The following is a 55,033-nucleotide window of genomic DNA, read 5'->3' on the forward strand; positions in this document are numbered from 1 at the left end:
CGAGAACCGCAAGCTGCCGCCTGCGGCCAGAGCGGCTCGTTCGAGGCAGCATGGCAGCAAGGCGGCGCTGGCGGCGGTGCAGGCGAAGCCACTCACAAGCCTGCGTCTTAGCAGATCAACCGACATGAAGGCCTCCGATATGCATTTCGCCTGCTGGCAATCAGGTGACGTCCGGAAATCTATGATGGAACGACCGCAGAAGGTCGCTCATCACCTGCGAATTGCGATGTTGCCGTGGCAGCCGTACGTCGAACACGCCGAGCACATGGGTTGGCCGCGGCGCGAGCACGATGATGCGGTCCGACAGCATCAGTGCCTCGCGTAGATTGTGCGTCACCATCAAGGCGGTCGTTGGCCGTGCCGACCACACGGTCAAAAGCAGATGCCGAAGCCGCTCGGCGGTCTGTTCGTCGAGCGAGACAAAGGGTTCGTCCAGGAAAAGCACCGCCGGCTCGATGGCGAAAGCCCTGGCAATTGCTGCCCTGCGCGCAAGGCCGAGCGACAGTTCGGCAGGATAGAGCGAGCGCATGCCGGCGAGGCCGAGCGTGTCGAACAGCCTGTCGAGATTTTTCGCTCTCAAGCTTTTCGGCAACGCCAGCCTGACATTCTGCTCCACCGTTCGCCACGGCAGCAGGGTCGGTTCCTGGAATACGGCGGCGATGCGGTTCGAACCTCCTTGCGGCAACTGGAAGGAGCCGGAAAAGTCTTTGTCCAAGCCAAGCAGGATACGCAGCGTCGTGGTTTTGCCGCAGCCCGACGGTCCCAGCAAGCAGGCGAATTCGCCTTGCCGGACCTCGAAGGAAAGGTCCTGAAGCGCCGTGATCGAGACGCCTCGCGCGGACCTGAAGGTCTTTTCGGCGATGTCGACCTTAAGCGGGACGACGGCGCCAACGGGTTGCATGTCGTTCAACGGGCTGCACCAGGAGAAGTTCAATGACAAGCATCACCGCCACGAAAGCCAGCGTGTAGGCAAGAATGGCGGCGACATCGAAGAGCTGGAAATAGAGATGGATCTGGAAGCCGACACCGTTCGAGCGGCCGAGCAGCTCGACGACCAGCACGATCTTCCAGATGAGGGCGATGCCGGATCGCGATGCGGCGGCAAGATAGGGCTGCAATTGCGGCAGCAGGATATGGCGGATGCGTTCAAGGCGGCCGAAGCGATAGACGGTGGCCATTTCGGCGTAACTTGGATCAAGCGCCCTGGCGCCTTCGCGCATCGTCACCACGACATTCGGGATCTTGTTCACCGCCACCGCGCCGATCGCCGCCACCTCGTTGAGGCCGAACCAGATATAGCCGAGGACGATGACCACCAGCGCCGGGATGTTGAGGAACAGGATCACCCACGGGTTGAAAAAACGGTCCACGCGACAATGGCTGCCGAGCAAAACGCCGATGACGGATCCGATGATCATTGCGACGATATATGCCGCGGCGACCCGGCCGAGGGTCACGCCGAGATGGTAAAAAAGGTCGCCGCTCGCAGCCTCCCTGAGAAGCACCTGCCAGACCTGCCCAGGTCCTGGAAAGGCACGGCTTGGCCAGACACTTGCCGCAAGGTTCCACAGCAGGCAAAGCCCGAGCAGGGAGACCGCTACGGTCAGCGCGGGCATGAGTGCCGTCGCCAGACTGCGTCGGCCGGACATGGTCGGCGGGGCATCACGCGTGCCGTCGGTTCCCAATGCGGTCATTTCTCGGGTTCCTGCCAGAACGTGCCGGGCGCCATTTCCGGTGCGCTGCCGACAAGCTTCGCGCCGCCGATCGCCGCAAGCACATGGTATAGCCTGCCGGCGTCGGCCGCTTCGTCGGCGATCGACCGGCTGGGAATGCCCTGGCGGTAGCGATCGCGCAGCTTTTCCAGTTCCTTGCCTTCCGCGCGAATGATCGGCGCCAGGCGCAGCCATTCATCATCGGATCTGGCCAGCAAGTCCTTGGCTTGCGCGGACGCCCTCACGAAACACCTGACGGCATCCGGGTTCTCGTTTGCCCATTGATCATGGAAGACGTAACCGAGGGCCGACACGGGTCCCAGAGCCCCGAGCGCCTTTGCCGCGTCGTTCACGCCGATCAGTCTACGGAAGCCATTGGCCTCGAGACGGGCGCAAAAATGCCAGAAATTCAGCACCGCATCGAGCTCGCCCTGTATCGCCTTTTCCGAAATCAGCGGCGGCGCGCCAAAGACGATGTCGCTGGCTGCCGACAAGTCGACGCCGAGATCGCGCCTGGTCAGCGCTTGTATAAGCAGCCAACTCTTGTCGAGCGGGCCGCCGGCGACGCCGATTTTCTTGTCCTTGAGATCGGCGACCGTCCGGATCGGCGAATCCTCCTTCACCATGATCGCCCCTACGGCGGTCGAATAGGGGGTCAATGTGAGGTCGCCGCCTTCGGAGCGCTGGCGCGAGACCCACAGCCAGTCGGAGACGATCATGTCGATCGCGCCAGCCAGCATCGCGACGTTGGTTGCATCCTCGCCGGCGAAGTCGATGATCTCCAGATCGATCCCGTTGGCGGCATCGAATTTGTGCTGCCTTAGCGTATCGAGTTCCCAACTCACGGTTCCAAACTTCAGCACACCGAGGCGAATCCTGGCTGCCGCAACGCCCGGCCTGGTAGCAAGAACAGCGGCTGTCCCGAGAACCGCCAGACGCAGCGTCATGCGCCGTGAAACCATCATGACACCTCCTCCCCAGGGTTCCGCGCTGCCAAATCAGATGGCTCGTTCCTTGTTTGGAAATGCACATTTCCAGCGCATGACCTTGAGGGTCGGGTGTTCTTGAGACCATTTCGCGATTTCGCTGGGGGCAAGGATCATGCATTGGAACAGAGTGCCGCGGCTCTCGAAATAGAGATGTTCGTCTCGGCAATTGCTCGGATTGGCGCTGAGGCAAACCGTCAATATGAGATCGACCATGTCCATTCAGCACCTCTTGCGCGTTCCCAAACGCCCATCCCGGCGAGTCCAGCCCAACCAGGAGCGAGGACAAAATCACCGCTTGCCGATTTCCCGAGGTGCCGATGGAGAAACCGGAATGGGGTCAAGCTACGCGCTCGCCGGATAGCCGTCAACAAAGACGAATGGACAGGTCTCTTGAGCATCCAGGCCTCTAAACCTTTGTACGATTGACTTTCACAACATGCCAATTAGCTTCTGAATCACGCGGCGCGGCTCCACGGGAGAAGCGGAATTTCCACTCCACCGCGTAAGGCGCATACCGACGGATCAAAGGATCGGCATGCGCAAATCGTCCAGGGCACCCAGACGATCAATGAGGAAATGCCATGCGCGCAATCGCATTTTTCGCAGTCATGTCCGTTGTGCCCTTCATCGCGAGCCAATCCCAAGCACAGGATGCGGCGGCGGGTGAGAAGGTCTTCGCCAAATGCAAGGTCTGCCACGTCGCCGACCAGGACAAGAACAAGGTCGGCCCGTCGTTGAACGGCGTCATAGGCCGAACGGCTGGGACACACCCGGGGTTCAGCTATTCTCAGGCGATGGTCGCGGCAGGCAAGTCCGGCGTCAAATGGGATGAACCCACGCTGAAGACTTACCTTCACGATCCCAAGGCCATGGTCAAAGGTACAAAGATGGCGTTTGTCGGCCTCAAACAGGACGAAGACATCGCCAATGTCATCGCCTATCTGAAGCAATTCTCGAAATAGCGCGCCGCCGGCCGTTCGAACTTGCGTTCGGCCGGCGTTCGCCTCGATCACGCATCGGCTTGCAGCCTCTGCATTGCCGAAGGCAGATCGAAAAGGCTGTCGCTAACAAGGTCGGCGCCAAGCTCTTCCACCGGAATGTGGCTGTAGCCGCCGCGCAATAGAATGACGGGCATGCCGGCGGCGCGTGCGGCGCCCAGGTCAGCACCACTGTCTCCGACCAGCAGCGCGTCACCCGGGTCGACCCCAAGCTGTGCCAACGCCAGCAGCAGGGCATCGGGCGCGGGTTTCAGGTATGTCACCGCGTCTCCGCCAACGATGGCACCGAAATATTCCGTCAATCCGAAATGAAGCAGGATTTCGCGGGTCGCCAACTGCGGCTTGTTGGTTGCCACTCCCATGCTTACTCCGCCCAAATGAAAGTGGGTGAGAGCCTCCCTGACGCCAGGCATCAGCCTTGTCAGGCCGGTCAGATGCCGGCGGTAGATAGGCGCCATGACGCGGTTGGCCTCATCGAGAGCGTTGCCGAGCAGTGGCGCTCCCGACGCCGCGAAGGCTCGCTCGATCAATTTCCTGACGCCGCCGCCGATCATGGCCGTGACCTGATCCAGGCGCAGCGGCGGCAGATCGCGGCTGGCCAGCAATTCGTTGACTGCGGCCGCTATGTCCGGCGCCGAGTCGACCAGCGTGCCGTCGAGGTCGAACAGGATCGCCTTCGGCGATCGAAGCGGCCTACCTGCGCCGACGTTCATGCGGCATCCTTCCACTTGATCGAGCAGCCGATCGAGGCGATTTGGTCCAGCGGCCCGTTGCCGGTTCGGGCAACCTGCTTCATCGCCTCGAACAGATCGCGTCTCAGCCCGGGCGCTCCGGCTTCTCGTCGCGAGGCGTCCAGCCGACCGCGATATTGCAGTCCCAACTCGCTGTTGAACCCGAAGAAATCGGGAGTGCACACGGCTGCGTAATCGCGCGCCACAGTTTGGTGCTGGTCGTGCAGGTAAGGGAAGCTAAAGCCGCTCGTCGTGGCGAAGAGCTTCATTTGGTCGAAGGAATCCTCCGGGTAGGCATCGGCATCGTTTGAGTTGATCGCGACAAAGCCGATACCTTCGGCCTTGAGGTCGTTGGCATCGCGCACGATACGTGAAATCACCGCCTTCACATAAGGGCAGTGATTGCAGATGAAGGCCACGACCAGGCCGTTCGGGCCGGCCTGGCTGAAGATCGAATGCGACCTGCCGTCGACGCCAGGCAAAACGGCATCGATGGCGCGCCAGCCGAAATCGCAGACAGGGGGGACGGCCGCCATGCTTGCCTCCGATGGAATGGTTTACGCGGCTTTCCGGATCGCACCGTCGGCCGCCTGACGGATGGTTCCAATGTTGGCGCGATAGGCCGCCTCGGTGCCGCCCTTGAACACGGCCGACCCCGCGACCAGCACATTGGCGCCGGCCGCGGCGACCAGCGGGGCGGTTTCGGCCGTGACGCCGCCATCGATTTCGATGTCAATCGGGCGGTGGCCAACCAGTGCCTTGATTCGCCTGATCTTCTCGATGACCGCGGAAATGAAAGCCTGGCCGCCGAAGCCTGGATTGACCGTCATCAGAAGCACCAGGTCGAGCCTGTCGAGCACATATTCGATGACGCTCTCCGGCGTCGAAGGATTCAGCGATACGCCGGCCTTCTTGCCGAGATTTTTGATCGCCTGCAGGGAACGATCGAGATGCGGCCCGGCCTCTGCATGCACCGTGATGATGTCGCAGCCGGCGTCGGCGAAGGCAGCCAGATAGGCGTCGGCTGGCGCGATCATCAGATGGCAGTCGAAGATTTTGTCCGTTCGGTCGCGGATCGCCTTGATCACCGGCGGACCGAAGGTGATGTTGGGCACGAAGTGGCCGTCCATCACGTCGAGATGGATCCAGTCGGCACCCGCCCGCACGACAGCTTCGACCTCGTCGCCGAGCCGCGAGAAATCCGCGGAAAGCACGGAGGGTGCGATGATTGTCCTGGTGACCATGGTCGTCGTCTCCAATCCTGTCTGCGGTGTTGGTCTCTGCGCCAGCCGGCTTCATCCCGTCAGCGCATCTTCGTCTCCGGTTCGCCTTCGAGTTTCCCTTCCGCGAACACGCGGCTGCCGCGGATGTCGGATTCCTCGATGGTGACAAGATCGGCCTTGGTCAACACCCTGCTGCGCGATGCGAAAAGCCGGTTGGCCTGCCGCAGCCGTGCCCGATCGAGCCCATTGCGGACCGAACGCGCGTTGGAGAAATGCGGCAGCCTCATTCGGATCGGAAGATACTCTTCGAGCGCCTGGGACGCCGCCTCGCTGAGGCGATAATTCTGCTCCGCCAGCATAATCTCGGCGATCGATTTCAGTTCGCCGACGCCATAGTCGGGGAAATCGAGGTGGTGGGCGATGCGCGAACGCATGCCGGGATTGCTGTCGAAGAAGCGGTCCATCTTGTTCTTGTAGCCGGCAAGGATCACAACCAGATCGTCACGGTTGTTCTCCATGCACTGCAGCAGGATTTCGATCGATTCCTGGCCGTAGTCGCGTTCGTTCTCGGGCTTGTAGAGATAGTAGGCCTCGTCGATGAAAAGCACGCCGCCCATGGCACGCTTGATCACCTCGCGGGTCTTGGGCGCGGTGTGGCCCACATACTGGCCAACGAGATCGTCGCGTGTCACGGCGACCATGTGGCCTTCGCGGACATAGCCGAGACGATGCAGGATTTCGGCCATCCTCAGCGCCACGGTGGTCTTTCCGGTGCCGGGATTTCCCGTAAAGTTCATGTGCAGCGTCGGGGCGCCCGAGGTCAGCCCGAACTTGCGGCGAAGCCGGTCGACCAGGAGGAGAGCGGCGATCTCGCGGATGCGGGTCTTGACCGGCTTCAGGCCAACGAGTTCACGGTCGAGCTTGTCCATCACCTCGTCGATGTTGGAGGCCTCGAACTCGGCCTGCAGATCAACCGTCGCGTCCTGTGCGGCAGCGTCCTTGGTCATCGCGTTCAGCATGGTTCGCTAGCTCCGCTCGCCCTCGGGCCTGTCGGTCGCATAAGGCACGATCGAATAACCCTGGCTGCGGCCGTCGCGCTCCTGGCGCAGCAGCCGGAACCCGGGTTCGCTGGGCGGCCGGTTGACAATGAACGACATGCGCGGCGCTTCCCAGCCCTTGGTCGAATCGAAGGCGGTCACCCGCACATACATGTTCGGACAGGCTTTCCGGCAAGCGTTGACCTCGAGCAGTATGCCCGCCGGGTCTTTCAAGTCGAACATCGGGTTGCCGTACATTTCCCAGTAGGTGTTTCGCGGATGGGGATCGTCCGTGTACTCGACGCTGACCGCCCAATGGTTCTTCAGCGCGTATTTGATCTGCGCTGAAATCTGCTCGTCGGTCAGGTCGGGCAGGAACGAGAACTGTCCCTGCGTGACCTTGTTTCCCGGATTGGTCATCATGACGACGGTTCCTTTCGTCTAGAAGCTGGGCGTTGCGGTTGGCACGAAGTCGGCCGTGTCGGTCGATTCGTAGTTGAAGGTGACGTCCTTCCAAGTCTCCAGGGCAGCCTTCAGCGGCGTGCACCATCTGGCCGCCTGTTCGAGGATCTTGGTTCCTTCGCGCAAATAATCGCGCCCCTCGTTGCGGGCCAGGATCATCGCTTCCAAGGCGACGCGATTGGCCGTCGCGCCTGCCTGGATGCCGTCCGGATGGCCGATTGTGCCGCCGCCGAACTGCAGGATGACGTCCTCGCCGAGATAGTGGATCAACTGATGCATCTGGCCGGCATGGATGCCGCCCGAGGCGACGGGCATCACCTTGTTGAGCGAGGCCCATTCCTGATCGAAGAACAGCCCGGTTTCGAGGTTCTGCGGCGTGCGCTCCTCACGCAGCGTGTCATAAAATCCCTTGATCATGAGCGGATCGCCCTCCAGCTTGCCGACCACCGTGCCGGCATGGATGTGGTCGACGCCGGCCATGCGCATCCATTTGCAGATGACGCGGAAATTCATGCCGTGGTTCTTCTGGCGCGAATAAGTCGAGTTGCCGGCACGGTGCAGGTGCAGGATCATGTCGTTGCGGCGTGCCCACTTGGCCATAGATTGGATCGCCGTGTAGCCGATGACGAGGTCGATCATGACGATGCAGGAGCCAAGCTGCTTGGCGAATTCGGCGCGCTCGTACATCTCCTCCATCGTGCCGGCAGTGACGTTGAGATAATGGCCTTTGACCTCGCCGGTGGCAGCCGACGCCTTGTTCACGGCCTCCATGCAGTAGAGGAAGCGGTCGCGCCAATGCATGAAGGGCTGCGAGTTGATGTTCTCGTCGTCCTTGACGAAATCGAGGCCGCCCTTCAGCGCTTCGTAAACGACGCGCCCGTAATTGCGGCCCGACAGGCCGAGCTTGGGCTTCGTCGTAGCGCCGAGCAGCGGCCGGCCGAACTTGTCGAGCCGCTCACGCTCCACCACGATGCCGGTCGCCGGCCCCTGGAAGGTTTTGAGATACGCGACCGGGATACGCATGTCTTCCAGCCGCAGCGCCTTGACTGCCTTGAAGCCGAACACATTGCCGATGATCGATGCGGTCAAATTGGCGATCGAGCCCGGCTCGAACAGGTCGAGGTCGTAGGCGATGTAGGCGAAGTACTGTTGTTCGGTTTTGGTTCCGGGACCGGTGTTCGGCACCGGCTCGGATCTGAACGCCTTGGCGCGATAGAGCTCGCAGGCGGTCAGCCGGTCGGTCCACACCACGGTCCACGTCGCGGTGGAGGATTCGCCGGCGATGGCGGCCGCCGCCTCCTCGTGGTCGACACCGGGTTGCGGCGTGATCCGGAACATGGCGATCAGATCGGTTTCCTTGGGCCTGTAGTCAGGCTCCCAATAGCCCATCTTCTTGTAGGGGATGACCCCTGACTTGTAGCGTTCCTTGCCTTCCTTGAGCGTCCCCACTGGCAGTATGTCGATCTTGTTCATGACAGGTCTCCTGTTTGTTGCTCAGGCGGCTTTCGCGGTTGCGATATGGGGGTCGAGTTTTCCCGCGGCGTAACGTTTCGCCATCTCGTCCATGGCGATGACCTTGATCTTCGAGGCGTTGGACGCCGTACCGAAGCGCTCGAAGCGGTCCCGGCAAAGGTCGCGCAAGGCATCCATGGCGGGTTTCAGGAATTTGCGGGGATCGAACTCGCGCGGGTTTTCCGTCGCGACGCGGCGGAACTGCCCGGCCATGGCCATGCGGCAATCGGTGTCGATGTTGACCTTGCGCACGCCGTAGCGGATGCCGCGCTCGATCTCCTCGACCGGAACGCCAAAGGTCTGGGGCATCTCGCCGCCGTATCTGTTGATGATGTCCTGCAGCTCCTGCGGCACCGAGGAAGAGCCGTGCATGACCAGATGCGTGTTGGGCAGCTTCTCGTGGATCGCCTCGATCACCTGCATGGCCAGGATGTCGCCGTCCGGCTTGCGGGTGAATTTGTAGGCGCCGTGCGAGGTGCCGCAGGCAATCGCCAGCGCGTCGACCTGGGTTGCAGTCACAAAATCGACCGCCTGATCTGGATCGGTCAAGAGTTGGTCGTGAGAGAGCGCGCCTTCGGCGCCGTGGCCGTCCTCTGCCTCGCTTTGACCGGTTTCCAGCGAGCCGAGCACGCCCAGTTCGCCTTCAACGGAAGCGCCGACCCAATGCGCCATGCGTGCGACGCGTTCGGTTATGGCGACGTTGTAGTCGTAGCTGGCCGGCGTCTTGGCGTCCGCCATCAAGGATCCGTCCATCATCACCGAGGTGAAGCCGTGGCGGATCGCGGAAAGGCAGGTGGCCTCGCTGTTGCCGTGGTCCTGATGGATGCATAGCGGGATGGCCGGGTGGATTTCGGTCAATGCCTCCATCATCTTGGCCAGCATGATGTCGTTGGCATAGGACCGGGCGCCACGTGAGGCCTGGATGATGACAGGCGCGTCGCAGGCCTTGGCCGCCTCCATGATGGCGAGGCCCTGTTCCATGTTGTTGATGTTGAATGCCGGTACGCCGTAGCCGTGCTCGGCGGCATGGTCGAGAAGCTGGCGAAGGGTGATGCGAGCCATTGTGAATCCTCCTAGATGATGAGCTTCAGCGCCGCTGCAGCAACCGCTTCGGACGTTATGTTGAAATGCCGGTAGAGGTCGGGGGCAGGGGCGCTGGCGCCGAAGCCGGTCATGCCGACGAAAGCGCCGGTCTCGCCGATCCAGCGGTCCCAGCCCAGCCGGGCTGCCGCTTCGATCGCGACGCGCGGCGCCGAGCCGAGAACGGCCTTGCGGGTGGCGCTTTCCTGCTCCTCGAAAAGCTCCCAGCACGGCATCGACACGACGGCGGCGGCGACGCCATGCTCGGTCTCCAGCCTTTCGGCGGCAGCAACCGCGATCTCGACCTCCGAGCCGGTGGCGATCAGGGTGACGGCGCTGTGCTTTGCCGGCTCGCGCAGGATGTAAGCGCCTTGGCAGGAGCGGTTCTCGTCGCTGTGCGACCGACGCAGCATCGGCAGGTTCTGGCGTGACAGCACCAGGACGCTCGGCCGATCCTTGCTCTTTAGCGCGAGTTCCCAGCACTCCGCCGTTTCGATGACATCCGCCGGCCGGAAGACGTTGAGATTAGGCGTGGCACGCAGCATCGCAAGGTGCTCGACCGGCTGGTGCGTCGGTCCGTCCTCGCCGAGGCCGATGGAATCGTGTGTCATCACATAGATGACACGCTGGCCCATGAGCGCCGAGAGCCGCATCGCGCCGCGCGCATAATCGGCGAAGCACAGGAACGTACCGCCATAGGGCACGAAACCGCCATGAAGCGCGATGCCGTTCATGGCGGCCGCCATGCCGTGCTCGCGAATGCCGTAGTGAATGTAGCGGCCGGCATAGTCACTCGGCGCAATGCGGTTCATGCCCTTGGTGATCGTGAGATTTGAATGCGTCAGATCGGCCGAGCCGCCGACGGTCAATTCCGTTGCGCCGTTGATGACCTCGAGCGCCATTTCGGAGGCTTTTCGCGTCGCCACCTTGGTTGCCTTCTCGACATGTTCGCGACGAAAGGCGTCGAGCGCTTCGAAGACCGTGTCGGGCAGTTCGGCGGCGACGGCGCTCTCGAAAGCCTCGCGCCGCGGCGAGGCGGCAAGCCGCTGCTCCCAGCCGCGCCGCATCGCTTCGCCGCGACCGGCAATCTCGCGCCAGGCGAAGAGGATATCATCCGGCACCGCGAACGGCGCGTGGGCCCAGCCGATGTTTTCGCGTGTCGCGGCGATCTCTGCTTCACCCAGCGGTGCGCCGTGCGTCTTCTCGGAACCGCCGAGATTGGGGGCACCCATGCCGATCACTGTGCGGCAGGCAATCAGCGATGGTCGATCCGACCGCCGCGCCGCCTCGATTGCCGCGGCGACTGCCTCCATGTCGTGGCCGGCGACGCTTTGGACATCCCAGCCGGCGGCCTTGAAGCGCGCCGGCTGGTCCATCGACGTGGAGAGGGAGGTCGGCCCGTCAATGGAAATCGCATTGTCGTCCCAGAAGACGATCAGGCGGGAAAGCCTCAGGTGACCAGCGAGGTCTATCGCCTCGTGACTGATTCCCTCCTGAAGGCAGCCATCGCCCGCAATCACATAGGTATGATGATCGACCAGATCGGTACCGTAGCGGGCGGCAAGCATACGTTCCGCCAGCGCCATGCCGACCGCCGTGGAAATGCCCTGTCCGAGCGGTCCGGTGGTGGTCTCCACGCCAAGCGCATGGCCGTATTCCGGATGTCCGGCGGTGCGGCTGCCCAATTGCCGAAATCGCTGCAATTCCTCGACCTGCATGTCTTCATAGCCGAGCAGATGATGCAGCGCGTATTGCAGCATCGAGCCGTGGCCGGCCGAAAGCACGAAACGGTCACGGTCGGGCCAGTCCGGCCTCGACGGGTCGATATTGATGAAGCGGTTGAACAGCACCGTTGCGACATCGGCCATGCCCATCGGCATGCCAGGGTGACCCGAATTCGCCTTTTGGACGCTGTCCATCGCCAGCGCGCGAATGGCGTTCGCCATGTCGCGCTCCGAGACGGGAGCGGTTGTGGTGACGGGCTTCAGTGCTGTTTGGCTGGTCATTGCATCCTCCTCACGACACACGGCTCTTGCGTTCAATCAATTGCAGGATGAGCGGCGTCAGGATCAGCTGCATGGCAAGATCGAGCTTGTTGCCTGGCACCACGATGGAATTTGGCCGCGACATGAACGAGTCGTGGATCATCGACAGCAGATACGGAAAATCGATGCCGCGCGGATTGGCGAAGCGGATAACCAGCATCGATTCGTCGGGCGTCGGAATCCAGCGCGCGATGAACGGGTTGGACGTGTCGACGATCGGCACGCGCTGGAAGTTGATGGCGGTCTGCGAGAATTGCGGGACAATGTAGCGGACATAGTCGGGCATCCGGCGCAGGATGACGTCCATCACCGCCTCGGTGGAATAGCCGCGTGTCGAACGGTCGCGATGGATCTTCTGGATCCATTCGAGATTGATGACCGGCACGACGCCGATCTTCAGATCCGCATGCTTGGCCAAATTGATCGTGTCGGTGACGACACAGCCGTGCAGCCCTTCGTAGAAGAGCAGGTCGCTGGGAGCGAATTCGCGCCATTCGGTAAAGGTTCCCGGTGGCGTGCCGTGCTGCTTTTCCTCTTCCTCATCATGAATGTAGGTGCGGGTCTTGCCGGTTCCGCGGCGGCCATATTCCGTGAACACCTCTTCGAGAATTCCGAGTTCGTTGGCCGCGGCATTGAAATGGGTGAAGTTCGGGTTGCCGGCCTTTTCCTCCTCGGCCACCTTTGCCTTCATCGCCGCGCGGTCGTAGCGGTGGAAGGCGTCGCCTTCGATGAAAGCGGCCTCGATGTTCTCGCGCCGGAAAATCAGCTCGAAGATGCGCTTGACCGAGGTCGTGCCGGCGCCCGACGACCCGGTGATGGTGATGATGGGGTGCTTGGCTGACATGGTGCTGCTCAGGCTCTGAACAGGCCGCGGCGGCTGAACAGCGGCGCACGCTCACCGATGTTGCTCGGCTCTGTGTGGTAGCGGGTGATGCGCGCGACTTCCCGCGCCGACCCGAAGATCATCGGCACGCGCTGATGCAGGCTCTCGGGTTCGATTTCCAGGATGCGGTTGATCGCATCGGTGGCGGCACCGCCAGCCTGTTCTATGAGATAGGCGATCGGGTTGGCCTCGTAGACGAGGCGCAGCCGTCCCTGACCATAGCCCTTGCGCCGATCGCCGGGGTAGAGAAAAACGCCGCCGCGCATCAATATGCGGTAACAGTCGGCAACCAGAGAGGCGATCCAGCGCATGTTGAAATCCTTCTCGCGCGGTCCTTCGGTGCCCTCCAGGCAGTCGTCGACATAGAGCCGCACAGCCTCGTCCCAGTGCCGGTAGTTGGCGGCGTTGATAGCGAACTCCTGAGTGCGTTGCGGAATGATCCGGCTTTCATAGGCCTGGACGAAGGTGCCGAGCCTTGTCGAGAAGACGAAGACATGCGTGCCGCTGCCGAGCGACAGGACGAGTGCCAGTTGCGGCCCATAGATGAAGAAACCGGCGCCTAGCTGGTTCACGCCCGCCTGCAAGAAAGAGGCGGCCGGATCAGCGTCCGGCGCGCCAGTTGCGGTCAGGAGCGAGAAGATCGTTCCGATCGACACGTTGGTGTCGATGTTGGAAGAGCCGTCGAGCGGGTCGATCGCGATGGCGAGTGGCGCTTGGCTGTCGAGCAGGACTGGCTGCTCCAACTCCTCGGAGGCGTAAAGCGCGACTGGCGCACGGCGCATGGCGTCGAGGAAGATGTCGTCGGAGAAGACGTCGAGATCCTTCTGAACGTCGCCGTCGGCATTGGCGCCACGGGTTTCGGCAAAGGCGGCGCCGAGCACCCCTTGGTTGATGGTGTTGCGGATCTTGATGGCGGCCTGTGTCAACTGACGGGCGGTCGTCACTACTGCCGAGCGGAATTCGTCAGGCTGGCCGAGATAGGAGTTCAGAAAAGCGTCGAGCGTTGCCACTGGCATCGTAACCTCCCGGTCCGGTCGCATCTCCTCGGAGCGGCTGGACTGGAGGAATGGAAACAAAGGTCGGAAGATAAGTAAAATTCAATAACTTTACTGACTCATTAAAAATAATTTAGTATGGGGCATGAGGAACCTCACGCTCAAGCATTTCAAGACCGTCCAGGCAATCATCAAGTGCGGCAAAATTGTCAGCGCAGCCAAGATGTTAGGCCTGTCTCCTCCAGCGCTGACAATCCAACTGCGGCAAGTGGAGGAAGAATTCCAGCTGGCTCTGTTCGACCGAACATCGGACGGCATGCGTCCCACTGCCGCAGGTCTGGCTTTCGTCGAGACCGCGCAGGCTATCGATGAGCATCTCGGTTTGCTCGAAGACAAGATGGATGCCATCAAGGGCGTACGCACCGGCAGCTTGAGGCTCGGCGTCGTTTCCACCGCCAAATATTTCGCGCCGCGGCTGATGGCTGCGTTCATGAAGGACCATCCCGACATCGACATGCGGCTTGCCATCGGCAACCGTGCCCAGACGATCGACAACCTCAAGAACCACGACATCGATATCGCGCTGATGGGGCGTCCGGCAAAAGAGGTTCCGGTGCGTGCTTCGGTCTTCGGCGATCACCCGCTGGTCATCATCGCGCCGCCCGACCATCCGTTGGTGGCGGCGCGCGATATCTCCAAGGAACGGATCGCGGAGGAGCATTTCCTTATTCGTGAGCCCGGCTCTGGAACCCGCATCTCGTTGGAAATATTCCTGAGCGACGTGCCTGGGCGCATCGACGACCTCGGTGTCGAGATGGCCTCGAACGAAACGATCAAGCAGGCGGTGATGGCTGGTCTCGGCATCGCCTTCATCTCTGCCCACACCATCGCTGCGGAAACCGAAGCAGGCCGGCTTGTCATCCTCGACGTTGTCGGCATGCCGATCCGCCGGCAATGGTTTTCGGTGATGCGAACCGATCACGCGATCTCGCCGGCCATGGCCACGTTCACCGATTTCCTGATGCGCAAGGGCGCGATGTATCTGCCCCTTTTCGGAAAGCTATATCCAGACAAGGCGGGATGACATTGCACGAACACGGCGGATGAAAGCCCGGTGGAGAACGCTCGCGATCGTTGGTGTTATATAAGCAATATGTTATGTTGCGGTGCGAAAGAGCGGGGGCCACGTCCTTTCACACCCGTAAGCGATCCGTATGTGCAACCCCTGCAGAAACCTCCCGGGTAGGGTTCGGGAATTCGATGGGGAAAAGGGGTAATGCTTTACACACTCGTTATGATGGTCTGCCTGACGGATGTACCGCGGACCTGCGAACAACGCGAACAAATGGTGGACGGTATGGCGATGAACCCCGGGACCGCCTTCATGCAGGCGCAGCCGCTGGTGGCTCGGTGGATCGAGACGCATCCCGGTTATTTCGTGCAGCGCTGGCGTGTGCTGCCTGGCAGGGGGTCATGAGGCAGGCGGCCAAGATCTATTTTTTCACGAGGAGCGTTTCTGCGACGGTCTTCGACAACTGGTAAAGCCGCTGCTCGATTATCGTGGGCACATCGCAGACATAAGTCAGCGACTGGACCCGTTCGGTGAAAATTCGCGTCGCGAAATTCAGCTGGTCGGTTCGCCGTTCGACTTCGTCCGGATCCGCATCGGCCTTGGCGCGCAGCGCGTCGACTTCGGATGCTTCCTTGCGCAACTGCGCCGCCATTTCGAGCTGTTTGTGGGCATAGCGGGAGATGCCGGAGATCACGTGCGAACGCTCGGCGTCCATATGGTCGAACAGTCCCTGCACCAGCATCGCCATTTTTGGCGCAACCTGCTCGGGCGGCAGGGAAGTCGCGAAATCCTTGATCTCTTTCTGGGCTTCGGCAATCGGCGTCCGCCGGGCCGCCACCGCCTCGACAAGCGCCGACACACGGGCATCCTTCGCCCAATCCTTCGCGGTCGCGGGAAGCTCCGGCCCATTCCAGATCTGGCCAAGCGAGAGCTGTGGCACCTTACGCTGCATGCAAGGCCAGTCGGGATCGGTGTTTGCCGCGCCGGCGCCTCCCATCGAGGCAAGCGTGGCGACCACGACGAGAGTGTGAATAAGTCTCATTCGCGCCATCAGGCGTTTCCTCCCATGTCCTGCTTGCGGATCACCAAACCGCGCGAAGGGTCGTATGCGATGATGGCGCCGCCCAGAAACAGCAGCGTGCAGCCGGCGACGACGCCCAGCGACAGCAATTCGATCTGCCCGTAGAAGGCAAAGCGGATCAGTTCGACGGCATAGGTGAACGGGTTGCAGAGGCAGATCTTGTAGAGCAGCGGGCTCGCCTCCTGGATGCGCCACAAGGGATACAGCGCCGGAGACGCGAAATAGCCGGGAAAGATGACGAAGTTCATGATGCCGGCGAAGTTTTCGAGCTGCTTGATCAGCGAAGACAAGAGCATGCCGAGCGCGCAGAGCATCATGCCCGACAGGAACAGTGCCGGCAGCACATAGAGGTAGCCGAGTGGCGGCGCCTTGACGCCCCACAACCAGGCAACGATCAGGAACGCGTAGACCTGCACGATCGATACGGCCACGCCGGCCAGCATCTTCGACACCAGCAGGAACCAGCGCGGAAACGGGCTGACCAGCAGGATGCGCATATTGCCCATCTCGCGGTCGTAGACCATCGACAGCGAAGATTGCATGCCGGAAAACAGCAGGATCATGCCGCAAAGGCCCGGCGTGATATAGACCTCGTAGAGCACATAGGTCTTGTAGGGTGGGATGATCGACACGCCGAGCACCTGGCGAAAGCCGGCGGCGAAGATAAACAGCCAGACGAGTGGCCGGACCAGCGAGGAAATGAAGCGTTCGCGCTGGTGCAGGAAGCGCAGGCACTCGCGCAGGACGACACCTTTCAGGCAAATGAGATAGTGGCGCAGGCCGAATGGCTCAGACCGCACTGGCATGATGCCGACGACCTTTCCGGGCATCGCAGGAGCGCTCATGGTGACGTCTCCGCCAGGCCCGCCGCATCGACGCGGCTGAGCTTCGAAAAGGCTTCACGAATCGAATTTCCGCCGTTCGCGCGGATCACATCCGACACCTTGCCGCTCGCGACCAGGTCACCCCGCCGCAGTATGACGACATGGTCGGTGTCTTCGACTTCGTCGATCAGATGCGTGGCCCAGAGCACGCCGATGCCCTCTGCCTGGACGAGCTTGCGGATGGTGTCGAGGATGCCCGCGCGAGACTCGATGTCGAGGCCGACGGTCGCCTCGTCAAGCAGGAGCAGGGAAGGTCGGTGAAGCAGCGCCCTGGCGATTTCGATGCGCCGCATCTGACCGCCGGATAGGCTGCGTGCCTTGTCGTGCTGGCGGCCCTGCATGTCGACCGTTTCAAGCAGCGCGGCAATGCGCTGGCGAGCTTCGCGTCCGCCAATGCCATGCAGCGAGGCGTGGTAGGAGAGATTCTGGTAGACGCTGAGGTCGAGGTCGAGCGTGCGTGCCTGGAACACGATGCCGACCCGTCTGAGTGCTTCGCCGGACGCGCGGCGAATGTCATGGCCGAAGATGCGGATCGATCCGTGACGCGTGTCGTAGAGGTGGCTTATCAGTGAGAACAGCGTTGTCTTGCCGGCCCCGTTGAGGCCGAGCAGAACGGTGAAAGTCGCCGGCGCGATCGAAAAGGAGACGTCGTTGAGCGCCCGCTTCTGGCCATAGGAATGGCTGACGGCGCCGACATCGAGCGCCGCCACCTCTTCTCCCGGACCGTTTGTCCTCATATGCTGCATGCCGGGTCGCTCCTTCAGGACGCGTTGGCTATCTGGCGCCCCTGGTCGCCTTTGTCTCACTTGATCGTAATCTTGCCCTTCAGTCCCTTGTCGGCAAGGTCGGGAACCGACCAGGTATATTCGCCCGGGCGAACGGTATGGAACTGCACCTGGATCGTTCCCGCGTCGTCGAATTCCAGCCAGGCTGGTCCGCCGTCCATATGCACTTCCAAATCGTTGATGACGATCTGGTCCATCCAGACATTGCGGAAGAGGTCGGTCACGAACTTGTATTCGAAACCGCCTTTGGAGGTGATCTTCCAGCGATAGCCCTGGCCGGCGATCAGCTCGAAATCCTTCTGATTGACGGCGTAAGTGGAATCGGCCGAACCGATAATCAATTCCGGCAGGTTCTTGCTGGCACGCGACGGTTTTGGCGTTGCATCGTCGGCGTTTGCTCCGATCGGAGCAAGGACAAGTCCGGCGAGTGCGGCGAAGAAAAACCTGCGGCAAAGTTTCATGTCTTGAGCCTCCCGATGATCAATGTCTGCTATTGGGGCGAAATGACCACACCCCAGGGCTGCTGGCCCACGGTGAGCGATTGGACCGGCTCGTCGGTGGCCGTGTCGATGAAGGTGATATCGTTGGAATTGCCATTAGTGGTGATCAGCGTTTTCTGGTCGGGCGTGAAGGCCAGATGCCAGACGCGCTGGCCGACGAGGATGTATTTCTCCACCTTGTAGGTATCGGTATTGATCACCGCGACATGGTTCGCCGGGCCGAGCGCGACATAGGCTTTCTTGCCATCGGCACTGATGGCGATGCCTACCGGCTGGATGGTTTCGGCCCGCAGTCCCTGAATCGCGAACTGGATCTTCTTCACCACTTCGCGTTTGGCGTTGTCGATGACGCTGACGGTGCCGCCAACCTCGGCGCTGACCCAGACCTGCGTGCCGTCGGGCTTAAAGTCGGCGAAGCGCGGGCGCGTGTCGACCAGCACGTTGTCGGTCACCTCATGCGTGCCGGTGTCGATGAAATGCGCCATGCTGGTGGTTTCCGAGGTGTTGACCATGGTCTTGCCATCGGGGCTGACACCCATGCCTTCCGGTTCCACGCCGACCGGAATCTCGGCCAGGACTTGCTTGCTTTCGACGTCGATGGCGGTGACGAGATTATCGTCCTCATTGGCGACATAAAGCGTCTTGCCGTCCGGCGAGAGCACGAACAATTCGGGATCGGGGCCGGATGGCAGCGTACCGACGATTTCAAGCGTCGCGGTATCGATGATCTGGACCGTATCGTCATCGCTGGCGCATAGGTAGACGAACTTGCCGTCATGCGAGATGGTGATGCCGCGCGGTCTCTGGCCGACTTCGACGGTCTTCATCACCTGCATCGTCGCCGTGTCGACGACGGTCATCGTGTTGTCCTTCTCGTTGGAAACGTAGGCCGTATAGGCCGATGCCGGGCTGCCTGTCAGGCCGGCCGCGAGAATGGCGAATGCGCAAGCTCGTTTCTGCACGCAAATTCCTCCCGATTGACTCTACTTGAGAGCGCATTTCGTTTCCGGCTGATCGACACCGAGCGTGTCGAGTTCGGAGACCTGGTGAAGATAGCCCTCTTGCGGCGATGTCGAGACGACCGACTTGGTGTCGCCAAGCAAGATCGGCTGGCGAAGCTGGAGGTTCCATTTGCGGAAGGTCAGCTTCTGCCCCTTGAAAGCAGCAACCGAGAAATCGTCCGAGCGGATATAGTCGCTGATCTTTTTCGCATCGTCGCCCTTGGTGCGCGTGGTGGCTTCGCCGACCGCCCGCACCGCCGTCCACGCCGACATGTCCCTGGAGAGCATCCGCCGTCCCGTCGTCTTCAGGAAGCGGCTCTGCATCTGGATGCCGCCCCATTGTTCGCTGGCGGGATGCCACGACGATGCAACCAGACCGGCCGTGCCGGCGACCAGCCGCGGCGTCCAGGTGCGGTAGGGCACGTAGGTGCCGAAAACCTCGCTTTCGTCGGCGACAAGCACCACGTCATGCTCCGGCAGGTCTTGCGTAAATACGGAAATCTGCTGCTGTATCTGCGTGGCGCCGGTGTCGGTGCGCCTGGCTGTGCCGGTGTCCTTGAATTCCTTCTCGGCGACGATCTGGCCGCCGAAGCGGGTTGCCGCACGGCGCAACGCGTCGGCGTAGAGATGATCCTGCTCATGCGATCCATAGAGCAGCACCCAATTCGGCCACTTCTTCACCATGAGATACTGCGCCAGCGCATCGGCCAGCATGCTGCGCGTCGGCGCGATATGGAAAACGTTGATGCGGCAGTCCTCCTCGCGAAGGCTGTCGTCGGCGGCGCCGACGTTGAAGATCAGCACGCCTTTGTCGCGGGCGATGTCGGCGATCGACAGCAATTGTTTGGCTGAAAGATCGGCGACCACATAGCGGTCGCCCTTGGCGATCAGGTTCTCGAATGCTCGAACCGCGTCGCCTTCGGGCTTGATCTCGGTCACGTCGAGGCTGAATTTCTGGTTGGTGAACTTTCCCGTCGTATTGTTGTCGCCGATCGCCACCTCGGCGCCGGCGACACCTTCGTCACGTGGCGGCAGGTCGAGCATGGAAAGCGTCAATTGCGGTGCGTAGGCCCGCAAATAGCCTATCTTGATTTCAGTTGTCTTTTTTTCCGGCTTCGCCACCGTTTCCTGGCCTGTCGCGTCGGAAACGTTGACGGTCAGGGAAAAAAAGCACAAAAAGGCAGCGAGAGTGCCTGGCACCGCGCTCGTCATCGATAGTAATTACCCATACTTGCGCAAAGGTTCGACGGTTGCCGGACCCGCGCCCAGTCAAGGTGCCCATGATCAACTTAGCCGACCCGCAAAATTTATCAAACCCTATCGGACGACTTTTCGCGCCTGCCGGAACGGTGCGGAAAGTCGCCAGCGTCGATTCGCGTGGCAACACCGACGAGACGTGGCGCAGGGGCATCGACCGCCTTTATAAAAACGTCTTGTCCTCCAAACTGGAGAAACTGTTCAAATGACCAGAATGCTGGCAAGCGTCACCGGCATCGAAGAGGCGGAGATCGCTCTTTCTGGAGGTGTCGACATCGTCGACCTGAAGAACCCGAAGGCGGGAGCCCTGGGCGCGGTGTCCACGGAAACCATGCGCCGAACCATTTCGTTCATCGCTGGTCGGGCTCCGGTCAGCGCGGTCTGCGGCGACCTGCCGATGGAACCCGAAACGATCCGCATCAAGGCCGAAGAGATCGCGGCGACCGGCGTCGACTATGTGAAGATCGGATTTTTTCCTTCGGCAAATATCTCTGCCTGCGCACAGGCGCTCGAACCGCTCGCCGCACGAACGAAGCTGATTGCCGTGCTGTTTGCCGATCTGGCGCCGGACTTCGAACTTCTGCCGATATTCGCCAGGCATCGCTTCCATGGCGTGATGGTCGATACCGCGCAAAAGGGGAAGGGCCGGCTGCTCGATCATCTGCCGCCGGAGCGTATTCCGGGATTCGTCGATCGCACGAAATCGCTCGGTCTGATGGTCGGCCTGAGTGGATCGCTGGAAGCTCCGGATATTCCGCGCCTATTGCCTTTCGCTCCGGATTTTCTCGGCTTTCGGGGGGCGCTGTGTGGCCATTCCGGTCGCACGAGTTCGATCAGCGCCGAGGCGGTCTCGCAGATTCGAGAATTGATCCCGGCGGAATCCGGGACCGGCGGTCAATCGAGTATCGACTATCGCCTGTTGGCGGCGAGAGGCTATTCGCCGGACACCGATCCGACACTGGGCACGGACAGGATTTTTGTGCGGGATTTTGTACTGCCGGTCCAGATCGGTGCCTACAGCTTCGAGCATGGCCATACTCAAAAAGTGCGCTTTGATGTGACCGCCGACGTGCTGCAAATCACCGACCATCCCGAGGACATGCGCCATGTGTTCTCCTACGACATCATCATGGACGGCATTCGCACCATCGTCGCGCGGGGCCATATCCAGCTCAGCGAGGCTTTGGCCGAGCAGGTGGCAGCGCACGTCCTGGAGAACCAGCGTGTCGTGCGCGTCACGGTAAGGGTGGAAAAGCTCGAGCTCGGACCTGGCGGCGTCGGGGTCGAGATCGAACGCAAGCGCCAATCGGCGGGACGCGGCGCTGCCTCCGGCACTGCTGGCCGAAAAGACCGAAGCGTTGTCTTCCGGCCGCGCCAGGAACGCCCCGAAATGCTCCGACGGGCCATCGTCAAGCTTGGCGGCAGCACGGCCCACGCGGCGGAGATGAAGAGCTGGATCGCAGCGCTGGCGGGTTCCAGGCTGCCGATCGTCATCGTGCCCGGCGGCGGGCTCTTTGCCGATCATGTGCGCGAGGCGCAGACACGCATGGATTTTTCCGACACCGCCGCACATGCCATGGCGATCCTGGCCATGGAACAGTTCGGCCATGTCATCCTCGACCGGGACGAAAGGCTGACGCCGGCACGGTCGCTGGGCGAGATTGGGCGGGCGTTGGAGGCGGGGAAGGTTCCGGTGTGGCTGCCGTCGTCACTGGCACTGCCGGCGCTGGATGTTCCGGCCTCGTGGGACATTACCTCCGATTCTCTGGCCGCCTGGCTTGCCGGCAAGCTTGGCTCAGACGCGCTGTTGCTTATCAAGCAGACCGGTGCATTCTTCGACAGCGATACAGCTGACAGCCTGAGGACCCGAGGCATTGTCGACCCGGGTTTTGCCGCCATGCTGCCCGACGGCGTCGATTTCCATCTCGCCGGTCCTAAGGATGCTGCCGAGGCCGGCGCGATGCTCGCGTTGGGCAAGCTGCCCGGCATCAGGATCGTGGCTTCAACAGGGTCGTCGGCAAAGAAGGCGGGATAGCCGATGGTGAAGCTGCATGTGCCGCGCTGGGCATGGGTTATGACGGGTTCCGGGCATTTCTTTACGGAGAGCTTCGCACTTGTTCGCCAACTCGAACATTGCGATGTCTTCGTGTCGAAGGCCGCCAACGAAGTGCTGCGCATGTACAAGCTTAAACTTGATTTCCCGGAGACGACGCGCGTGCTGCACGACAAGACCGCGAGTGCGATTCCTGTCGGCGAATTCTACCACGGCGTCTATCACACGGTCGTGGTGGCGCCGGCCACGTCCAACACGGTCGCCAAATGCGTGCATGGCATTTCCGACACGCTCGCCACCAATGTCTTTGCCCAAGCGGGAAAGTGCCGTGTGCCAGCCATCGTCTTTGCTTGCGACACCGCACCGGAACTCGAAACCCAGGCACCGCACGGGCTGGTCAAGGTCTATCCGCGCAGGATCGATCTGGAAAATACCGAGCAGTTGAAGAGTTTCGAGCGGACCCAGGTGGTCGAGTCGCTCGCTGATCTCGAAGCCTCGCTCACACGGCGACAGGCCGAACTCGCAAGCGATGGCTGAGCGGCTGGTTTTTCTTACCGGCCATCTGGCCAAGGCGCGGCTGGAACGGCTGCTGGCCGGGCTGGGCAAAACCGAATTCGCGTGGGAAATCGTCGACGTCGGCGTCAAGGTCGCCGCGCTGATGAGCGAGGACATTGTGAAGCGTCGGCTCACTCTGACAGGAGACGTCGACCGCGTCATCCTGCCCGGACGCTATCGGGGAAACATCGAGCACCTGTCGGAGCATTTCGGCGTGCCTTTTGTGCGCGGCCCCGACGAGATCGCCGACCTTCCGGCCTTCCTTGGCCGGGCGGGCAAACCGCCGGATCTGACGCGTCACGATATGCGCATCTTCGCCGAGATCGTCGATGCGCCGATGCTGTCGGTCGAGGCACTGATGGCGAGGGCCTCGATGCTAGCTGCGGCCGGCGCCGATGTCATCGATCTGGGCTGCCTGCCGGAGACGCCGTTTCCGTTGCTGGCGGAGGCTGTGCGAGCGCTCAAGGCACAGGGATTTATGGTCAGCGTCGATTCGGCCAGCGTGGACGAACTGACGATCGGGGCACGCGCCGGCGCGGACTATCTTCTCAGCCTCGACGAGAACACGCTGCCGTTGATCTTCGACCATAGGGCTACGGCAGTGTTGATACCTTCCACGCCTGGCGATCTGGATTCGCTCGGCCGGGCCATCGAAGCCGCGCAAAAGGCCGGTATCGCCTTCATAGCCGATCCCGTGCTCGACCCGATCCATTTCGGCTTCGCCGTTTCACTCGGGCGCTTCATCGAGGCGCGGCGCCGCTGGCCGGACGTCGAATTGCTGATGGGCACGGGCAATCTCACCGAATTGACCGACGCGGACAGTTCTGGTGTTACGGCCGTTCTAGCGGGACTCTGCTCGGAACTCCGGATCCGAAACGTGCTGGCGGTGCATGTCAGCCCACACACGGTGCGGACGATCGAGGAGCACGATATCGCCCGCCGCGTCATGTTGGCTGCTTGCACGGACGGCGCCTTGCCGCGCGGCTATCACCCAGGCCTGTTGCAGGTCCACGATCGCAAGCCTTTCACAGCCTCAACCGACGATATCGAAGCATTGGCGGCCCAGGTGCGCGACGCCAACTTCCGGATCGCGGTAGCCGAGGACGGCATCCATGTTTTCAATAGCAAAGGGCATGCAGTTGCCACGGATGCGTTCGAACTTTTTGCCGGGCTGGACGTCAACGCCGATGGCGCACACGCTTTTTACCTCGGCGCCGAACTGATGAAGGCCGAGATCGCGTGGCGCCTCGGCAAGCGTTATGTGCAGGACGAGCCGCTCGCATGGGGCGTTGCCGCGCCGGCTCCCGAACCCGACCGTACCCGTCTTGCCGAGCCGGGCAAGATGCTCCGCGCAAGGAAAGAGCGCTAGGACCATGCCCTACATTCGCGAATCGATCATCACGACGGTCAACAAGGCAGGCAACGTCCACATCGCGCCGATCGGCATCATCGCCGAGAATGACGGCTGGGTGATTGCGCCCTTCCGGCCGTCGGTCACGCTCGACAATCTCGCCGAAGTGCCGTTCGCCATCGCCAATTATACCGACGACGTGCGTGTCTTTGCCGGCTGCCTGACAGGCCGCAAGCATTGGCCAATCGTTCCGGTTGACGGGTTTCCGGTGCCAAGGCTCGAGGCCGCGCTGGCGTATTCGGGCCTCGAGGTCCAAGCGGTCGATGACAATGGCGTGCGCCCCCGCCATTTCTGCCGCGTGGTGCGGGAGGAAGCGCTTGCGCCGTTCACCGGCCTTAACCGAGCCAAGGCGGCGGTGCTTGAGTTGGCCATCCTGGTCAGCCGGCTCGGCATGCTGCCGCGCGACAAGATCGAGGCGGAAATCGCCTACCTTTCGATCGCCATCGAAAAGACGGCAGGCGACGGTGAAAAGGAAGCCTGGGGCTGGCTGATGCAGCGTGTCAGCGATCACTTGACCGCCAAAAGTTCCGGTAGCGAGGACGCGCGGGCTTAGGCCGAGCGCCGCATCCTGCTTACGACGAATATCCCGCCAAAAGCGCCACTGCGGACGCGGGTGCCGCGCTGCTCGCTTGGCCGCGAACGGTGCCATCCGCGGGGATGATGTCGGCGAAATCGACGTAACTGCGTTCCATGCGTTGGGCCAGTCGCTTGATCTGCCAGCGACCGCTTCCGGCGCCGACGATCGGGACGTCCCGAGGCAGGGTTCCGGCAACCAGCGACGCTGCATCGTGCACCTTGCGCAGTTGCTGCTCGCTGAACCAGCGCGCGATTTCACCCCATTCCGGCGAGGTCAGATCAGTGGCGTCGCGCCCCACCATGCGCGCCAGCCGCGCGATCGAGCCATCCACGGTCTTTTCCTTGCCGTCGGCGGGAGGGTGCCTGTCGTCGTCCTCGTCGAGCACGCCCAGGATGCGGTGAGCGTCGGCGATCGAGGCGAAATACTCGTTCATCAGCGGCGTTAGCCTGCCATGGACGGGAGCCAAGGAGGCTACGCCGAACAGGAATGTCCTGGTGAAGCCGGTATAGACCAATTCGCCGGTTAGAAGCCGTCCGGCGTCGGTGTAGCCGTCATTGGCCACGGCGCCGTTCTTGATGGCAATGATATCGGTGGTGGTGGAGCCCATGTCGACGAACAGGGCATCGCCGGCGAGTTTTGCCACCAACAAGGCTGTCGCGTGCCAATTGGCGGAAGCCACATCGGCGGCTAACTGCGCTGCCCGCTCGACCCCGACGAAACCGTATGGTCCGGCATAGACCAGCTTTTTGTCTGTGGGGAAATGGGTGGAAATCTGACCCAGCAGAGCCGCTACGCCGACATCGCGGGACGGAAAGATGTCCGACAGTTCGCCTGTCATGGTGAATGCGTTGAGATCCGCACCCGCGTAGATCGGAGCCGTTTCGTCGAGGGCTGAAGCCAGCTTGTGCAGCCCTTGCCAGAGCGGCGTTGCAATCGTTACCGCCTCGACGATGCGACCGTCTTGTGCGCGGGTCACCTTCAGATGCGCGCCGCCAATGTCGAAACCGGCAATGATGCCCTTTCTTTTTTCCACGCTTCAAGCTTTCATGACGGGGGCAATTGGTCGGTGAAAAAAGCGTTGCGTATCATTCCGGTTCTCGACCTGAAAGACGGCGTGGTGGTTCGCGCCCAGCAGGGGAAACGCGATCGCTACAGGCCGATCGTTACGCCGCTCAGCCGAAGCCCTGATGTCGTGGCGGTCGCTGAAGGACTGCGTGGGCTTTATCCTTTTTCGACCTTCTACATCGCAGATCTGGACGCTATCGAAGGCGGTGTGCCAAACAGCGACGCACTCGCCCGGCTGAGGACGATGGCGGAGCCGCCGGAACTTTGGGTCGATGCCGGTGTGGCCGACGAAAAGACACTTTTGGCGGCGCTTGCCGAAAGCTCGCTGTCTCCTGTTCTGGGCTCTGAATCGCAGCGGGACGACATGTTGCTGCGGCGTTTTCGCGATCATCCCGATCTCATCCTGTCCCTTGATTTCGTCGGCGATAGTTTTTGCGGACCGCGTTCTCTTCTCGATGAGCCCGAGCTTTGGCCGCAAAAGGTGATTGTCATGACGCTGGCCAAGGTCGGTGCGGCCGCCGGCCCCGACTTAGGACGGTTGCAGGAGGTCAAGGCCAAGGCCGGAAATCGCGCCGTCATCGCGGCCGGCGGCGTCCGCGACGAGAACGATCTCAGGGCCTTGTCCGCAATGGGCGTCGCAGCGGCGCTGGTCGCAACCTCATTGCACAACGCTACGCTCACGCCCGGCCGCCTCGCCTCACTCGGCGCCTGACAATCGTCGCTCGTCAGCTCCCGAAGGGCGAGCGCCCTTCGGGAACTGACGTTTCAAAAGCCCAGAACCTTTTTCAGCCGGCGCAACAGACCATCCGTCTCAGAAGAGGGTTTTTCCTGTGCGGGGCTGTCTCTTGTCTAGGCTGCGAACGGATGCTTGACCTTGTCGCGCTGGGCCGTTGCTTCGGCGGCGGTCGGCGTTCCTGCAACGGCGCGCTGGATAGCTTCCTTTGTCGCCTCGTAATTGTATTTCTGGATCTTGGCGTCGTCCGCCGCGTCCCAATGGATGAATACCCCGACGCAGATGAACACGTCGTCCGCTTCGTTGGCCGGAATGGTCCCGTCCGCAACGCTGTCCTGCACGGCCTTTGCCACGGCGTGCTGCGCCGGGCCGAACATCTGGACCGCCTGCTTGGCGCCCTTGATCGTGACCTTGTTGAACATCACGGTGTTGGGCTTGCATTGAAGATTGGGCGCGATCACCGCCAAAAGCGAAGTAAAGCCGTCCTTGTTGTTGGTAAGCGCGTTGCAGAATGCCGTTTCGACCGCGCTCCCCCGCGGGCCGATGAGCAGGTCGACATGCGCGACTTCGTTGCCGTCTCCCACCAGCGATTCACCGACCATAACCTTTGAGATTTTTGCCATGCCAATTTCCTCCAAGACACAATTATGGTGTCCACGGACGCTGCAACCGAGCAGGCGCTCGATGGACAGCTATCCTTGTTGGCAGCGTCCGGATTTGCCCGGACCGGTTGGCTAGATAGCCGCGGAAGCACAGCTTCCACTTTTGGAAGTCAAGCACCAACGCCGCGATTATGCAAGGTGAGGGCGAGGGTGTGGACTAAAAGAGTAGCCACGGTGAGGTCGGCCGAGGTGCCGGGGTTGATGTTGTCGGTCTTTAACCGGCGGTCGAACTCCATGAGCAGGCGAATGCGCGACGGTTCGTCGCCCTCCGTATGGAGCGCCGCCTGAACGGCAACGGCTTCCTGCCGCGCCTGATTTGCGACGTCAACGCCGTGCTTGCGCATCACATGGCTATCGGGGAAGCCGGCGAGAAACGCCATGTAGACGAATACCGTCGGCCACATGCCGGTTTCTCCACGTGCCAACGCTCCATCCAGCGCGGCGAGCCCGACCCCGAACACGTCGCCGAAACAGCTGCCGTACTGGCGGGCGATCATGTCGCGGTCGGCGGCCTCCCGCATCGCGTCCAGCAAATGGACCTTCGGCTCCTGCCGCACATCGTTGGCAGCTTCTCCGAGGCCGCCTGGCGCGGCCGTGACGATCGCCTCGAATACCGCCTTGGTATCCTGCACGCTCAAAGCCCGAAGCAGCGAGTCGAGATTGTCCTGCAGTCTGTCACCGCTCATTTCGGCGGCGCATATCAGTGGCCCTGTCAGAAGGATGATTCCGAGATTGGTATTGGTTGCGACCGCCAGTCGGGTCGCGCGCACCGCCTCCAGCATGCGCTGTCCGACCGGCAGACGAGGATCGGTCAGCGGCCCGGAGGAAACCTCCGCACTCATCATGAATTGGGCGGCCGACATGCCGTGTCCGTCGGCGAACAGATGGACGTTGCCCGGTTTGAGGGCTTCGATCTCCATCCTGCAGGCATCCTTGTAGCTGGCCCGGAGGCGTTCACGCGATAGCGCCATCCTAGCGGCCCTCACGAATTCGCAGGCGCGGCGAAACGGTAGGGCCGCGGCGCGGCGGCCGCTTCGGCGCGGTCGGCCAGGAGTTTCAGCAAGGCATCGGCGATTGCTTCGGCGATGTTCACGGCGACCACCGATTGCAATCCCGACCAGGCGGGCATGCTGTTCACTTCGAGTATGAACAGATTGCCGTCGTCAGCCCGCACGATGTCCACGCCGGCAAAATCCGCGCCGACCGCAGCTGACGCGGCGACAGCCAGCGAGGCCAGTTCCGCCTTGCCATGTTCGGAAACCTGTTCCGGCACGCCGCCCCTGTTGACGTTCGTGATCCAATCGTCGCTGATGCGGCTCATCATCGCCACGGTCTCGCCGGCGCAGACAAAGACGCGAAAATCCCGGAAAGGCGGACCGGCACGCGACACATATTGCTGAAGGTAGTAGACGCTGTTCACCTCTTCTGCAGCCGGCAGGTCCGAGAGCGTGCGGATCAGCTTTATCCCGCGGCCTTGCGCGCCGAACAATGGTTTCAGCACCAGCGGTCCCCGCGGAAGCTCTTGCGCCGCGATCTCCTCGGCGACGGCAAGTCGTTCTACGGCAAAGGTGCGTGGCGTAGGCAGGCCGGCATTTTTCAGGAGGAATGTCGTCATCGACTTGTCGACGCAGCGCTCGATCGCCTGCGCGGAATTCCACACGGGAACCGACAGTCTGCTTAACGCATGCAGCACGCCGAGGCGCCGGGTAATCGCTTCGAACGATCCGGCGGCGATCGAACGGACGAGCACGGCGTCGGGCAGCGTGCCGCCGAAGCCAGGGATCGAAAGCCCGCTCGGGCTGCTGGTGTCGAATGCGATCGCCGCCAGCGGCACGGCTGCAACGGCGGCGCCTCGCCGACCAAGCCCTGCCGCCAGGCCGTTCGAGCCAGTGTCCACTTTGTCGCTGACGATCAGGATGCGAGGGATCATGTGGCCTCTCGGGTGCGGGAATGTCGGCGGCGCGAGCGATTCCACGCCCTCATTGCCGCGTCCGCGACGGGGCTGCACGAAATGCAATCGTCGGGCAGGCGAATGACAGACGAATCCCTTTGCACCGCCATGCTCTAGCCGAGACTTCGTTCGAGCATCTTCAGATCACGCCGACCGGCGCGAAACGTATCGCCGGTTTCGATCGCTGTCACGATCACTTCGGCCGGGCTGAACAGCAGCGGGTCGATGGCATAGAAATCGCCCTTGAACCGCGCGAAGATCTCGGCGAAGGGTTGGCCATAGTCCCGTGAGGCGCTGCTTGGGAGTTTTTCCGCGAGTTTGCCAGCTTCTTTCGCCGATCCTTTCACGAAGAGCTGGACGCTGCCGCCATAAATGATGGCATCGTTGGTTCGGCCCATGGCGGTCAGGAAATCCGGATGGGGGGCGGGGATCGGAGCCGTTCCGATGCCATCGACGACGTTCTCCAGCGGGAATTTGAGATCGTTCATCTTGTGCAGGGCAACCTCGAGCGCGCGCGCAACGATCTGCACGCCGCCGGCAAGGCTTTGTGTCGGCGCATAGAGGAAGGTGAGCTTTTCCGTCGCCAGTCCAGTTGCCTTGCCCACTTTCTCAACGATCGCGCGGGGAGGCGGTTCGGCCGTCTCCAGGATAAGCACCGCGGACGATGCGATGTCGCGATAGGAAAGTGTTTCGAACAGCGGTTCGACCCGGGCGAGCGCCCGCGCCGGCCCAGATCCCATGGCGAAATAGTCCTGGCCAGATAGATTCCAGCCCGCATATTGGCTGCCCAGGCAGGCTAGCACCGGCTGCGAAGAGCGCGCTTCGACGGTGAACGGCCATTGCTGTGACGCGCGATCCATGAACACCGAAACGCTGCCGAGACCGCCCATCGCGGCCTCAGCCATGCGCAGCCCGGCTTCGACGCTGCCGACGGTTTTGGCGCCGGCATCGATCAGGCGCTCGCCCAATGGTCCCCTGGAGACGACGATACGCAGGCGTTCGGCGTCGCCGATCATGCCGTCAACGATGCGCTGTGCATTGTCATTCAGGAATGCCGAACCGTCTTTCATGTCCGGTCTCCTTCCCATTGGAGTTGCAATTGACTGGCTTGTCCCTTGATGAGCCGCTTGGTCGATTGGACGCTCGGACCGCGAGCGAAGACCGTGCAGACAGGGTCGCCGGCAATCAGACGGGTGCCAGCCGACTGCTGGTCCGCTGTCCATTCAGGCCAGGCGATCGACGGAAAGTGAGTGATTGGCGTCGCGGCGTAAGTCACCATCGACGCCATCGAATCGACGAAGCGCGGCAAGCGGAAGACCTGACCCGTCGCGGCGCGCAGATGCGCTTCGATCAATGGCGCTTCGACATCGTCGAAAATGTCGAGGGTGGCGCCTGGCCTCGGATTGATCTCGATGAACTTGTAGCCATCCGGCCCGCGGATGAGATCGGCGCTGCACAATCCAACCAGGCCGGCGCGCCGCGTCAGACTTGAGAGCCAACCGCCGATGAGCGCCGCCTGTCTGCGATCGAAGCGTCTCAACCGCACGGCGCCGCCGTAGCGATAGGGCGCTGTCGGGGAGGGGGACGTCCACTGTTGGCTGAAGCCCACGATGTGCGCGGTTTGCCCGTTGCCGACGAACAGGGCCGAGATGCTGCGTCCGGCAACGAAGCGCTGGAAATAGCGGCCGGCGGTCGGGCTTTCTCCGGCTGCTCGTCTGACGTGCCCGCCGCCGGCGCCGCCCGCGGTCTTGACCACCCAGTTCTCCGGATCAGGCGGCTGGTCCCATCGCAATTGCGGATGCGGGATGCCGAGTTCGGCGCAATCATCAGCCAGCAACTGCGGATCCTTGATCCTGCGGATCGCGCCGCCGCCATTGCCTGCGAGCGGAAAGTGTCGCGCGATCTTGTCCACGGTCTCAGGCATCCGCTCAAACCCAGAGCCTAGGATAATGGCGACCGGGAGGTCGTCGCCAGCCAATCGCCGAAGCGTGTCGATGATGCGCTCGCCATCGACGCCCCCCTGCAGGTCGCCCGGCAATATCGTCGCGCGTTCTGCGAGCGCGACGGTGTCCGTATCGCAAAAGAAATCGGCGACCAGCGGACGATAACCGGCGCGACGCGCGGCGGCGGCCAGCGCCCGGCCTGAAATTGCCGCGATCAAAAGAGATCCGGCGTTACTTGGCAATCTCGCGTGCAAGGGAAAACGCTTCCTGAAAATAGAGCGTGATCGTCTTTTCGGATTCGATCATTCTTTTGAAGAGACCGAATTCGACCTTATATTTGACATTGCCAATGGCAAGCGGACCAATGCCGACAGCTTTTGCCGTTTCGAGTGGATCACCATTGGCATTGACGGCCAATCCTTCGATGCCGGCCGGGGGAACAGCATTGACGTCGGCCGCAATAAGCAGGTCATTGCCTTTCAATTGGGCTTTGGAGACCACCTGGACGCCGGCTTTAGCGCAAGCCAGGATAATTTCGTTTGCCTCGACCAGCTTTGTCTTGCGGGCGTCGCTCGATCCGTCAGCGGCATCGACGATGATGTTGAATCTGCTTTCGATCTCGGCCGCGATCTGCTTGACCCTTTCGATGCCGTCATGGCCGACAAGTGTGACCCGTGCACCTTCCTCTGCCGCGATGACGGCGGTGCAGAAGCCGACGACGCCGGTGGCGCCGAAAACAGCCACCCTCGTATCCCTGAGCCCACGCTGGAATTTCTTCTCCAGCGCCTTTTCGACCTTGGCCACCATCGCCGCGGCCGTGGTGAACGAGCCGGCCGGATCGGCAAATACCGAAACCTGGAAAGGCGGCACCATCGCCTTCTTCGCGGCGTCGAACATGTCGAGCGCCAACGAGGCATCCTTCCCGGCGATGAAGATGCCGGTATCGACACCCGCATCCGGCGGGCGCGAAAAGATCGCGTCCTGGACCAGGCCTGTCACTTCGGCGAGGCTTACATCGACATAGGGGACGACGGCGTCGAAACCTGCGTCGAGCGCCATATTCACGTCGAAGGGGCTCATCTGCTTCAACGGTGTCAGCATGTGCAGGATGTGTTTGCGGGCCATTTCTTGCCTTTCTGCCTGAAACGGGAGCGTCAGCTGCCGACGAGATTCAGCCTGGTTGAGCTGATCTTCGCGCCGGAGTTCCTGCCCTTGACGATCTTGATCTCAAGGCCGTCTCCAACTTTCGTCTTCCGAACCGCGTCGACGAACTTGAGTGCGGCGTCATGCGATGGCGCGAAGGCAAAGCCTGTCGGCCCCCAGGAACTCTGGCCGATGCCGACGGCGCCTGCGTCATTGAGACGGTGGGCCACTATCTCGACCCGCTTCGAGGTGAACACGCCCCCCTGCGCCGGGGCGAAATGGCTGCCGATCAGCATCTGTATCGCGGTGACGGCGGCGCCGAATGCCGGAAGGTCCCGCTCGACCAAAGCCGGCATAATGCCCATCAGTACCCTCCGGCAGATCTCCCCGCTGCCTGCCGTTGGGAATGGCGGCAGCGAGCGAAACGCAGCGACCTCGGCAGCGCCATGCAGTCCATGCCCGGAGAGGTCGAAGATGAGGATGACGCGCCACTCTTCCGGAAATGGCAGCCGCGCGACGACCGGAGGCGTTCCGCCGCGGTCGTTCTTGCCGGCGTCGACTATGACGCCGCCATCGTCGAAACTTGCGATGCCGATACCGGATCGGCCGCCCCGCTCGAGCAGGCTCGCGTCGCCGACGATATCCAGAGGCAAATTATGGAGAGTGCGCAACGCCGAGGCGACGGCAAGGGCGATCTGCGTGCCGGAGCCCAGACCCGCATGACTGGGTATCGACTGCTCGACCACCAAATGGTGCTGGCCGCGGATGCCGAGATGCTTGCAGAGCGTCGACAGATGCTCGCCGGCACGGGTGCTCTCGGAGCCTTCAACGATGGTCTCGCCGGACCGCGACAGGGTGACGACGGTTTCGGGTTCGCTCAATGGAAGCCCGACGCTGCCGAACCGCCGTCCGGCATCGCCATTGAGATCAAGGAAGCCAAGGTGCAGGCGAGCGGGCACTCGTATGGTAACAGAATTCGACATCTGCCCCCCGATGGGTGCATCATGGATGCATCATGGAAGTTTAGGTGCCCGGTACCATGATAACTGTTTTCGTCGATGGGGCAAGCTAAAGAGAATGCATGACGTGTTTGCCGGCTCCGGCGCGTAGACAGACCGAGCAATTCGCGGAGGTCGAGATGAACGAGACAGTCAAGGAAAAGGTCTATTCGGAAGCCGAGATCGCTGACCGGCTTGAGAAGGAGCTGCCGAAATGGCGTTACGAAAACGGCTGGATCCGGCGCAAATACAAGACCCACAGCTGGAAATCGACGCTCATGGTCATCAACACGGTTGGCCATCTCGCCGAGGCGGCGTGGCACCATCCCGATATCACCGCCTCCTATGCCTGGGTCGAGGTGCGCCTGACGAACCACGCGGCGAAAGGCATTACCGACAAGGATTTCGAGTTGGCGAAAAAGATCGAGGATGTTGTTCAGTGGCAGCCGGCCAAGGAAGGCGGGGCGCTGGAAGGCACTCCGTTGACCGATCAACGCTTCGCTTACGTCAAATATGACTAGGCAGGGTCGGAATTTGTTGACGGGTATGAAAACATTCGCTGATCCGCTGCAAGGTGGGGTTCACGGCCAATCCAGTTTCGTCTAGGATCGGGCCGGCACCAGAAAGTAGTTTAGCGAATGGCGGTTGCTTGGATCGGCAACCGGGAAGCGCTGATTGAGCACGTGGCTGCGCATGCCGCGTCGCTATTGTCGTCAAGTCGGTGCCCGGTTTTCAGCTTTGATACGGATATAGACGGCACCAGGGCGGCGATCGCGCTGGCCGAGCGGGCGGGCGCGGCATACGACCATGCCGATGGCGCGGCACTTGCCCGAGAGACCGCGCTTTTTACGGACAAGGGGGCAATGACCGTCGCCCCCGGTGAGACGCGCCGGCGTGCCGATGTCGTGGTGATCGTGGGCGAGCTCCCGCGGATCCATCATGGTCTTGTTGGCGAACTCGCTGGGACGGTTCCCGACCTCTCGACCGGGAACCAGCGCGCGTTCTTCGTGGTAGGCCCGGACGGGATGTCCCTGCCGCCGCTGAACGGCGGGCGCGAGGCAACGCAACTTTCCTGTGGCCAAGCCAGCCTCGCCGCCACGCTGGCGGCACTGAGAGCACAGTACAAAGGGCAGCGTACATCGCAACCGGTGTCGAATTTCAATGATTTCGCCAAAGCTCTGGCGGCCGCGCATTTTCCCGTGTTCCTGTTTTCAGGCCACGCCGCCGAAGGCTTGGCATTGGAGATGCTGCAAGGACTGATCGCCGATCTCAATCGCAAATCGCGCGCATCCGGCCTTCATCTGCCGGCGAACGAAAACGGCTGGGGAAGCACGCTCGCCTCGGCCTGGATGACAGGTTTTCCGCTGCGCACCGGCTTTGCGCGCGGCTTCCCGGAATTCGATCCCTGGCGCTGCGATGTGGCGCGCATGATCGCTGCCGGCGAAGCCGACCTGCACCTGCGGATCTCCGCCGCAACGGCCCAACCACAGAAAAAAAGGGCACGCATGGCGCTGATTGCGTTGACGAAAACGCAAGAGCCGGTTGCCGGCGCCGCGGTCACCATCGCCATCGGCGAGGCTGGGGTCGATCACGATGCGGTTGTCTACTCCAGCCGCACGGGCTCGCTCAGATCGATCGATGCGCAAGCGGCCTCGCAATTGCCCTCTGCCGCGACGATCATCCGCCTGATCGCTACCCACGCTTTCGCCGAGCCACTGCCATGCTGACGAAAATCGCCGGCGGCGACGTCATCGATCCCGTCAACGGACGTCTCGGCAAGGGCGACCTCTGGATCAAGGACGACAAGATCGTTCCGGCGCCGGCGGGAGGGGCGGCCGACCGGACCATCGAAGCCAGCGGCTGCATCGTGATGGCTGGCGCCATCGACATCCACTCCCACATTGGCGGCGGCAATGTGAACACCGCGCGGCTGCTCTTGCCCGAACAGCACGCCGCCCATCAGGTGAGGCCAGCAACGACGCCGCTCTCCAATGCCGGCTGGTCGACGTTCCAGACCGGCTGCCTCTACGCAAAGATGGGCTTTACGACGGTCGTCGAGCCGGCGATGTCGCCGGGAGCGGCGCTTCACACGCATCTCGAACTGGCTGACATCCCGATCATCGACAAAGCGACCCTCGCCATTCTCGGCAATGACGATTTCCTGTTGTCGATGATCCGCGACGACGCCCCCCGAACGATGATCGAGGATTATGTCGCCTGGACGGTCGCTTCGACGCGAGCGCTTGGGGTCAAGGTGATCAACGCCGGTGCGGCGGCCGCCTTCAAGGAGAACGTCCGCACTTTCTCGCTGGACGATGTCGTACCTTCCTATGGCGTCAGTTCGCGCAAGATCGTCAAGACGCTGCAGGCCGCCGTCGACAGTCTTGGCCTGCCGCATCCTTTGCATGTCCATTGCAACAATCTGGGCAGCCCCGGATCGGCGGAAACGGCGGCTGCGACGATTGCAGCGGCGGATGGGCTGCCGCTGCATCTCGCCCACCTCCAGTTCTATGGCTATGGCACGGAAGGAAAACGCGGGTTTTCTTCCGCCGCCGCACGGCTTGCCGAACTGGTCAACGCGACGCCGGAAGTCACCATCGATATCGGCCAGGTCATGTTCGGCCAGACGGTCACGGTCTCCTCCGACGTCATGCGGCAGTTTTCGGCGCGTGGCAGCGCGCACCCGAAAAAGACCGTCATTCATGATGGTGACGGCAATGGCGGCGGCATCGTGCCCTACAGCTATGGCAAGGACTTCTACGGCACGATGCAGTGGGCGATCGGGCTCGAGCTTTTTCTCCTGATCGACGATCCCTGGCGTGTGTTCTTCACCACCGATCACCCCAACGGTGCACCTTTTACCGCTTATCCGGCGCTGTTCGAACTGCTGATGAGCCGGGAAGCGCGCACCGAAATGACCGCCGGACTTTCATCATCCGCCCTGGCGCTCTCTACCCTGGCCGCAATCGACCGCGAATACACGTTCGAGGAAATCGCCATCATGACGCGCGCGGCGCCGGCCAAGCTGCTCGGCTTGACGGATCGAGGCCATCTCGGCGCCGGTGCAACAGCAGACATCGCTGTCTATCGCAGGGACCGCAGTATCGCGAAAATGCTCGGACAGGCGGCGTATGTTTTCAAGGATGGCGATCTGGTCGTGCAAGACGGGGAAATCATCCATTACCGCTGGGGCAAGGCATTGAGGCTCAAGCCACCTGTCGACAAGGCAATGGTGCGACGGCTCGAGGACTATCACCAGCAGCGCTACGGCCTGTCGCTGGACTGGTTCAATTTTCCGGATTCCGCGATTGCGCGCGAACAGCCATTCGGCGAGGTGCCATGCCGAACATGAGCGTCAATGGGGTGACGATCGACGATACCTTCGCCGAAGCCTTCGGCATGCGCGCAACCGCCATCGTCATCACCGCGCCGAGCCGGAAATGGGCTCGCCAGGCGGCGATCACGATGTCCGGCTTCGCCACCTCGGTGATCGGTTGCGGCTGCGAAGCGGCAATCGATCTCGACCTGCCGCCATCGGCCACACCGGATGGCCGGCCGGGCTGCCGCGTCATGATCTTCGCGATGGGAACGGACGAATTGCAGAAGCAACTGCTCAATCGTGTCGGCCAGTGCGTTTTGACCTCGCCGGGTTCCGCCTGCTTTGCCGGGCTGCAGGGCAGCGCCGAGCTCAAGCTCGGTTCGGCGCTGCGTTATTTCGGGGACGGCTGGCAAATCTCCAAGAAGATCGGCGACAGGCATTTCTGGCGTATTCCCGTCATGGATGGCGAGTTCCTGTGCGAAGCAACGACCGGACTGACGAAGGAAGCTGTCGGTGGCGGCAATTTCTTTGTCATGGCGCAAAGCAGCGCCAACGCTTTGGCCGCTGCCGAGGCCGCGGTCGCTGCGATCGGCATGGTGCCTGGCGCCATCGTGCCGTTTCCGGGCGGCATTGCCCGTTCGGGTTCCAAGATAGGTGGCAAATACAAAGGCATGATCGCCTCGGCCAACGAAGCCTACGCGCCGACGCTGCGCGGCGTCGTCGCGAGTGAACTCGGTCCCGACATCAACGCCGTCCTGGAAATCGTCATCGATGGTGAAACCAATGATGCAGTTGCCGCCGCGATGAAGGCCGGCATCAAGGCTGTCATACAGCTCGGACCGAAAAGAGGCGCGGTTCGCATCAGCGCCGGTAATTACGGCGGCAAGCTCGGAAAATTCATCTACTCGCTGAAGGATATGCTGCCATGAAGGCGCTGACCTTCACCCTGGTTGCCGAGCCGCCGGAGCGCCTTGACCTGTCGCCGCTGACGCCGGAGCGGCTGGCCGGGATCGAAAGGCGCGACGTCGAAAGAATCCAGATCGGCATGTCGAAGCACGGATCGAAGGTGGGCGACATTTTTCGCGTCGCCGGCAGCGATCCGACAAGCATCGTGTTTGAAGGTGGAAGCGCGCGCCTTGACCTTGTGGCGCAAGGCATGCGGGGTGGGTCGGTTCACCTCGTTGGCAGTGCCGGCGCCCAGGCCGGGCGCGCCATGCGCGATGGCAAGCTGACGATCGAAGGCAATTCGGGTCCATACGCCGGCTCCGGCATGCGCGGCGGCAGGCTTGAAATAACGGGCAATGCCGGCGACCACCTCGGTGCGCCGCTCGTGGGGGAACTGGCCGGCATGAACGGCGGTGTGTTGATCGTCAGGGGTAAGGCGGGCGCCTTCGCGGCGGACCGCATGCGGCGCGGCCTGATCGCAGTGCTGAAAGGCTCCGGCGACCTTGCCGGCAGCCGCATGATCGCCGGCACGCTGGTGGTGGCCGGTGGCACCGGCGAGATGCCCGGCTATCTGATGCGTCGCGGTTCGATCCTTCTCGATCGCGCGCCGGCACGCATGTCGCCGAGCTTCGTCGAATGCGGCGCGCCCGAGAGCGTTTTCGCCGCCATCATCGATCGTCATCTGATCGCCGAGGGCATTTTGAAACGGCCGCTTCTGGGGAGCGCACCGCGCAAATATGGCGGGGATAACGCAGTGCTCGGCATGGGCGAGGTTCTTTTTCCGCGCTGAGATCCGTCGACACAAGAGCCATAGGATGGCAGGACGCAAGTGCTGCCGCTGGATGGCAGTAGGTGGCGACCGTCATCCGACCCGCAACGTGGAGAACACATGAAAATCATCTCTCAAACGAAAGCCCATGGCGGCGTGCAGGGCGTCTATTCCCATTTGTCGACGAGTTGCCGTTGCGACATGACTTTTGCCGTTTTCATACCTCCGCAGGCGCGGGAGGCGCCTTGTCCCGTTGTGTGGTATCTCTCAGGCCTGACGTGCACCCACGCCAATGTAATGGACAAGGGCGAGTACAGGCGCATGGCCGCCGAGCTTGGCCTGATCGTCGTCTGTCCCGACACCAGCCCGCGCGGGGCCGACATTCCGGATGAAAAAGACAACTGGCAGTTCGGCTCCGGCGCTGGCTTCTATCTCGATGCGACGCAAGAGCCTTATGCGAAGAACTATCGTATGTATTCCTATGTCACCGAGGAGTTGCCAGCTCTCATCGCGGCTGAATTTCCAGCCGATATGGCGCGCCAGGCTATCTCCGGCCATTCGATGGGCGGGCATGGCGCGCTGACGATTGCCTTGAAGAATCCGCAGCGTTTCAAGAGCTGCTCGGCGTTTGCCCCGATCGCCCAGCCAAGCACCGCCGGCTGGTCGAGACCGGCTTTTGAGAAGTATCTCGGCAAGGATGAGGCCTCGTGGCGAACCTGCGACGCGACGTCGCTCATCGAGGACGGATACCGTTTCCCCGAATTTTTGGTGGATCAGGGAACGTCGGATGGATTTCTTGACGACGGGCTGAGGCCCTGGCTGCTTGAGGCGGCCTGCGCCAAAGCGGGTATTCCGCTAAAGCTGCGGATGCAGGATGGATATGATCACTCGTATCTTTTCATCTCCAGCTTCATGGACGACCATCTGAGATGGCATGGCGAGAGACTTTGAACTGGGCAGGCCGAAGGCATGGCCAGATGCAAACAAGTTATCGACTCCGACGCCTTACACCGAGGGCGCCGCGCCTGCCGCCGTCAAACGCTACACATTCAGCCCCGACGCCGCCCACGCGAAAGAACTGAAAGCAGTAGCCGACCTCAATGAGATCCCCGAGCCGCCCTGCGGCGAAATGCCTGACGGTATCCAGTATTTTCGAGGTGCTAGCGGGTGAGGGGCGGAAACTGCTGTTCGTGCGGATAGGCCAGGATGAGCCGTTGTTTGACGAGCAGACGCTACTGGTGTTGTCGCCGGGGTAGTTTCGAGATCAAACCCCAACTTGGTGGGACGGAGCAACCCAGTAAGGTTTATCTTGAAAGTGATCTGTAATATTGCTCTGAGGCAATTTTCTCCATGGTTGCCTTGACAACTCGATCTATGGGAGAAGATTCCTGGTAGTCTGCCGGAGCAATAAAATTAACGCGCCCGTCACTCAGCATTTTCTGTGATTTTGTCTTGGCGCCCTTAGTGTGCGGTCTAAATACCGCAACTGATGTGCCGCCGAGATTTTTGACTAGACGGAAACACGGCACGTCAGTAAGTCCATCACCAATGTATATCATGTTTGAAAAAGGAACCGGTCGATCCTCTGGTGGAACGTATTCATTTATCAATGAATTGTCGTAAACGTTGTGGCTTCCCTTGTTAATTCGAAAAAGATATTGAGTTTTTGTCGTGTAATTTAGCGCTAGCGCAGGCCAGACTGCGATTCCGTGATGATCATAGCAAAAAGAAGAGGCGTATATATTCTTGAAATGCTTAGATATCTTACTGCCAGATATCATCTCTCGAATTCCAGAAGAGATAACGTGGTGAGAAACTTTGATGCCGCCGTCTTTCCCGTAGCTATCTATACGGTCAAACCATTCGGCAACGCCATCGAACAGTTCTAGCCCTTTTCCATAGTTTTCAAAGTCTATTTTGCGAACTGTGACCTCTTTGCTAGATGCTTTTGCAAGCATCAGCTTCATGTATATAAGAATTTCATCTGCGTCATGCTTGATGCAGTCAGCTTTGACCTCACTCCAAAATGTCTTTTTGGTCATTCCAATCGCTGGAATGAAATCTCGCTCCTGCATATTTCCAGGAGCGAGAGTGCCATCAAAGTCATAACATATTGCCAGAGGAATTAGCTTTTGAACCAATCTCTCAACTATCCTTTCGGCGGATAGGGGTCATTCCCATATGAATTCCTAGCTCTAATTTTGCCGTCCGTTCCCTGCAATAATGCTTCACTTTGTGCGCCCCGCGCAAGTCTTCTTGTTTCAGACCAAGCTTCAGCCTGGGTTGAATGCACCGAAGATGCTCGACTTGCCCCCTCTTTCTTAACGGCCCAGCCGTCGTTACGCTTAGTAGTCCAATAATTTTCCGCCATCGTTCTTCTCCCTTGTGAACAAATCGCGAACAAACTTAGGCCAGCTTCGAGCCTCCTGCAACCTTTTTCCTCAGCTGCACCCGCTCGTCGAGCCGCATGTATCGCACTTCTCACAAGTCCCATTCCGCACCATGGTAAAATTCTGGCACTCGGAGCAGGAATTGCCGGTGTAGCCCTGGAGCAGCGATTTGGCGCGGCGGTCGTTGGCGAGTTTCTTGGCTTCGGCCGCCTCAACGGCCGCGGCGTCGGTGAACAATCCCGCCGTGGCGTCGGAAGCAGCCGCTTCCTCGAAGGCGATGTCCTCGGCCAGTTCCTTCGCCCGCTCCTCATAGTCGCGCTTGTAGGCGACCGCTTCGTCGCTGGCCGGTTTCAGGGCCAGCACGTTGGAGCCGGAGAAGGCGGTCGGCACTGAGCGGGCAGGGGCGCCCGAGGGGGCCGCAAAGCCTTTCGGATCATTGCCGCTGACACGCGACACCAGCTTTACCGGCGAGGCGCCACGGGTCAGGCCCTTGGAGACCGCATCGGTCTTGCCTTCGCTGATGCCGCGGCCAAGCGCGGTGTTGGAAAAGTCCGACTGGTCGACATGGGCGAGGTCGTTGCGGCCGAGATAGGAGATCGCCAGTTCGCGGAACACGTAGTCGAGGATCGACGTCGCGCTCTTGATGGCGTCGTTGCCCTGCACCATGCCGGCCGGCTCGAACTTGGTGAAGGTGAAGGCGTGCACATATTCGTCGAGTGGCACGCCGTACTGCAGGCCGAGCGAAATGGCGATGGCGAAGTTGTTGAGAAGGCCACGCAAGGTCGCGCCTTCCTTGTTCATGTCGATGAAGATCTCGCCGAGACGGCCATCGTCATATTCGCCGGTGCGCAGGAAGATGGTGTTGCCACCGATCTTGGCCTTCTGCGTGTAACCCTTGCGGCGGCCGGGCAGCTTTTCCTGCTCGCGCGACACGCGCTCGATGATGCGCTCGACGATCCGCTCGGTGATCTGTGCGGCACGTGCTGCCGCAGGTGCGGCGAGCAGCTGCTCGACGGCATCATCCTCGTCGTCCTCGCCATCGGCGAGCAGCGAGGAATTGAGCGGCTGCGACAGTTTCGAGCCGTCGCGGTAGAGCGCGTTGGCCTTCAGCGCCAGCTTCCACGACAGCATGTAGGCGCCCTTGGCGTCTTCCACCGTCGCATCGTTGGGCATGTTGATGGTCTTGGAGATGGCGCCGGAAATGAAGGGCTGTGCCGCCGCCATCATCTGGATGTGGCTGTTGATCGAAAGCGAGCGCTTGCCGATCTTGCCGCACGGGCTGGCGCAGTCGAACACCGCCAGGTGTTCGGCCTTGAGGAAGGGCGCGCCTTCCAGCGTCATCGCACCGCAGACATGGATGTTGGCGGCCTCGATGTCTTTGCGGGAGAAGCCGAGCGCCGGCAGGATCTCGAACGAGAAGTCGTTGAGCTGCTCGTCGGTGAACCCGAACGTCTCCTTCACCCAGTCGGCGCCGAGCGTCCACTGGTTGAAGACGAACTTGATGTCGAAGGCCGACTTCAAGGCTGCGTTGAGCGCGGCGATCTTGTCGTCGGTGAAGCCCTTGGCCTTGAGCGCGCCGGGGTTGATGGCCGGCGCCTGGTTGAGGTTGCCGTGGCCGACCGCATAGGCCTCCATCTCGGCGATCTGGGCTTCGGAATAGCCGAGCGTGCGCAGCGCTTCCGGCACGGCGCGGTTGATGATCTTGAAGTAGCCGCCGCCGGCCAGTTTCTTGAACTTCACCAGCGCGAAGTCGGGCTCGATGCCGGTAGTGTCGCAATCCATGACCAGGCCGATCGTGCCGGTCGGCGCGATCACGGTCGCCTGCGCGTTGCGGTAGCCATGCTCCTCGCCGAGTTCGATGGCGCGGTCCCAGGCGGCCTTGGCGTGGGTAGCAAGGTCCTGCTGCTTCAGGTCGGAAGCGACCAGCGGCACCGGATTGACGGCGAGCTTCTCGTAGCCCTGCTTCTCGCCATAGGCGGCACGGCGATGGTTGCGCATGACGCGCAGCATGTTCTGCGCATTGCGGTCGTAGTCGGCGAAGGCGCCGAGCTCGCTGGCCATCTCGGCCGAGGTGGCATAAGCCATGCCGGTCATGATCGCGGTGAGTGCGGCGCAGATCGCGCGGCCTTCATCGGAGTCGTAGGGAATGCCCGACGTCATCAGCAGGCCGCCGATATTGGCATAGCCGAGGCCGAGCGTGCGGTATTCGTAGGACTGCTTGGCGATCTCCTTCGACGGGAACTGCGCCATCATGACCGAGATTTCGAGAACGATGGTCCACAGCCGCACCGTGTGCTCGTAGGCTGCGATGTCGATCGTGCCGTCGGCGTTGCGGTAGGGCAGCAGATTGATCGAGGCGAGATTGCAGGCCGTGTCGTCGAGGAACATGTATTCGGAGCACGGGTTGGACGCCCGGATCGCACCGGCGGAAGCGCAGGTGTGCCAGTCATTCATCGTGGTGTTGAAATGCAGGCCCGGATCGGCCGACGCCCAGGCGGCGTAACCGATCTTTTCCCAGAGATCCCTGGCCTTCAGCGTCTTCAACACCTTGCCGTCCTTGCGGGCGGTCAGGTGCCAGTCGGCATCGTCCTCGACGGCGCGCAGGAAATTGTCCTTCAGCGACACCGAATTGTTGGAGTTCTGGCCCGAAACCGTGAGGTAGGCATCCGAATCCCAGTCGGTGTCGTAGGTCTTGAACGACATCGAGCTATAGCCCTGCTTGGCGAACTGGATGACGCGGTAGATGTAGTTCTCCGGCACAGCGGATTTCTTGGCCGCCTTGATCTCGCGCTTCAGCGCGGAGTTGATCGACGGATCGAAGCAGTCGTCGCCATTGCCTTCGCAGTTGACGCAGGCCTTCATGATCGCTTCGAGATGCTTCTTGACGATCTTCGAGCCGGTCACCAGCGAGGCGACCTTCTGCTCTTCATTGACCTTCCAGTCGATGAATTCCTCGATATCGGGGTGGTCGGCGTCGACAATGACCATTTTGGCGGCGCGGCGCGTGGTGCCGCCCGACTTGATGGCGCCCGCCGCGCGGTCGCCGATCTTGAGGAAACTCATCAGGCCCGACGAGCGGCCGCCGCCCGACAGCTTTTCGCCTTCACCGCGCAGCAGCGAGAAGTTGGAGCCGGTGCCGGAGCCGTATTTGAACAGGCGCGCTTCACGCACCCAAAGGTCCATGATGCCGCCCTCGTTGACGAGATCGTCCTGTACGCCCTGGATGAAGCAGGCATGCGGCTGCGGATGCTCGTAGGAGGATTTCGACTTGGTCAGCTTGCCGGTGAACGGGTCGACATAGAAGTGGCCCTGGCTCGGGCCGTCAATGCCATAGGCCCAGTGCAGGCCGGTGTTGAACCATTGCGGCGAGTTCGGCGCGACGCGCTGAGTGGCCAGCATATAGGCAAGCTCGTCGCGGAAGGCGCGCGCGTCTTCCTCCGACCCCTTGAAGTAGCCGCCTTTCCAGCCCCAGTAAGTCCAGGTGCCGGCAAGCCGGTCGAAAACCTGGCGGGCGTCGATCTCGGAACCGTAGCGCTCGGCTTCCGGCAGCTTGGCGAGTTCCGCCTCATCGGCGACGGAGCGCCAGAGGAAGGAGGGGACGTCGTTCTCTTCGATCTTCTTCAGGCGCGCCGGCACACCGGCCTTGCGGAAATATTTCTGCGCCAGGATATCGGCTGCAACCTGGGAGAACTGCGCCGGCACGTCGATATTGTCCAAGCGGAACACCACCGAGCCGTCCGGATTCTTGATCTCCGAAAGCGCCTTGCGGAATTCGATCTCCGCGTAGGCAGATTGTCCTGGCTTGGTGAAACGACGCTCGATGCGCATTGGTCCGGTCCCTTTTGTCTATATATAGCGCTTTTCCCAAGGGATTTCTGCCCCCGATGCGAAACGCGCATGTCCGCCGTCTGCCGGGCGTTCGAAACGACCGGCTCTCCATTTTCGCGGTCTCCGCCGGCCCTGCTGGTCAAACTCCTTGCGAAGTATCTGTCCAACGCGCCGACGAACCCGCGGGTCCCTCAAAACTGATTTTTTCCGATTCCCTCGATCGAGGGAAATTCACACTATCTAGCGTCGAACCTACCTGCAAACACTAAATATAGTATTAACAGACAATTTATTCAAGCCCGACAATTGTCCCTATCGTCCCCAACCGCCCCACAATCCCAACGCTTCCGCCGGCCTCGTAAACAGGCGGAAATGCGAGCAAAAACGCACATAGTCCGGGAAAAAAGACCGGGCTCAGAACTTTCCGGTCGCACTCTCAACAGGAGCACATGGCCTATAAAAGGCGACTCGTTTTGCGCCGTCAAGGATTCGTTTGCGTAGCTTTTGTGACCCCAACATCTTGTGTGTCACATATGTGGATAACGGGGATAGAATGCAGGCGCGGATCACGATTTTCTGCGCGCAAGCTTGCCCGGGCGTCAGCCGTAATGCAGCCGGGGCTTTGGCTCGGTGCCGGTGAACTGCACCCCGATACGGTCGTTGCGACGCCAGCGGACCTCGCACCGATAGGCAACGCCGTCGAGCGGCACATAGAGAAGGAATCGATCTGGGATCCGGGCTTCGAGCGGTATCTTCAGTTCGGCGCCGCCGTCGTGCTGATTGCGCAGCGTGCAGCCGACTTCCGAATTCGAAATTCCGGTGATGATCGACCCGCCCTTGAGCACGCGCGGACGACGCTCACGCTGGGGCTCGTCGGACTCGTTTGGAATTGGATTTGCGGGATTCGCCATCGATCAAAAATACCAGAGCTGCCGAATCCTATCCTTGATTCCTTAGCAAAGCATTCATGTCGATACGCGGCAACGCATGTCTAGCCTTTGCTAGCCAGTCCCGTTTTGCAAAGAGCGCGGTGTAGCCGCCCGTCAGGAGAAGCTGTGCGGGTCGGCGCAGAAATAGGCGATGATCTGGCAAAGGTCGGGTTCGTTGACCATGCGCACCGCTTCGCTTGCACGGACCCATTTGCGGGTGCGTGAGTGTTTCTCCTTCCAGCGGTCCGCGACTTTGTCGACGTGCAGCGGGAACACCAGGACCTCGCACGGCACTTCTTCGCCGGAAGCCAGTACCTTGGCGTAGAAGTAACGGCCGGCTTCAAGATGAGAGACACGGCCGCGCAGTCCGGCTTCCTCGCCGGCTTCGCGCGCCGCGGCCTCGCAGAGCGGCTCCCTGGCCTCCGGCCAGCCCTTGGGCAAAACCCAACGGCCGGTATCGCGGCTGGTGATCAGCATGATTTCGACGCCGTCTCCCGTGTCGCGCCAGGGCAGGGCGGCAACCTGCAGGCGGCACGGCGCCGTGCCGAAGAGCCGTCGGACCCTTTCGGCCAGATGATTGTGTGTCGTTGGCCTCGTCAACATCGAAGAAGCTAGCCCCAGCCTCCGGAATCGTTTGCCGTCTCACGAATCTTACGGCTAATTGTCGGCAATAAAAGTAAAAAATTTCATTCGCTTGGCCGATTTCCGCCGATAGACGTCGATTTCACAAAATATCCGGCCCTGCCGGACCTGTTTGCGAAAGCAAATCATGCCCAGTGCAAGCTGCCGGTCTGTAACAGGCAGGTAGTTCCGAATCAGCCGGCGTGGTCGTCGGCGATCGGCTTCTGGTAGGTGAAGCCCATGTCCCACGGGAAATAGATCCAGGTGTCCTGGCTGACTTCAGTGACGAAAGTATCGACCAGCGGCCTGCCTTTCGGCTTGGCATAGACGGTGGCGAAATGCGCCTTGGGCATCATCGCGCGCACGATGCCCGCCGTCTTGCCGGTGTCGGTCAGGTCGTCGATGATCAGCACGCCGGCGCCGTCTTCGTCGAGAAGGGCAGGGGTGATCTCCTTGAGGACCTGCAACTGCCCCTGGCTGGCATAGTCGTGATAGGAGGCGACGCAGACCGTCTCGATGACGCGGATGCCGAGTTCACGCGAGATGATCGCCGCGGGCACCAGCCCGCCTCGCGTGATGCAGACGATCGCTTTCCATTGCCCCTTGTTGGCGCCGGCAAGCCGCCAGGCGAGCGCCCGGGCGTCGCGATGGAACTGGTCCCAGGAGACCGGAAAGGCTTTTTCGGGAAGGGACATGTCGCGCACTCCACAGCACGCGGGGATCGCGCGCAGGAAAACAGGGGAATGCGCGCGGAATTAGCTGGAAAGCCCCCATCTTGGCAAGAGCAAGGGCCTAGGCAGGGGCAAGGGCCAGCGGCCGCTGTGGACTTACCGCGACAGGAAGGCTGCCACCGGCGCGGTGCGCAGCACAGTGCGCGTCACCCCGCCGAACAGCAGCTGGCGCAGCCATGAGTGGCTGTAGGCGCCGAGCACCAGCAGATCGGCGCCGGTCTCCGCGATCCTGGTCTGGATGATGTCATCGACCGAACTGCCGCCCGACTGCTGCACCGAGACGCTGACGGTGGCGCCGTGGCGCGATAGCGCCGACGCGATTTCGGCGCCGGCGGCCTCCGGGCTGTCGTCGAGCGTCTCAGGAGGGTCGATAACCAATATGTCGGTCTTCTCGGCTTCGATGATGAAAGGCAGCGCGTCGAAGGCGGCGCGTGCCGCTTCCTTGCTTCCGTTCCAGGCGAGCAAGACGCGTTTGAAGGTGGTGATCAGCGGACCCTCGTGCGGCACCACCAGCACCGGCCGGCCGGCATCGTAGACCAGCGTGTCTACGTCGGCACTGGAATCGCCGCCCGTTTCGCGCTGCGCCGCTATGATCAGGTCGGCGGCCCGCACGCTCGAAATCCCGGTCAGCGCGCTGTCACCCGAAAAGCTTTCCAGGCTTCGCCACTCGAAGGAAAGACCGGAATCCTCGATATGCCTGAGAAACAGCGTCCTCAACTTCTCGGCCCGTTCCCGGTTCATATCTGCCGAAACCTGCAGGAATTCGGTGTCCGGAAAGCCTGTGGCGGAGGTGTAGGGCACGGGAAGCGTTTCGGCGTGGATGCCGACCAGATGGCTCTGAAACCGGGTGGCGAGCGGAATGGCGCAGTCGAGCACGCGCTCGGCGTCCTGCTCGTTCTGCAGAATGGCGACGATGGTTTTGAATCGCATGACAATCCCTCGGTTTACGAGCCGGCGAACTCGTGCCGGGGAAACGTTGCAGAGTCGTGCTTTGTTCCGGCCTGGACCAGATCAGCCGGGATTGCTGGCGAAGCCGGCGACCATCGCCTCGACATCGGCGCGGGCGGCGTCCAGCGCCTCCTGGCTGCGGGCACGCACGACCAGTTCGGTCCAGAACTTGCCGTCGCCATATTTCGGGTAGGAGCCGATGATCGTATCGGGATGCGCTTTCTGGATATCACCCAGCGGCCCGCCGATGAGGCCTTCGCCGAAGGGGCAGGGCACGGTCGCCGAAAGCATCTTCGTGCCGGCCTTCAGCGTCGGCACGACATTGTCGAGCATGGCTTGGAAAATCGATGGCACGCCGGCCATGACGTGGACGTTGCCGATGCGGAAGCCAGGTGCGACCGACACCGGATTGTCGATGAGATCGGCGCCGCGCGGCATCCGCGCCATGCGCTTGCGGGCCTCGGTGTATTCGATGCCGCGCGCGGCATAGCTCGCCTCCAGCATCGCATAGGCCTTGGCATCGTATTCGCAAGGCACGCCAAAAGCCTTGGAAATGGAATCGGCCGTGATGTCGTCATGCGTCGGGCCGATGCCGCCGGTGGTGAACACATAGGTGTAACGACTGCGCACGGCATTCACCGCTGCGATGATCTCATCTTCCTCGTCAGGGACGATGCGCACTTCCTTCAGGTCGATGCCGATCGCCGTCATGATGTCGGCGAGATGGCCGATATTCTTGTCCTTGGTGCGGCCGGACAGAATCTCATCGCCGATGACGAGCATGGCGGCGGTCACGATTTCAGGCATGGAAGGCTCCGGCAAGGCGAGTGGCCTGGGAAGGCGAGTGGTCTGAGATAGCGCGGCGCGACGGTGGCCGCAATGTCATCTTCGCGCCGCCAAGGCGAGCCGATGAGGTCAAGGATCTAGGTTCGAACTGGTCGAGGGAATAGGGCACATGCCGCAATTCGTGATCCCGGAGCGAACCGCCGCATTCATGGAGCGCATCGCCGGCCGGGCTTTGCTGGTCAGGGCCTCAACTGAGCTTCACGACAATTTCAAGGAACCATTCGGCTGACTACCGGGTTTTATGAGTGTCGCACCCAAGGCGGCTAAGATACGGAGTGATTCAATGGTTACAAAAATTCTCGCAGCATCTGTTCTGACGATCGGTCTCGCAACATCGGCGATGGCGCAGTCACTGGACGACAGGTATTCCAACAATCGTGATTGGTGGCTGTTCGGCAACAGCGACCAGACAACCGTCGACCCTTATACCACGGGAAGCATCAGTGACGGCTCCGGATTGAACACCCAAGGCAATACCGGCGCAATAGGCCCATGTGCCCACAACACGCCAGGCCCGGACGCCAACGCAGGGCAAAACGTCAACGATCAGTATTGCGGCAAATAGCCAGAACGCGATTTCCGAAAAGCGCACACTGATTTTCTGGAAAGCAATGTTCGAGGGCTAGTCCGCAAGGACAGCCGCTGGCCGCTGGCGCGTCCTTTCTCCGGACGGCGCTGCGGTCGGCGCCCTGTCGGACCGCTCAACATCAAGCGCTATACCGAATTAATCTGAGACTTCTGTCTGCGGCCGGTCGCGGCCGTCGGCCAATTCTTCGTGCCATTTGCCTTCGGCGTCCTCATACTGGATGCCGTCGGTCGCTCCGGCGACCTGCTGCTCGGCCGAGGCGATTTCGGCTGCGCGCAATGCGTCCTGATGCGTGGGAAACGTCTCGGAAAAGGTCGCTCCGACCTTGTAGGCCCAGCCGCCGTCATGCTCGACGATCTTGTAAGTCAGCTTCGCCATGGAAAACCTCCGGTTGAAAGGTCCGTCTGCTCAATGCAGCCGGTCGTCGGGCAGTCTGTCGTCGGGCACCAGCACTTCCGATTCCTTGGCGGCTTCAATCAGCGCCCGGCGCGCATCTGCTGTCGAACGATAACCTTCCAGCACTTTGAGGCAAGTGTCGAGGGCATCACGATGGCGCGGGCCGCGATTGAGCGGCCACACCGTCATCAGGCACTCCGCGGCCTCCTGGGCGCTGCGGATGTGGCGATATTTGCCGACGTGGCCAAGTTCGACGACGACCGGCACTTCAAAAGGTTTGTTGTCCATCATGGCCGCAACGCAAAGCAGCCAATTTGGTTGCAACCATGGCCGTCAGCCTGCGCCCAAACGTCTCAGAGGCTGTTTGAAGGCTCTACACCTGCGGTCAGCGCGCAACCGGCAAGAATGCCCTGAACAGGTTTCCTCCCAAGCCCAGCCACGCCTACTCCACGCCAACAGCTTGCGGACGGAATAGCAGCGAAGCACCGTCAAGCTGTCTGGAGGCAGGAGGAGCGCGCGTGTCGGGAGCGCCGACCGTTCAGCCCACCGCCTTCATCCAATGCTGCATCGTCGTCACCGAACGGGCAAGCTGCGGCGCCGGGTGGATCGTTTCGCTGAATGTCGCCGCCGCACGCCATCCCCAGCGCGGATCAGCCAGGAAGGCCCGCGCCAGCGCCACCATGTCGGCGCGGCCCTCCGTGAGGATCGCTTCGGCCTGCTTGGGGTCGTCGATCAGGCCGACGGCACGGGTCGGAATATCAGCACCCTTGCGCACCGCCTCCGCCAGGTGCACCTGATAGCCGGGGCCGGCGGGCAATTTCTGCAACGGCGAATTGCCGCCGCTCGAGCAGCAGAGATAGGCAACGCCCTCGTCCTTGAGCGCTTTGGCCACTTCGATCGCGTCCGCCACGTCGAAGCCGCCATCGACCCAATCCATCACCGACAGCCGCGCGCCGAGCATCAGCTTTGGCGTAGCCTTGCGCACCGCCTTGGCGATTTCGACGGCAAGACGCATGCGGTTTTCCAGCGAGCCGCCCCAGCGGTCCGTGCGCTGGTTGGACAAGGGCGACAGGAACTGGAAGATCAAATAGCCATGCGCGGCGTGCAGTTCGATGAAATCGAAGCCGGCGCGTTCGGCCCGCCTTGCGGCTTCGGCGAAGCGTTCGATGAGCTGCAGGATCTCCTCGTCCTCCAGTGCGTGCGGCACGTTCCAGCCGGTGTCGTAGGGGATGGCCGAGGCGGAAACGGTCTGCCAGGGATCCTCGTTTGGCTGCAGTGGCCCGCCGCCTTCCCACGGCTTGCGGTTCGAAGCCTTGCGGCCGGCATGGGCGAGTTGGGAGCCGAATTTCGTGCCGGGTGCGGCGACGCGTCGTGCGGCGTTCAGTGCGCGGCGGGCGGCGGCTTCATTGTCTTCGGAATAAAGGCCGAGGCAGCCATGGGTAATACGCCCGCGCCGCTCGACATCGGTCATCTCGACTGTGACCATGCCGGCACCGGACATTGCGAGATTCATCCAGTGATGGAGATGCCAGTCACTGGCCGAGCCGTCGTCGGCGGAATACTGGCACATCGGCGCGACGGCGATGCGGTTGGGAAAGGTGAGGCCGTCGAGGGTGATCGACTGGAAAAGCGACGCTGTCATGAGAAACTCCGGGAGGGTTCGCAGCTATTTAGGCGACCGATGGCGCCTGCGCCAGACACGAGGCGGTGAAAGGGGTTCTGGACCAATCACTGACGGGATTGCCGAAATGCCGGTTCGCGGATAGGCCTCGGCAATGCATGGCGCCCAAAAGTGGCCCCGGTTTGGGAGAACGACACGCATAAAACAGGAGCATAAAGCGCGACGCGCTTTTGCATGGAGACCACGATGGAAGATCGTATTCGCGTCCGTTCGGAGGAAATCCTCTCCGACGACTGGGCCGTCCTGAAGAAGACCGTTCTCGACTACCGTCGGCGCGACGGTCAGTGGGAGACGCAAATCCGCCAGACCTATGATCGCGGCGATGGCGCGGTGATCCTGCCTTACGACCCCTTGCGTTCGACCGTGCTTCTGGTGCGCCAGTTCCGCTATCCCGCCTACGTCACCGGCCACCGCGAGCCGCTGATCGAGGCCTGTGCCGGCCTGTTGGACGAAAACGATCCCGAAACCTGCATCCGCAAGGAGGCGGAGGAAGAACTCGGCTACCGGCTGCAGAACGTCGAGCGGCTGTTTTCGCCCTATATGAGCCCCGGCAGCGTCACCGAACGTCTCTGGTTTTTCATCGCCCGTTATTCACCCGCCGACCGCATCTCGGCCGGCGGCGGCGCGCAAGAAGAGGGCGAGGACATCGAGGTCCTGGAACTGCCGCTCGACGAGGCCCTGGCCGGCATCGCCGATGGCCGTATCCTCGACGCCAAGACCATTATTCTGATCCAGCATCTGAAGCTCAATCCGATCGCTGCCTGAACCGAGCTTCCGTGGCCGCCACCCGAAGCTCGAAGAGCGAAGGGTGGTGCGGATGAAGGGACTCGAACCCCCACGCCTTTCGGCACTGGAACCTAAATCCAGGGCGTCTACCAGTTCCGCCACATCCGCATGGACCGGCAATCCCATGTGGCCATCATTCTGTCAATGTCGGAGACAAGATGTGGGTCAGTGACAAGATGTGGTCAGGTCCAAATGCTGGTTATTCGCCGGGATGCGAAGACTGTTGAAAATTGGCCTCGCCTGTGACAAAAGGCGTGTCAAATGTGACGGGACGCGACGATCCGCTTCTGCAGAATGTGATAAGAAGTAGGAAAAACAAGAACTTATTCACATTTTGGAACGCAGTTTGGGAGAGTTTGAGCCGGGTTTTCGGTCAAATCGCCAGGTTCCGTACCAAAAGCCATTCCCGGCAAGAATATACCGGCAGGCTGTGAACGGCAGAGGCCGTGGCAGTCTCATTGGTGAAAACAAAGGTTTTACGATGCAGGTCACCGAAACGCTCAACTCCGGTCTCAAGCGAGAGATCAAGATCACCGTGCCGGCCGGTGACATGGAAGCCAAGCTGATGGCGCGGCTTTCGGATGCCAGGAACAAGGTCCGCATCAACGGCTTCCGTCCCGGCAAGGTGCCGGTGCAGCACCTGCGCAAGGTCTACGGCAAGTCGTTCATGGCCGAAGTGGTCAACGAGATCCTCAACGATTCGACCCGCTCGATCATCACCGGGCGTGGTGAAAAGGCTGCCATGCAGCCCGAAGTCATCATGACCGAGGACGAGAAGGAAGCCGAGAAGATCCTGGCCGGCGGCGCTGACTTCGAATTCCGCCTCAACTACGAGATCATTCCGGCGATCGAGATCAAAGACTTTTCCGACATCAAGGTGACACGCCAGGTGTTCGACGTGCCTGATGCCGAGATCGACGAGCAGGTCCAGCGTGTTGCCGAATCGGCGCGCAGCTACGAGCCGAAGACCGGCAAGGCCGCCAATGGCGACCGCGTCACCATCGACTATGTCGGCAAGATCGACGGCGAAGCCTTCAATGGCGGCGCCGGCACCGATCAGCCGCTGGTGTTGGGTTCGAAGGAATTCATCCCCGGCTTCGAGGATCAACTGGTCGGCGCCAAGGCCGGTGACGAAAAGCAGGTCACCGTGACTTTCCCGGAAAACTACCAGGCCGCGCATCTGGCCGGCAAGGAAGCGACCTTCGACGTTACCGTCAAGGAAGTGTCCCAGCCCGGCGCGCTGGAGATCAACGACGAGACCGCCAAGAACCTCGGCCTGGAGTCGCTGGAACGCCTGCGCGACGTCGTGCGCGGCCAGATCGAGAACCAGTTCGGCGCCATGACGCGCCAGAAGGTCAAGCGCCAGCTGCTCGACCAGCTCGACGCGTCCTACTCGTTCGAGGCGCCATCGAAGCTCGTCGACGCCGAGTTCAACAACATCTGGGCGCAGGTCAATCGTGACCTGGAAGCAGCCGGACGCACCTTCGCCGACGAAGAGACGACGGAGGAAGAGGCGCGCGCCGAGTATCTGCGGCTTGCCGAGCGCCGCGTGCGCCTTGGTCTGGTACTGGCTGAAATCGGCGAGAAGGCCGGCGTCACCGTATCGGACGAAGAGCTGCAGCGCGGCCTGTTCGAGCAGGTGCGCCGCTATCCGGGCAACCAGCAGCAGGAAGTCTTCGAGTTCTACCGCAACAACCCGGAAGCGTTGAACACGCTGCGGGCACCGATGTTCGAGGAAAAGGTGGTCGACCATCTGCTCGGTCAGATTTCGGTCACCGACGTCAAGGTCAGCAAGGAAGAGCTGATGGCCGACGACGAAGAGGACGAGACCGCCGTCAAGGCGAAGCCGGCGAAGAAAGCCGCCGCCAAGAAGGCCGACGCCAAGACGGCCGACGACGCGGAAGAGCCCAAGAAGAAGGCCGCGCCGAAGAAGAAGGCCGCCGAATAACACCAGCGCTCCGCTGAAACAGGAAGGCCGCCGTCGAGGCGGCCTTTTTCGTTGCCAAACTGCAACAGCCGCCATGCTTCGCGAGCGATGGCCTGTGGCGACCAAGCTTTGATCATTATCTGCGCTTCTATTGCAAGCCGCTTGGTTGTTGGAGGGCGTGTTGAGACTGTTCGTCGAATTGGGACACGCTTCGGTAATCGCGCTGATCCTTGTTTCGGTCTGCGGCATTGCCCAGGCCGGCACGGTGCCTGACAACTGGCGGTTCGGCACGAGTGAAGACGGCCTCGTCACGGCCTCGCTCTATGCCACCAACAAGCTGATCACCGGCGGCGGTGCCTTGAGCTACAGCCCGATCCTGACGATTGCCTGCCGGGCAAACGGCGAGCCGCATTGGACTGAATGGCTGCAATTGAACGACGCTGTTTCGGCCAGCCGCAAGATCACCATGTCGCTCACGGTCGATCAGGAGAGCAAGTTCGATGAAAGCTGGGCGGTCGGGCCGCGCGGCCGGATGCTTGTGCGCGATGGCGTCGATGGCATCAGGCGCCTTGTTGCCGCGAACCGGCTCCAGCTTTCGTGGCGGTTCGGGCTGCTGGCGGGGCGCGGCGAGGCCGATTTCGACCTCGCCGGGTTCGGCGAAGCGGTCAACCAGGTAGCCGGCAGCTGCAACACCGATCCGCCGTGAACGGACCGCAACGGGCACGGCTTGCTGCACAGGCGTTCAGCTCAAATCACGTGCGCAAGCTCGCCGGGTGTCAGAACGCGACGACGTCACCAGGCAGGGGCGCAACCATGCCTGCAGTGCGGCAAAGATCGATCACTTGCCGCATGGCGGGAACTCGAGGGCGTGCCGCCGCCGGTCGATGACCAGAAGCCGCGGCTCTTGTCGAAGGGCCATGGCCCCTATGCTGCGTTGTCGCACTGCCAATCGTCTGCCCGCTAGCGGCACCATTTTTCGACGGCAATTGCAAT

Annotated in this window: 59 protein-coding genes and 1 tRNA gene (2 of these 60 only partly in view); 18 read left to right on the forward strand and 42 right to left on the reverse strand. The window is 61.6% G+C overall.

The features are described from left to right. The 5 genes in view from NKH52_RS08915 to NKH52_RS08935 are tightly spaced (at most 34 nt apart) and all read right to left on the reverse strand, a layout consistent with a single transcriptional unit that may run on beyond the window. Nucleotides 1-126: the 5' end (the start) of a quinoprotein relay system zinc metallohydrolase 2 gene (locus NKH52_RS08915; RefSeq protein ID WP_352729605.1), read on the reverse strand. It extends 846 nt beyond the left edge of the window; only the first 126 of its 972 coding nucleotides appear in the window; the start codon lies at nt 124-126; its stop codon lies off the left edge, out of view. Nucleotides 127-160: 34 nt separating this feature from the next. Further along, nucleotides 161-901 (reverse strand): ABC transporter ATP-binding protein, encoded by a 741-nt coding sequence (locus tag NKH52_RS08920; protein WP_352729807.1) that lies wholly within the window; start codon nt 899-901, stop codon nt 161-163. Then, complete coding sequence (locus NKH52_RS08925; protein ID WP_352729607.1) at nt 870-1,694, reverse strand: ABC transporter permease; 825 nt, start codon at nt 1,692-1,694, stop codon at nt 870-872. The genes NKH52_RS08920 and NKH52_RS08925 overlap by 32 nt, the downstream gene beginning before the upstream one ends. Next, the gene (locus tag NKH52_RS08930; protein ID WP_352729609.1) at nt 1,691-2,677 is read right to left on the reverse strand and encodes an ABC transporter substrate-binding protein; all 987 of its coding nucleotides are present in this window, start codon (nt 2,675-2,677) and stop codon (nt 1,691-1,693) included. Before NKH52_RS08930 ends, NKH52_RS08925 begins: the two co-directional genes overlap by 4 nt. A gap of 33 nt (nt 2,678-2,710) precedes the next feature. Next, on the reverse strand, nt 2,711-2,920 hold the full coding sequence (locus NKH52_RS08935; RefSeq protein ID WP_023810394.1) for a hypothetical protein: 210 nt from the start codon (nt 2,918-2,920) through the stop codon (nt 2,711-2,713). A gap of 362 nt (nt 2,921-3,282) precedes the next feature. On the opposite strand from NKH52_RS08935, the gene NKH52_RS08940 reads away from it, so the two are divergent. Next, nucleotides 3,283-3,663: a c-type cytochrome gene (locus NKH52_RS08940; protein WP_024504374.1), complete on the forward strand. Its 381-nt coding sequence runs from the start codon at nt 3,283-3,285 to the stop codon at nt 3,661-3,663. Between the two features lie 47 nt (nt 3,664-3,710). Here NKH52_RS08940 and gph read toward each other — a convergent pair whose 3' ends face one another. The 10 genes from gph to NKH52_RS08990 are packed head-to-tail and all read right to left on the reverse strand — an operon-like array spanning nt 3,711 to nt 13,688. Continuing rightward, a complete protein-coding gene (gph, locus tag NKH52_RS08945; protein ID WP_352729611.1) occupies nt 3,711-4,412 on the reverse strand; it encodes a phosphoglycolate phosphatase in 702 nt (233 codons plus the stop codon). After that, nucleotides 4,409-4,966, reverse strand: a complete 558-nt coding sequence (locus NKH52_RS08950; protein ID WP_352729613.1) for a thioredoxin family protein — start codon at nt 4,964-4,966, stop codon at nt 4,409-4,411. Before NKH52_RS08950 ends, gph begins: the two co-directional genes overlap by 4 nt. A gap of 21 nt (nt 4,967-4,987) precedes the next feature. Beyond that, on the reverse strand, nt 4,988-5,674 hold the full coding sequence (rpe, locus tag NKH52_RS08955; protein WP_352729615.1) for a ribulose-phosphate 3-epimerase: 687 nt from the start codon (nt 5,672-5,674) through the stop codon (nt 4,988-4,990). A 59-nt stretch (nt 5,675-5,733) separates the two neighbouring features. Beyond that, the gene (cbbX, locus tag NKH52_RS08960) at nt 5,734-6,672 is read right to left on the reverse strand and encodes a CbbX protein (protein WP_352729617.1); all 939 of its coding nucleotides are present in this window, start codon (nt 6,670-6,672) and stop codon (nt 5,734-5,736) included. 6 nt (nt 6,673-6,678) lie between these two features. Next, a complete protein-coding gene (locus NKH52_RS08965; protein WP_013532057.1) occupies nt 6,679-7,113 on the reverse strand; it encodes a ribulose bisphosphate carboxylase small subunit in 435 nt (144 codons plus the stop codon). Nucleotides 7,114-7,131: 18 nt separating this feature from the next. After that, complete coding sequence (locus tag NKH52_RS08970; protein WP_023810401.1) at nt 7,132-8,625, reverse strand: ribulose-bisphosphate carboxylase large subunit; 1,494 nt, start codon at nt 8,623-8,625, stop codon at nt 7,132-7,134. A 21-nt stretch (nt 8,626-8,646) separates the two neighbouring features. Continuing rightward, the gene (gene fba, locus NKH52_RS08975; RefSeq protein ID WP_127259704.1) at nt 8,647-9,726 is read right to left on the reverse strand and encodes a class II fructose-bisphosphate aldolase; all 1,080 of its coding nucleotides are present in this window, start codon (nt 9,724-9,726) and stop codon (nt 8,647-8,649) included. A gap of 11 nt (nt 9,727-9,737) precedes the next feature. Further along, nucleotides 9,738-11,750 (reverse strand): transketolase, encoded by a 2,013-nt coding sequence (gene tkt / locus NKH52_RS08980; RefSeq protein ID WP_352729620.1) that lies wholly within the window; start codon nt 11,748-11,750, stop codon nt 9,738-9,740. A gap of 10 nt (nt 11,751-11,760) precedes the next feature. Then, a complete protein-coding gene (locus NKH52_RS08985) occupies nt 11,761-12,633 on the reverse strand; it encodes a phosphoribulokinase (RefSeq protein ID WP_128303320.1) in 873 nt (290 codons plus the stop codon). Between the two features lie 8 nt (nt 12,634-12,641). Then, nucleotides 12,642-13,688 carry a class 1 fructose-bisphosphatase gene (locus NKH52_RS08990; RefSeq protein ID WP_352729622.1) on the reverse strand — a complete coding sequence of 349 codons (1,047 nt, stop codon included), beginning with the start codon at nt 13,686-13,688 and terminating at the stop codon, nt 12,642-12,644. Between the two features lie 124 nt (nt 13,689-13,812). Here NKH52_RS08990 and NKH52_RS08995 point away from each other — a divergent pair, with 124 nt between their 5' ends. Beyond that, the gene (locus NKH52_RS08995; RefSeq protein WP_352729624.1) at nt 13,813-14,751 is read left to right on the forward strand and encodes a LysR family transcriptional regulator; all 939 of its coding nucleotides are present in this window, start codon (nt 13,813-13,815) and stop codon (nt 14,749-14,751) included. 192 nt (nt 14,752-14,943) lie between these two features. After that, nucleotides 14,944-15,144: a hypothetical protein gene (locus NKH52_RS09000; protein ID WP_352552657.1), complete on the forward strand. Its 201-nt coding sequence runs from the start codon at nt 14,944-14,946 to the stop codon at nt 15,142-15,144. A 16-nt stretch (nt 15,145-15,160) separates the two neighbouring features. Here the strand turns inward: NKH52_RS09000 and NKH52_RS09005 are convergent, their stop codons facing one another. The 6 genes from NKH52_RS09005 to NKH52_RS09030 form a co-directional block, all read right to left on the reverse strand. Beyond that, a complete protein-coding gene (locus NKH52_RS09005) occupies nt 15,161-15,598 on the reverse strand; it encodes a hypothetical protein (RefSeq protein WP_352729627.1) in 438 nt (145 codons plus the stop codon). A gap of 191 nt (nt 15,599-15,789) precedes the next feature. Further along, on the reverse strand, nt 15,790-16,626 hold the full coding sequence (locus tag NKH52_RS09010; protein ID WP_352729809.1) for a lanthanide ABC transporter permease protein PedC: 837 nt from the start codon (nt 16,624-16,626) through the stop codon (nt 15,790-15,792). Nucleotides 16,627-16,661: 35 nt separating this feature from the next. After that, the gene (locus NKH52_RS09015; RefSeq protein ID WP_127293339.1) at nt 16,662-17,450 is read right to left on the reverse strand and encodes a lanthanide ABC transporter ATP-binding protein PedB/LutE; all 789 of its coding nucleotides are present in this window, start codon (nt 17,448-17,450) and stop codon (nt 16,662-16,664) included. Nucleotides 17,451-17,506: 56 nt separating this feature from the next. Continuing rightward, complete coding sequence (locus NKH52_RS09020) at nt 17,507-17,950, reverse strand: hypothetical protein (RefSeq protein WP_352729629.1); 444 nt, start codon at nt 17,948-17,950, stop codon at nt 17,507-17,509. 29 nt (nt 17,951-17,979) lie between these two features. Beyond that, entirely contained in the window at nt 17,980-18,951 is a 972-nt protein-coding gene (locus tag NKH52_RS09025) for a YVTN family beta-propeller repeat protein (protein WP_352729631.1), read from the reverse strand. Between the two features lie 21 nt (nt 18,952-18,972). Beyond that, entirely contained in the window at nt 18,973-20,202 is a 1,230-nt protein-coding gene (locus tag NKH52_RS09030; protein WP_352729633.1) for a lanthanide ABC transporter ABC transporter substrate-binding protein PedA1, read from the reverse strand. Nucleotides 20,203-20,452: 250 nt separating this feature from the next. Between NKH52_RS09030 and NKH52_RS09035 the strand changes: the two genes are divergently transcribed. From NKH52_RS09035 to NKH52_RS09050, 4 genes are read left to right on the forward strand one after another with little or no spacing between them, the layout of a single operon-like run. Further along, complete coding sequence (locus tag NKH52_RS09035; protein ID WP_352729635.1) at nt 20,453-22,282, forward strand: (5-formylfuran-3-yl)methyl phosphate synthase; 1,830 nt, start codon at nt 20,453-20,455, stop codon at nt 22,280-22,282. Between the two features lie 3 nt (nt 22,283-22,285). Next, nucleotides 22,286-22,837: a flavoprotein gene (locus NKH52_RS09040; protein ID WP_352729636.1), complete on the forward strand. Its 552-nt coding sequence runs from the start codon at nt 22,286-22,288 to the stop codon at nt 22,835-22,837. Then, nucleotides 22,830-24,224, forward strand: coding sequence for a DUF6513 domain-containing protein (locus NKH52_RS09045; RefSeq protein WP_352729638.1), 1,395 nt, complete (start codon nt 22,830-22,832; stop codon nt 24,222-24,224). Before NKH52_RS09040 ends, NKH52_RS09045 begins: the two co-directional genes overlap by 8 nt. 4 nt (nt 24,225-24,228) lie before the next feature. Beyond that, complete coding sequence (locus NKH52_RS09050; RefSeq protein ID WP_352729640.1) at nt 24,229-24,819, forward strand: DUF447 domain-containing protein; 591 nt, start codon at nt 24,229-24,231, stop codon at nt 24,817-24,819. A 19-nt stretch (nt 24,820-24,838) separates the two neighbouring features. Here NKH52_RS09050 and NKH52_RS09055 read toward each other — a convergent pair whose 3' ends face one another. Beyond that, entirely contained in the window at nt 24,839-25,876 is a 1,038-nt protein-coding gene (locus NKH52_RS09055; RefSeq protein ID WP_352729642.1) for a hydantoinase/oxoprolinase family protein, read from the reverse strand. Nucleotides 25,877-25,909: 33 nt separating this feature from the next. On the opposite strand from NKH52_RS09055, the gene NKH52_RS09060 reads away from it, so the two are divergent. Further along, nucleotides 25,910-26,620, forward strand: coding sequence for a HisA/HisF-related TIM barrel protein (locus tag NKH52_RS09060; protein ID WP_352729644.1), 711 nt, complete (start codon nt 25,910-25,912; stop codon nt 26,618-26,620). A 137-nt stretch (nt 26,621-26,757) separates the two neighbouring features. Here the strand turns inward: NKH52_RS09060 and fae are convergent, their stop codons facing one another. The 7 genes from fae to NKH52_RS09095 form a co-directional block, all read right to left on the reverse strand. Continuing rightward, a complete protein-coding gene (gene fae, locus NKH52_RS09065) occupies nt 26,758-27,264 on the reverse strand; it encodes a formaldehyde-activating enzyme (RefSeq protein WP_013532036.1) in 507 nt (168 codons plus the stop codon). A gap of 149 nt (nt 27,265-27,413) precedes the next feature. After that, nucleotides 27,414-28,274: a triphosphoribosyl-dephospho-CoA synthase gene (locus NKH52_RS09070; RefSeq protein WP_352729646.1), complete on the reverse strand. Its 861-nt coding sequence runs from the start codon at nt 28,272-28,274 to the stop codon at nt 27,414-27,416. Between the two features lie 11 nt (nt 28,275-28,285). Beyond that, nucleotides 28,286-29,233 (reverse strand): ATP-grasp domain-containing protein, encoded by a 948-nt coding sequence (locus tag NKH52_RS09075; protein ID WP_352729648.1) that lies wholly within the window; start codon nt 29,231-29,233, stop codon nt 28,286-28,288. Nucleotides 29,234-29,367: 134 nt separating this feature from the next. Next, on the reverse strand, nt 29,368-30,324 hold the full coding sequence (gene mch / locus NKH52_RS09080) for a methenyltetrahydromethanopterin cyclohydrolase (RefSeq protein WP_352729649.1): 957 nt from the start codon (nt 30,322-30,324) through the stop codon (nt 29,368-29,370). Continuing rightward, entirely contained in the window at nt 30,321-31,415 is a 1,095-nt protein-coding gene (locus NKH52_RS09085) for an ATP-grasp domain-containing protein (protein WP_352729651.1), read from the reverse strand. The genes mch and NKH52_RS09085 overlap by 4 nt, the downstream gene beginning before the upstream one ends. 13 nt (nt 31,416-31,428) lie before the next feature. Continuing rightward, nucleotides 31,429-32,322, reverse strand: coding sequence for an NAD(P)-dependent methylenetetrahydromethanopterin dehydrogenase (locus tag NKH52_RS09090; RefSeq protein ID WP_352729652.1), 894 nt, complete (start codon nt 32,320-32,322; stop codon nt 31,429-31,431). A gap of 29 nt (nt 32,323-32,351) precedes the next feature. Beyond that, nucleotides 32,352-33,323 carry a beta-ribofuranosylaminobenzene 5'-phosphate synthase family protein gene (locus NKH52_RS09095; protein WP_352729654.1) on the reverse strand — a complete coding sequence of 324 codons (972 nt, stop codon included), beginning with the start codon at nt 33,321-33,323 and terminating at the stop codon, nt 32,352-32,354. A 155-nt stretch (nt 33,324-33,478) separates the two neighbouring features. On the opposite strand from NKH52_RS09095, the gene NKH52_RS09100 reads away from it, so the two are divergent. From NKH52_RS09100 to fghA, 6 genes are all read left to right on the forward strand, one after another. Beyond that, entirely contained in the window at nt 33,479-33,859 is a 381-nt protein-coding gene (locus NKH52_RS09100; protein WP_013532029.1) for a 4a-hydroxytetrahydrobiopterin dehydratase, read from the forward strand. Nucleotides 33,860-33,976: 117 nt separating this feature from the next. Beyond that, entirely contained in the window at nt 33,977-35,065 is a 1,089-nt protein-coding gene (locus NKH52_RS09105) for a tungsten formylmethanofuran dehydrogenase (protein WP_352729656.1), read from the forward strand. Then, nucleotides 35,059-36,690, forward strand: coding sequence for a formylmethanofuran dehydrogenase subunit A (locus NKH52_RS09110; protein ID WP_352729658.1), 1,632 nt, complete (start codon nt 35,059-35,061; stop codon nt 36,688-36,690). The genes NKH52_RS09105 and NKH52_RS09110 overlap by 7 nt, the downstream gene beginning before the upstream one ends. Continuing rightward, nucleotides 36,678-37,586 (forward strand): formylmethanofuran--tetrahydromethanopterin N-formyltransferase, encoded by a 909-nt coding sequence (fhcD, locus tag NKH52_RS09115; protein ID WP_352729660.1) that lies wholly within the window; start codon nt 36,678-36,680, stop codon nt 37,584-37,586. The genes NKH52_RS09110 and fhcD overlap by 13 nt, the downstream gene beginning before the upstream one ends. Then, nucleotides 37,583-38,392 (forward strand): formylmethanofuran dehydrogenase subunit C, encoded by an 810-nt coding sequence (locus tag NKH52_RS09120; protein ID WP_352729662.1) that lies wholly within the window; start codon nt 37,583-37,585, stop codon nt 38,390-38,392. The genes fhcD and NKH52_RS09120 overlap by 4 nt, the downstream gene beginning before the upstream one ends. A 99-nt stretch (nt 38,393-38,491) precedes the next feature. Further along, a complete protein-coding gene (gene fghA / locus NKH52_RS09125; protein ID WP_352729810.1) occupies nt 38,492-39,322 on the forward strand; it encodes an S-formylglutathione hydrolase in 831 nt (276 codons plus the stop codon). A 353-nt stretch (nt 39,323-39,675) separates the two neighbouring features. Here the strand turns inward: fghA and NKH52_RS09130 are convergent, their stop codons facing one another. The 8 genes from NKH52_RS09130 to NKH52_RS09165 form a co-directional block, all read right to left on the reverse strand. Next, the gene (locus NKH52_RS09130; protein WP_352729664.1) at nt 39,676-40,512 is read right to left on the reverse strand and encodes an HAD family hydrolase; all 837 of its coding nucleotides are present in this window, start codon (nt 40,510-40,512) and stop codon (nt 39,676-39,678) included. Between the two features lie 8 nt (nt 40,513-40,520). Next, nucleotides 40,521-40,865 (reverse strand): DUF2188 domain-containing protein, encoded by a 345-nt coding sequence (locus tag NKH52_RS09135; protein WP_352729666.1) that lies wholly within the window; start codon nt 40,863-40,865, stop codon nt 40,521-40,523. Continuing rightward, the gene (locus NKH52_RS09140; protein WP_352729668.1) at nt 40,813-44,589 is read right to left on the reverse strand and encodes a vitamin B12-dependent ribonucleotide reductase; all 3,777 of its coding nucleotides are present in this window, start codon (nt 44,587-44,589) and stop codon (nt 40,813-40,815) included. The genes NKH52_RS09135 and NKH52_RS09140 overlap by 53 nt, the downstream gene beginning before the upstream one ends. 599 nt (nt 44,590-45,188) lie before the next feature. Then, entirely contained in the window at nt 45,189-45,500 is a 312-nt protein-coding gene (locus NKH52_RS09145; RefSeq protein WP_352729670.1) for a PilZ domain-containing protein, read from the reverse strand. Between the two features lie 132 nt (nt 45,501-45,632). After that, nucleotides 45,633-46,121, reverse strand: a complete 489-nt coding sequence (locus NKH52_RS09150; protein ID WP_023810435.1) for an NUDIX hydrolase — start codon at nt 46,119-46,121, stop codon at nt 45,633-45,635. 212 nt (nt 46,122-46,333) lie between these two features. Beyond that, nucleotides 46,334-46,834, reverse strand: a complete 501-nt coding sequence (gene gpt, locus NKH52_RS09155) for a xanthine phosphoribosyltransferase (RefSeq protein ID WP_352729672.1) — start codon at nt 46,832-46,834, stop codon at nt 46,334-46,336. A 132-nt stretch (nt 46,835-46,966) separates the two neighbouring features. Further along, nucleotides 46,967-47,800 (reverse strand): universal stress protein, encoded by an 834-nt coding sequence (locus NKH52_RS09160; RefSeq protein ID WP_352729674.1) that lies wholly within the window; start codon nt 47,798-47,800, stop codon nt 46,967-46,969. Nucleotides 47,801-47,881: 81 nt separating this feature from the next. Beyond that, the gene (locus tag NKH52_RS09165; RefSeq protein WP_352729676.1) at nt 47,882-48,625 is read right to left on the reverse strand and encodes a competence/damage-inducible protein A; all 744 of its coding nucleotides are present in this window, start codon (nt 48,623-48,625) and stop codon (nt 47,882-47,884) included. A 322-nt stretch (nt 48,626-48,947) separates the two neighbouring features. On the opposite strand from NKH52_RS09165, the gene NKH52_RS09170 reads away from it, so the two are divergent. Next, a complete protein-coding gene (locus tag NKH52_RS09170; protein WP_352610642.1) occupies nt 48,948-49,229 on the forward strand; it encodes a hypothetical protein in 282 nt (93 codons plus the stop codon). Between the two features lie 159 nt (nt 49,230-49,388). Here the strand turns inward: NKH52_RS09170 and NKH52_RS09175 are convergent, their stop codons facing one another. From NKH52_RS09175 to NKH52_RS09185, 3 genes are all read right to left on the reverse strand, one after another. Beyond that, nucleotides 49,389-49,628: a DUF2188 domain-containing protein gene (locus NKH52_RS09175; protein WP_013532013.1), complete on the reverse strand. Its 240-nt coding sequence runs from the start codon at nt 49,626-49,628 to the stop codon at nt 49,389-49,391. A 30-nt stretch (nt 49,629-49,658) separates the two neighbouring features. Continuing rightward, on the reverse strand, nt 49,659-49,937 hold the full coding sequence (locus NKH52_RS09180; RefSeq protein ID WP_013532012.1) for a DUF982 domain-containing protein: 279 nt from the start codon (nt 49,935-49,937) through the stop codon (nt 49,659-49,661). Between the two features lie 247 nt (nt 49,938-50,184). Beyond that, a complete protein-coding gene (locus tag NKH52_RS09185; protein ID WP_352729678.1) occupies nt 50,185-51,288 on the reverse strand; it encodes an NADH:flavin oxidoreductase/NADH oxidase in 1,104 nt (367 codons plus the stop codon). A gap of 225 nt (nt 51,289-51,513) precedes the next feature. On the opposite strand from NKH52_RS09185, the gene NKH52_RS09190 reads away from it, so the two are divergent. Then, on the forward strand, nt 51,514-52,092 hold the full coding sequence (locus NKH52_RS09190; protein WP_352729680.1) for an NUDIX domain-containing protein: 579 nt from the start codon (nt 51,514-51,516) through the stop codon (nt 52,090-52,092). Nucleotides 52,093-52,136: 44 nt separating this feature from the next. Here the strand turns inward: NKH52_RS09190 and NKH52_RS09195 are convergent. Further along, nucleotides 52,137-52,221, reverse strand: a tRNA-Leu gene (locus NKH52_RS09195). Between the two features lie 373 nt (nt 52,222-52,594). Between NKH52_RS09195 and tig the strand changes: the two genes are divergently transcribed. Beyond that, a complete protein-coding gene (gene tig, locus NKH52_RS09200; protein ID WP_352729681.1) occupies nt 52,595-54,061 on the forward strand; it encodes a trigger factor in 1,467 nt (488 codons plus the stop codon). Between the two features lie 160 nt (nt 54,062-54,221). After that, nucleotides 54,222-54,746: a hypothetical protein gene (locus NKH52_RS09205; protein WP_352729683.1), complete on the forward strand. Its 525-nt coding sequence runs from the start codon at nt 54,222-54,224 to the stop codon at nt 54,744-54,746. A 254-nt stretch (nt 54,747-55,000) separates the two neighbouring features. Here NKH52_RS09205 and NKH52_RS09210 read toward each other — a convergent pair whose 3' ends face one another. Continuing rightward, nucleotides 55,001-55,033, reverse strand: the final stretch of a protein-coding gene (locus NKH52_RS09210; RefSeq protein WP_352966833.1) for a M20 family metallopeptidase. 1,287 nt of this gene lie beyond the right edge of the window; only the last 33 of its 1,320 coding nucleotides appear in the window; its start codon lies beyond the right edge, outside the window; the stop codon is at nt 55,001-55,003.

The sequence above is a fragment of the Mesorhizobium sp. M1066 genome (genome assembly GCF_040318635.1).
Lineage (GTDB): Bacteria > Pseudomonadota > Alphaproteobacteria > Rhizobiales > Rhizobiaceae > Mesorhizobium.

What these genes read in the sequence shown, in the direction of transcription:
- NKH52_RS08925 (WP_352729607.1), bottom strand. Translation starts at nt 1,694, where the DNA reads ATGACCGCATTGGGAACCGACGGCACGCGTGATGCCCCGCCGACCATG.
- fae (WP_013532036.1), bottom strand. Translation starts at nt 27,264, where the DNA reads ATGGCAAAAATCTCAAAGGTTATGGTCGGTGAATCGCTGGTGGGAGAC.
- NKH52_RS09190 (WP_352729680.1), top strand. Translation starts at nt 51,514, where the DNA reads ATGGAAGATCGTATTCGCGTCCGTTCGGAGGAAATCCTCTCCGACGAC.
- NKH52_RS09100 (WP_013532029.1), top strand. Translation starts at nt 33,479, where the DNA reads ATGAACGAGACAGTCAAGGAAAAGGTCTATTCGGAAGCCGAGATCGCT.
- NKH52_RS09120 (WP_352729662.1), top strand. Translation starts at nt 37,583, where the DNA reads ATGAAGGCGCTGACCTTCACCCTGGTTGCCGAGCCGCCGGAGCGCCTT.
- NKH52_RS09175 (WP_013532013.1), bottom strand. Translation starts at nt 49,628, where the DNA reads ATGGCGAAGCTGACTTACAAGATCGTCGAGCATGACGGCGGCTGGGCC.
- NKH52_RS09105 (WP_352729656.1), top strand. Translation starts at nt 33,977, where the DNA reads ATGGCGGTTGCTTGGATCGGCAACCGGGAAGCGCTGATTGAGCACGTG.
- tkt (WP_352729620.1), bottom strand. Translation starts at nt 11,750, where the DNA reads ATGACCAGCCAAACAGCACTGAAGCCCGTCACCACAACCGCTCCCGTC.
- NKH52_RS08970 (WP_023810401.1), bottom strand. Translation starts at nt 8,625, where the DNA reads ATGAACAAGATCGACATACTGCCAGTGGGGACGCTCAAGGAAGGCAAG.
- tig (WP_352729681.1), top strand. Translation starts at nt 52,595, where the DNA reads ATGCAGGTCACCGAAACGCTCAACTCCGGTCTCAAGCGAGAGATCAAG.
- NKH52_RS09045 (WP_352729638.1), top strand. Translation starts at nt 22,830, where the DNA reads ATGGCTGAGCGGCTGGTTTTTCTTACCGGCCATCTGGCCAAGGCGCGG.
- NKH52_RS09090 (WP_352729652.1), bottom strand. Translation starts at nt 32,322, where the DNA reads ATGGCCCGCAAACACATCCTGCACATGCTGACACCGTTGAAGCAGATG.
- NKH52_RS09035 (WP_352729635.1), top strand. Translation starts at nt 20,453, where the DNA reads ATGACCAGAATGCTGGCAAGCGTCACCGGCATCGAAGAGGCGGAGATC.
- NKH52_RS09015 (WP_127293339.1), bottom strand. Translation starts at nt 17,450, where the DNA reads ATGCAGCATATGAGGACAAACGGTCCGGGAGAAGAGGTGGCGGCGCTC.
- NKH52_RS09075 (WP_352729648.1), bottom strand. Translation starts at nt 29,233, where the DNA reads ATGATCCCTCGCATCCTGATCGTCAGCGACAAAGTGGACACTGGCTCG.
- NKH52_RS09070 (WP_352729646.1), bottom strand. Translation starts at nt 28,274, where the DNA reads ATGGCGCTATCGCGTGAACGCCTCCGGGCCAGCTACAAGGATGCCTGC.
- NKH52_RS09160 (WP_352729674.1), bottom strand. Translation starts at nt 47,800, where the DNA reads ATGCGATTCAAAACCATCGTCGCCATTCTGCAGAACGAGCAGGACGCC.
- NKH52_RS09040 (WP_352729636.1), top strand. Translation starts at nt 22,286, where the DNA reads ATGGTGAAGCTGCATGTGCCGCGCTGGGCATGGGTTATGACGGGTTCC.
- gpt (WP_352729672.1), bottom strand. Translation starts at nt 46,834, where the DNA reads ATGTCCCTTCCCGAAAAAGCCTTTCCGGTCTCCTGGGACCAGTTCCAT.
- NKH52_RS08930 (WP_352729609.1), bottom strand. Translation starts at nt 2,677, where the DNA reads ATGATGGTTTCACGGCGCATGACGCTGCGTCTGGCGGTTCTCGGGACA.
- mch (WP_352729649.1), bottom strand. Translation starts at nt 30,324, where the DNA reads ATGAAAGACGGTTCGGCATTCCTGAATGACAATGCACAGCGCATCGTT.
- NKH52_RS08990 (WP_352729622.1), bottom strand. Translation starts at nt 13,688, where the DNA reads ATGCCAGTGGCAACGCTCGACGCTTTTCTGAACTCCTATCTCGGCCAG.
- NKH52_RS08920 (WP_352729807.1), bottom strand. Translation starts at nt 901, where the DNA reads ATGCAACCCGTTGGCGCCGTCGTCCCGCTTAAGGTCGACATCGCCGAA.
- NKH52_RS09185 (WP_352729678.1), bottom strand. Translation starts at nt 51,288, where the DNA reads ATGACAGCGTCGCTTTTCCAGTCGATCACCCTCGACGGCCTCACCTTT.
- NKH52_RS09110 (WP_352729658.1), top strand. Translation starts at nt 35,059, where the DNA reads ATGCTGACGAAAATCGCCGGCGGCGACGTCATCGATCCCGTCAACGGA.
- NKH52_RS08935 (WP_023810394.1), bottom strand. Translation starts at nt 2,920, where the DNA reads ATGGACATGGTCGATCTCATATTGACGGTTTGCCTCAGCGCCAATCCG.
- NKH52_RS09145 (WP_352729670.1), bottom strand. Translation starts at nt 45,500, where the DNA reads ATGGCGAATCCCGCAAATCCAATTCCAAACGAGTCCGACGAGCCCCAG.
- NKH52_RS08995 (WP_352729624.1), top strand. Translation starts at nt 13,813, where the DNA reads ATGAGGAACCTCACGCTCAAGCATTTCAAGACCGTCCAGGCAATCATC.
- fghA (WP_352729810.1), top strand. Translation starts at nt 38,492, where the DNA reads ATGAAAATCATCTCTCAAACGAAAGCCCATGGCGGCGTGCAGGGCGTC.
- gph (WP_352729611.1), bottom strand. Translation starts at nt 4,412, where the DNA reads ATGAACGTCGGCGCAGGTAGGCCGCTTCGATCGCCGAAGGCGATCCTG.
- NKH52_RS09050 (WP_352729640.1), top strand. Translation starts at nt 24,229, where the DNA reads ATGCCCTACATTCGCGAATCGATCATCACGACGGTCAACAAGGCAGGC.
- NKH52_RS09030 (WP_352729633.1), bottom strand. Translation starts at nt 20,202, where the DNA reads ATGACGAGCGCGGTGCCAGGCACTCTCGCTGCCTTTTTGTGCTTTTTT.
- fhcD (WP_352729660.1), top strand. Translation starts at nt 36,678, where the DNA reads ATGCCGAACATGAGCGTCAATGGGGTGACGATCGACGATACCTTCGCC.
- cbbX (WP_352729617.1), bottom strand. Translation starts at nt 6,672, where the DNA reads ATGCTGAACGCGATGACCAAGGACGCTGCCGCACAGGACGCGACGGTT.
- NKH52_RS08940 (WP_024504374.1), top strand. Translation starts at nt 3,283, where the DNA reads ATGCGCGCAATCGCATTTTTCGCAGTCATGTCCGTTGTGCCCTTCATC.
- fba (WP_127259704.1), bottom strand. Translation starts at nt 9,726, where the DNA reads ATGGCTCGCATCACCCTTCGCCAGCTTCTCGACCATGCCGCCGAGCAC.
- rpe (WP_352729615.1), bottom strand. Translation starts at nt 5,674, where the DNA reads ATGGTCACCAGGACAATCATCGCACCCTCCGTGCTTTCCGCGGATTTC.
- NKH52_RS08965 (WP_013532057.1), bottom strand. Translation starts at nt 7,113, where the DNA reads ATGATGACCAATCCGGGAAACAAGGTCACGCAGGGACAGTTCTCGTTC.
- NKH52_RS08985 (WP_128303320.1), bottom strand. Translation starts at nt 12,633, where the DNA reads ATGTCAGCCAAGCACCCCATCATCACCATCACCGGGTCGTCGGGCGCC.
- NKH52_RS09000 (WP_352552657.1), top strand. Translation starts at nt 14,944, where the DNA reads ATGCTTTACACACTCGTTATGATGGTCTGCCTGACGGATGTACCGCGG.
- NKH52_RS09165 (WP_352729676.1), bottom strand. Translation starts at nt 48,625, where the DNA reads ATGCCTGAAATCGTGACCGCCGCCATGCTCGTCATCGGCGATGAGATT.
- NKH52_RS09170 (WP_352610642.1), top strand. Translation starts at nt 48,948, where the DNA reads ATGGTTACAAAAATTCTCGCAGCATCTGTTCTGACGATCGGTCTCGCA.
- NKH52_RS09150 (WP_023810435.1), bottom strand. Translation starts at nt 46,121, where the DNA reads ATGTTGACGAGGCCAACGACACACAATCATCTGGCCGAAAGGGTCCGA.
- NKH52_RS09020 (WP_352729629.1), bottom strand. Translation starts at nt 17,950, where the DNA reads ATGAAACTTTGCCGCAGGTTTTTCTTCGCCGCACTCGCCGGACTTGTC.
- NKH52_RS08950 (WP_352729613.1), bottom strand. Translation starts at nt 4,966, where the DNA reads ATGGCGGCCGTCCCCCCTGTCTGCGATTTCGGCTGGCGCGCCATCGAT.
- NKH52_RS09140 (WP_352729668.1), bottom strand. Translation starts at nt 44,589, where the DNA reads ATGCGCATCGAGCGTCGTTTCACCAAGCCAGGACAATCTGCCTACGCG.
- NKH52_RS09095 (WP_352729654.1), bottom strand. Translation starts at nt 33,323, where the DNA reads ATGTCGAATTCTGTTACCATACGAGTGCCCGCTCGCCTGCACCTTGGC.
- NKH52_RS09010 (WP_352729809.1), bottom strand. Translation starts at nt 16,626, where the DNA reads ATGCCAGTGCGGTCTGAGCCATTCGGCCTGCGCCACTATCTCATTTGC.
- NKH52_RS09135 (WP_352729666.1), bottom strand. Translation starts at nt 40,865, where the DNA reads ATGGGACTTGTGAGAAGTGCGATACATGCGGCTCGACGAGCGGGTGCA.
- NKH52_RS09180 (WP_013532012.1), bottom strand. Translation starts at nt 49,937, where the DNA reads ATGATGGACAACAAACCTTTTGAAGTGCCGGTCGTCGTCGAACTTGGC.